The organism is Texcoconibacillus texcoconensis (assembly GCF_014202575.1).
GTDB lineage: Bacteria > Bacillota > Bacilli > Bacillales > Salisediminibacteriaceae > Texcoconibacillus > Texcoconibacillus texcoconensis.
Genome location: NZ_JACHHB010000018.1, coordinates 1 through 57,671 on the forward strand (window position 1 = coordinate 1; position 57,671 = coordinate 57,671).

The window sequence follows — 57,671 nt, forward strand, 5'->3', positions numbered from 1 at the left end:
TCATTGACAGAATCTTAAATAAGATCCCGCTGGTCGCTTAGCTTTTTGTTTAGTTTTCAAAGGTCAGTGTTTCAGTCGCTCTCTGACAGCGACTTTATAAGTGTATCACTTATAAAACATAATGTCAACATTTTGTTGAAAGTTTTTTTGTGAGTCACTTTCACTCCGTTTGGACAAACATGTTTTGCTGACAACGTTTAATAATATACCACTATAAATTTAACAATGCAAGGGGGGATTAATATATTTTTAAAATTTAATCTGGAATCCTCCCTATCATCCTCTTTTTTATATGAAAAAAGAAACACCTACCGATGGTTCAGCAGGTGTTTCTTTCATATCACTATACTTCGTCACTATCTCTATGACGCATTTGCGGGAACAATAAGACGTCTCGAATTGATTGAGAACCTGTCAAAAGCATCACTAAACGATCGATACCAATACCTAAACCACCCGTTGGAGGCATACCATACTCTAACGATTCAAGAAAATCTTCGTCCATCATATGTGCCTCATCATCACCATTTTCTCGCTCAACAAGCTGAGCTTCAAATCTTTCTCGCTGGTCAATTGGATCATTCAATTCCGTAAATGCATTGGCATGCTCTCGACCGACAATAAATAGTTCAAAACGATCTGTGAAACGTGGATCTTCTTCATTCTTCTTTGCCAATGGAGAAATATCAATTGGATGACCGTAGACAAAGGTTGGTTGAATAAGCTTCTCTTCAACAAAAGTTTCAAAGAATTCATTAACAACATGACCGAAGCTCATCGTCTCTTTAACAGGGACATTATGCTCTTTAGCCAAAGCGAGCGCTTCTTCATCGGACATCTCTTTCCAAAAGTCTACACCTGTGTGTTCTTTAATCGCATCAACCATATGGACACGTTTCCAACCTGGTGAGAGATCAACTTCGTTATCCTCATAAGATACAACCATCGTTCCATGAACCTCATTGGTGACATGGGCAATTAATTGTTCTGTTAGGTTCATAATATCTTGGTAATCAGCATACGCTTCATATAATTCAATCATCGTAAATTCTGGGTTATGTCGTGTTGAAATCCCTTCATTACGGAAAACTCGCCCAATTTCATATACTTTCTCTAAGCCACCTACAATGAGTCGCTTCAAATGTAATTCAATCGCAATTCTCATGTAAAGCGTCATATCTAAAGCATTATGATGGGTAACAAACGGTCGTGCTGATGCTCCACCAGGGATTGAATGCATTGTTGGTGTTTCAACCTCTAAATATCCATTGTTATCTAGGTAACGACGCATGGATTGTAAGATTTTACTGCGTAACACGAATGTATCGCGAACTTCAGGATTAACGATTAAATCAAGATAACGTTGGCGATAACGTTGCTCAACGTCCTTCAGCCCGTGATATTTATCCGGTAGTGGACGCAATGACTTTGAAAGAATCGTAAAATCATTAACTTTAACAGAGAGTTCGCCAACTTTCGTTTTAAAAGCAACACCCGTAACACCGACAAAATCACCAATATCAACTGAAGAGAATAATTCGTACTGTTCTTCACCAACAGCGTCTTTTCGAACATAAATTTGAACTTGTCCAGTTAAATCTTGAATGTGTGCGAAACCTGCTTTCCCTTTTCCACGCTTAGTCATAATGCGCCCTGCTATAGTAATAGGAAATTCATTTTCGGATAGCTCATCTTTTGAATACCCATCGCATTCGTCAAACATCGATTGCGCAGAATGCGTTCTTTCAAAACGAGCACCAAAAGGGTCTATCCCTAAATTCTGAAGTTCATTTAACTTTTCTCGCCGCACTTGGATCTGATCATTCGATTCTTGCTCTTGGCTCATATCACCATCTCCTATTTCCCTACACTTTTATTCACAAAGTGTGTATTCATATTCATCTACCTAACATTTTTTCATCTAAAAACGTCTGTTTAACTTATATTAAGAAATGTTTGGTACTGACATTATTAAGCGGTCCTTACGAAGAAAACTGCCAGTATATACCGGCAGTTTCTCATATCTCTGACGTATTATAGGTGACAAGGGGAATAATGTCAAACTAACCAGTAACGATTTCTTGCTGATTTGCCGGTTGTTGTGCTTCAACTTGTTCTACAAGTTGGTAAAGAGAATCTGCGAGTTCATCACGTGTATCCATCTGATTAATTTGATCGCGAAACTTTGCTGCGCCTTTAATACCTTTAATATACCATGCTGCATGTTTCCTCATCTCACGAACAGCTACACCCTCACCTTTTAATGCAATCAAACGGTCCAAGTGTAAAATACAAACATCCATCTTTTCGCGAACAGATGGGTCCAGACTCAATTCTCCTGATTCCAAGTATCGAATCGTGCGGTAAAGCATCCACGGATTCCCTAGTGCCGCTCTTCCGATCATAACACCGTCAACACCTGTTGTATCGAGCATTCTTCTCGCATCTTCTGGTGTTTTCACATCCCCATTTCCGATTACCGGGATTGTTACGTTGTCTTTCACATCTTTCAGGATTGACCAATTAGCTTCCCCTTCATACATTTGAATACGTGTACGGCCATGTAAGGATACAGCTTCTCCACCTGCTGCTTCGATTGCTTGCGCGTTTTCAACAGCATAGATGTGGTCCTCATCCCAGCCCATACGCATTTTAACAGTGACAGGCTTTTCAACCGCGTCTGTGACGACCTTCACCATTTGATAAATTTTATCTGGGTCTAATAACCATTTTGCTCCTGCATCACATTTCGTAATTTTCGGCACCGGGCAACCCATGTTGATATCAATAATATCAGCATTTGTTTGTTGATCAACAACCTCTGCCGCTTGCCTTAATGTGTCTTTATCGCCGCCAAAAATTTGTAAACTTAGCGGTTTTTCTCGTTCATCGACATAGAGCATATCTAAAGAACGTTGGTTTTTATGAACAATAGCTTTATCACTAACCATTTCAGCACAAACAAGCCCCGTGCCGAATTCCTTCGCAATTAATCGAAACGCTGGATTACAAACACCAGCCATCGGCGCTAACACGACTTGGTTTTTCATTTCAATGTCGCGAATTTTTAACACGATCAAGCACCTCTCCATCATCTATTTAATCAAAGACCACTCGTCCTTGTTAATATTTAATACCTCTGAAATATTTTCAATCATTTCATCGGTAGGTTGTCTATTTCCTCTTTCAATTTCACCTAATACTGAAATTGATACACCTATTTCATTGGCCAAATCTTCTTGTGTATAACCTTTTAATTTTCGAAAAGCCCGTATTCTCCGACCCCAGACCGTTTCTTCCATTTCCGTACACCCTCTTTATCAATTTCTGAAACGACTTCTTTTAGCTTTCTTCCATCATACCAACGAATATCTGGTTGAACTTCAAGAAGTGGAACGAGAACAAACGATCGTTCTAACATTCTTGGGTGCGGAATTTCTAGGTGTTGTAAGTTAATACTCTCGTTATTATACATTAAAATGTCAAGATCAACTGTTCTCGGCCCCCATCTCTCAACACGTGTTCGCCCTAAATCAGCTTCAATTCCTTGCGTTACGTTAAGTAGCTCAACAGGGGATAACGATGTAATAAACTGGACGACTGCATTTAAAAACAGTGCTTGATCTGTTTTTCCAACTGGATCCGTTTCATAAATCGATGAAGTTTCCTCCAATTGGATGTTCTCATGTTGACCTAATTGACGTAACGACTCTCTTATATAAACAGCTCGCGGCTCAATATTGGAGCCAATCGATACATAGGCGCGTTGGTTCAAAGCAGTTTTCAATGTTCTCGACTCCTATAAATTTCTACAGCGACAGAATCGTATTCACCTGGAATAGGTGGATTCGGCTTAGTCACCTTGACCGTACAAGCTTGGACTTGCGGAAAATGCGCCAGCAAATTATTAGCAATACTTTCACATAACGTTTCCACTAAATTCACAGGAGAGCCTTCCAGCACATTTTTCGTTTGCTCATACACGTCTGCGTAATTAACCGTCTTATTTAAATCATCTGTCACACCTGCAGGCTGAACATCGGTGTATAATATCACGTCAGCATAAAATCGTTGCCCTAGTTCGTTTTCTTGTTGATACACACCGTGATAACCATAAAATGACATTTGATTCACAAAGATTTTATCCATGACTGGCACCCTTTCCGAGTAAGACATCCATCATCTTTGTCATACGTTTCATTTCTAACACATCATGTACACGTACAATGTCACACCCTTCCCTAATCCCATAACAAACCGTCGCGCCTGTTCCTTCTACACGGTCTTCAGGGGGAAGGTCTAATGTCTTGGCGATCAATGATTTTCGAGAAGTCCCTAGTAAAATGGGGTATCCTTGGGCAGCTAATTGTGATAATCCACGCATCGCTTGTAAATTTTGCTCGTAATCTTTAGCAAATCCGATCCCCGGATCTAAAATGATTTGTTCATCTTTTACACCTGCTTGATGACAAATTTCGATACTTTCTTTTAAATCGGAAATCAAATCTAAGGAAACATTTTCATAAGAAGCTTTTTCGCGATTGTGTGTGAGGATGATCGGAACGTCATACTTGGCTGCAACTTCTGCAATTTTTGGATCGTATTTCGCACCCCAAACATCATTAATGATATCAACACCATGCTTAACCGCCACTTCAGCAACAGTGGATTTATATGTGTCAATTGACAAAGGAACATCAACCGACTGGCGAACAGCTTTAATGACAGGGATGACGCGGAGACTCTCTTCTTCTTCGGTTACATATTCCGCTCCTGGGCGTGTGGACTCTCCACCAATATCAATGATATCTGCACCTTGTGCGACCATTTCTTTCGCACGCTCTACCGCTTGACCGACATCGATATACTTCCCGCCATCAGAAAAAGAGTCAGGAGTTGCATTAAGAATTCCCATCACGTACGTTTTATGATTAAAATCTAGACGATGTTTCCCGAACTGCATTTGTTTCTTTTCTTTGACTACTGACATTTCAATCCCTCACTTCATCATAAATCATTTTTAGACCAAAGTGACCCTGTGTGAGAGCGATATAACGCTAATAGTTCTCGAAACTTCTCACCAGTTTTTCCAGGAAATAAATGTTCATCCAAAGAGCGGATTGCGACAATTTCCTGAATTGAATTTGTTATAAAAACTTCTTCAGCATCATACATATGCTCAATAGGGAATCGGCCTTCAATTGGCGTTAAGCCAACAAAGCGTGCTAAATATAACAAAAACGAACGAGTCACACCTTCTAGCGCTCCAGTTTCTACATGTGGCGTATAGAGGCGGTCACCTTTAATCCAAAATACATTTGAGACAACACCTTCAGTGACATCACCTTCATCATTTAAAAAAAGCCCTTCAACATTTGGGTCATTCCCAACTTCACGTTTGCCATATATATTATTTAAAAAATGATGTGATTTCAAACGAGAGGTTCCTTCTGGACTGTTCCGCCTCGTATTGAGTACTACAAGTCGCTTTTCTAGGTAATCGTTATTAACTGACAACCGTTTCGTATACACAATCGTCGTTGGCTGATCATACCCTTCAGTTTGCAAACCTACTGGACCTTCACCCGCTGATACGTTCCAACGAAAATAAGCGTCGTCCATTTGGTTTAATTCAAGCAATCTTGAAATGATATCTGCGACTTCGTCTCTATTATACAAAAAAGGGATCTTCAATTCTTGGCAAGATTTTTGTAAGCGAACAAAGTGATCATCCAACAAAAAAGGATGACCTTGATAGGTACGAAATGTCTCAAATAAGCCAACACCGTACATAAAACCGTGATCAAACGGAGAGATCACGGCTTCAGTTTCTTTTTGAAACAAACCATTTACGTAGAGGTACAAGTTCCATCAAACTCCTTATAGCATTCAATAAAATTGCGGAGCAACTGCTTACCTTCTCCTGTCATAATCGATTCAGGATGAAACTGAACCCCTTCTACCGGAAGTTCCTTGTGACGAATGCCCATCAATTCACCCTCAGATGTTGCGGACGTTTTTTCAAAACAGTCAGGAAGCGTGTCTTTTTTTACAATCAAAGAATGATACCTTGTTGCTTCAAATGAGCGTGGTAAACCTTGATAAATAGACTGACCATCGTGATCAATGTTACTCGTCTTACCATGCATGAATCGTTCAGCTTGCACAACTTCCCCACCAAATGCTTGCGCAATCGTTTGATGGCCGAGGCAAACGCCCAAAATGGGGACCTTTCCAGCGAAGTGCTTTACAACATCTAGACTAATCCCTGCTTCATTTGGGGTACATGGACCAGGGGAAATCATAATATACTTAGGATTTGCCTCCTCGATTTCCTTAACCGTCACTTCATCATTTCGGGCAACTTGTAGTTCATGCCCCATTTCACCTAGGTATTGAACGAGGTTATACGTAAACGAATCATAGTTATCAATCATAAAAATCATTTTAAAGCCTCCTCTGCTCGTCTTTACTTATTTTAGTGCGCTTGCCCTCATCTCTTCTTCACTTAACTCCGTTGCTTTCCATAAGGCTTTCGCTTTTTTTAGTGATTCTTTATACTCTGCTTCTGGCTCTGAATCGATCACAATCCCTGCCCCAGCTTGAACATGTCCAACGCCATCTTCAACAACCATTGTTCGAATCGAAATATTTAGCTCCATATCACCATTAAAACCAATCCAACCTAACGAACCCGTATACACACCTCGGCGCACAGGCTCTAACTCTTCAATAATTTCCATCGTTCGAACTTTTGGAGCACCTGTAATTGTTCCACCAGGAAAAGTAGCGGCAATCGCATCAAAAGCGTCTTTGTTCTCTGCTATTTCACCGCAAACATTTGAAACGATATGCATAACGTGAGAGTAGCGTTCGATCACCATTAATTCATCGACCATCACACTACCGAACCGACAAACCCGACCTAGATCGTTTCTTTCCAAGTCAACGAGCATAACATGTTCAGCTCGTTCCTTGTCATTGTTTATAAGCGTATTAGCAAGATGTTCATCTTCCTGCCTATCTTTGCCCCGCGACCTCGTACCTGCAATAGGTCGGGTCGATAAGTTGTTTCCATCCTTTTTCACAAGTAGTTCAGGTGAACCACTTACAAGCTGTTTGTTCGGCGCGTGAAAATACCCCATATACGGAGATGGATTTAATGTACGAAGTGTATCGTAAATATGCAGCGAATGTACATTTAAGGGACGTGACTCACGAACAGATAAATTGACTTGAAAGACGTCACCTGCTGATATATACTCTTGCACTTTCCGGACTGCATCATGAAATCCTTCTTCAGAAAATGTACGTTGCACCGATGGTTTAGCGTTTTTTGAATGCTCTTGTGGCACGCGGCGCTTATACCACGGATCATGTACGTTTTCTCGTAACGCCTGTTCCCACATACAATCCAAATAAGATAATCTACCCTCTACCTCTTCACCATCATATACATTCGTGATCATCCATACGCAATTTTCTTTGTGATCAACGACATAAACATCATCGAATACAAATAAATGGACATCATCTGTATTTAGGTCATCGCTAGAGGACGGCGGGATGTTTTCAAATTCACGAACCATATCATAGCTTATCCAACCAATTGCCCCACCTTGAAAATCTGGCATACTTGGATCTAGTACTGTTTCATATTTAGCAAACCAAGTTTTCAAGGAGGATAATAAAGGACCCTCAAAACGAATCTCCTCACCATTCATTGTAACGGTGAGTTCATTGTTTTTTCCGCGTAATTCAGCCCAAGGATCCACTCCCATAATAGAATAACGACCAGCACGCCCACTTTCTAAAAGAACGTGGTGGGTTTGATTTTCTGTTAAAGCTTGGTACACTTTAAACGTTTCACATTGTGAATCCGTTAGTTTTCGTGTACGCGCCCATGGTCTCCGTTGTCTATCTTGTCCTTCTGCCACCCAATAAACCCTCACCTTCAACTGTAATATACGACCTAGGAAATGACTATGACATCATTATAATCGTGTAAACGTAAAGGAGCAATGCAGAAACATTACTAAAAAAGTCGACGGCAAGATCGTTCATCTACGTAGAGCGGTACCTAAATAACTTGTACCTGCCCTAATCCGTTAGATTACTTTCTTACACATCGACTCAAAAACATTTATATATTTTTAACGCTAACGTCACCATGCAGCGTTAGTCAGTGCATAAAATACACTTCGTAAACTTTACAAATCTTCATCCTCAGAACCAGTTAACAACTGTTCAAGCTCTTGCTTAGATACACGATATACTTCATTACAAAAGTGACATTGTGTTTCAGCACCCTCGTCTTCATCAATCATTTCTTGAATATCCTGATTGTCGAGACCACGAATCGCTCGGAGAACGCGCTCCTTTGAACAATGACAAGAGAAAGCAACTGGCATATGGTCAATGAATTTCACGTCATCTTCTCCAAGCAAACGCTGCAAAATTTCTTCAGGTGTTAAACCATCTTGAAGAAGTTGCGAAATGGGCGGAATACTAGAAAGTCGTTCTTCTATTTGAGAAATCAGTTTGTCCCCTGCACCTGGTAGTACTTGTACAATAAAACCACCTGCCGCTTCGACTTTTTCCTCTGCTCCCACGATAACACCGAGACCTACCGAAGAAGGAATTTGTTCAGAAACTGCATAGTAGTAAGTGAAATCTTCACCAAGCTCCCCAGAAACAAGCGGTACACTCCCTGTAAATGGATCTTTCAATCCTTGGTACTTAACAACAGATAAAGTACCTTCTGTCCCAACAGCTCCAGCGACATTTAATTTCCCGTGCAATGTTCGTTCAGGGTCAACATGCGGCCCTTTTAGATAACCACGCGCATTCCCTTCAGAATCACTATCAATAATGATCGGACTAGCTGGTCCGTTTCCTTCAATTTTCACAGTGATTTTCTCTTCACCTTTTAACATTGCACCCATCATCGTTCCCGCAGATAGAGAGCGCCCTAAAGCAGCCGTTGTTGTGCGCCAAGTATCATGACGGCGCGCTGCTTCTTGCACCATTTCTGTAGAACGAATCGCGTAAGCCCGTATATATCCATCATGGGCTAATGCTTTTACTAAATAGTCACTCATCTATGTTTGTCTCCTTTCTTGCACTTACCGTTCATCTAAAGTTGTTCATTGTTCTTTTCGTAAATCCACTTCAACCCTTTTAATGTTAAGAATGAATCAACGACATCAATAACAGTTGCCTCCTTAGCAATAAGTGGCGCTAATCCACCTGTAGCAATTACGGTCGCATCTTCATTCGTTTCTTTTTTCATGCGACTAACAATTCCCTCGACTTGTCCAACATAACCATACAAAATACCAGATTGCATTGCAGTCACAGTATTACTACCAATAATATTTTTCGGCTTAGCAATTTCAATACGTGGAAGTTTTGAAGCGCGGTTATATAGTGCTTCAGTAGAAATAGAAATCCCTGGAGCAATCGCCCCACCGACGTATTGACCTTTTCCATTAATACTGCAAAACGTCGTTGCTGTACCAAAATCAACGATAATGAGCGGTCCACCATACTCATGAATACCTGCAACGGCATTCACAATACGGTCAGCACCTACTTCACGAGGGTTATCATATTTAATATTCAAACCTGTTTTTATACCAGGACCAATTACGATCGGTGTAAGATTGAAATATTTTTTACACATTTGTTCGAGTGCATACATAATTGGAGGAACAACTGATGATATGATCACGCCAGAGATATCACTTGCTCCAATACCTTCATGATTAAACAAATCCTTTACAAGCATCGCATATTGATCTTCCGTTTTACTTGCATCCGTTCCGATGCGCCAATGATATTTTAAGTTTTCTCCTTCATAAACACCAAGGACAATATTGGTATTACCAGCATCAAGGACAAAAATCACCGTTTCCCACCACCTGAACAATAAATTCGGTTCTTTTCCGAAAAGAAAGGGTGCCTAATATAGACACCCTATTTTACCATACTATTCTTTTTTATTTATATCATTTTGGCTTGATGACTCTGAAGTTTCATCGGAAGGTGATTGGTCACTTTCGCTCACACCTTCAGTTTCGTTATCTTCTTGCTGTGAAGAGTCACTTTTCTCAACTTCATTCGTATTCGTGTTCAAGTCTTCATCAGACTTACCTTGGATTTTGACTGTCACATCCGAGTCATCATCCTTTTCACCATTTAACTTTTTCGTCATATGGTGATCATCAGGAAGTTTTCCTTCTTCGACAAGAGAATAAATTTGCTTCTCATCTAATGTTTCAAACTCAAGTAGAGAGTCCGCAACAAGTTCAAGCTTATCTTTATTGTCCTCTAAAATTTGTTTACAGCGGTCATAACATTCTTTAATAATACGCTGCATTTCGAGGTCAATTTCGTGAGCAATCGCATCACTGTAGTTAGGATCATTGTTGATATCACGGCCGAGGAAAACTTCTCCCCCTTGACCTGATCCGAATTGAAGAGGTCCGAGTTTATCACTCATACCATATTCAGTGACCATTTTTCGAGCAATGTTTGTCGCTCGTTGGAAGTCGTTGTGAGCACCTGTACTCACTTCACCAAACATTACTTCTTCGGCGACACGACCACCTAAAAGACCAACAATCTTATCAAGTAATTCAGGTTTGGTCATGAAGTAGCGATCTTCTTTCGGAAGCATCATCGCATAACCGCCTGCTTGACCACGTGGTACGATTGTTACTTTGTGTACCATGTCAGCATTTTCAAGTTTCACACCAACAACAGTGTGACCTGCTTCGTGGTGAGCAACAATATTTTTCTCTTTTTCAGAAATGACACGGCTCTTCTTAGAAGGACCGGCAATGACACGGTCTACCGCTTCGTCGATTGATTCCATGTCAATTTTCGTTTTATCGGCTCTAGCAGCGACAAGAGCTGCTTCATTTAACAAGTTCTCTAAGTCGGCACCAACAAATCCTGGCGTTCGCTGAGCAACGGCTTTAAGGTCAACATCCTCTGACAATGGCTTGTTTTTAGCATGGACCTGAAGCACCTCTTCACGTCCTTTAACATCTGGGCGTCCAACCGTAATTTGTCGGTCAAAACGTCCCGGACGAAGTAATGCTGGGTCAAGAATATCAGCACGGTTTGTTGCTGCAATGATAATAATTCCTTCATTTGCACCGAAACCGTCCATTTCAACAAGCAATTGGTTCAGCGTCTGTTCACGCTCATCGTGACCGCCACCTACACCTGCGCCGCGTCGGCGACCAACAGCGTCAATCTCATCAATAAAGATGATACAAGGTGAATTTTTCTTCGCATTTTCGAATAAATCACGTACACGTGACGCACCAACACCGACAAACATCTCAACGAAGTCGGAACCACTAATCGAGAAGAACGGTACGCCTGCTTCACCTGCAACTGCTCGAGCAATTAATGTTTTACCTGTTCCCGGTGGACCAACGAGTAAGACACCCTTCGGTATACGGGCTCCAATTTCTGCGAATTTGCGTGGGTCTTTCAAAAAGTCAACCACTTCGACGAGCTCTTGCTTTTCTTCTTCAGCACCCGCTACGTCTTTGAAGCGTTCCTTCTTCTTCTCTTCTTGGTAGAGCTTTGCTTTACTCTTACCAAAGTTCATAACCTTGTTTCCGCCACCTTGCGCTTGGCTTAACAAGAAGAAGAAAAGTATGAAAATAATAACGAAAGGAATAATCGCGGTAAAGAAATTCACCCATCCACTAGGCTCTTCCGCTTTTTCCATCTCTACTTGTAGACCGCCTGCACCTGGCGTTGTTGCTTGTAAGATCTCACCGATCCAAGCTTCTGTATCCGGAGCATTTACGACAAAGTATTCATCCTCTTCTGCTCCAACTAACTGTCCACGTACTTCAAGTACATCTAATTCAGGTTGGACTGTCATCGATTCAATTTCTTCATTGTTTAGATACTCTTGAAAAGTATTGATGTTAATTTCTTCAACTTCCTCAGGTGGGTCATTAAATAGGCTAACAATCCCCACAATCACGAGGAAAATCATTAAATAAAAAATGGTATTCCGAAAAATTCGGTTCATGCTTTCGTTTACCTCCTCCCGCGAACGAGTACACTTTTATAATCGTATCACAAATGTTTTAATTTCTACAATTAATTACCCTTCATATATCTCTGGTTTCAAAACACCAATATACGGGAGGTTACGGTAGCGTTCAATATAATCTAATCCATAACCAACAACAAATTCATCTGGGACAGTGAACCCAGCGACATCTGGAGATAAGTCGACATTTCGACCTTCTGGTTTGTCGAGCAATGTAACAATTTTAACTGACTTTGCTTGACGATGGTGGAACAGCTTCACTAAATAACTAAGTGTCAAACCACTGTCAATGATATCTTCGACGATCACAACGTCACGGTCTTTTACAGATGTATTTAAATCCTTGACGATTTTCACTTCGCCTGAAGAAACCATTTGTTCCCCATAACTAGAAACGTCCATTAAATCATACTCAATGTGAATATCGAGTCGTTTAATTAAATCGGCCATAAAAGGGAGTGATCCTTTAAGTACACCAACAACTAACGGGAAGTTTTCTTTATATTCTTCCGATAATTGTTTGCCTAATTCATCAACTTTTTCTTGGATCTCTTCTTCAGTAATTAATACTTTTTCCATATCATCATGCATATTTTCCTTTGACCTCCTCATTATGTTGCGGTCGATTTTTTCATTTCAAACCTTATTCCCACTACATTCATATATGATTAAAACTATTACCATTTATCGTAGTAAAGCAATAACCAACGTTTCGTATTGTTGCTTACTTGAGCAATCCGTGAGGCTCGCAGGTTTGGAACCCATAAAACTTGGTCATCATTCGTTACGACAATCGGCCACTGATTTCGTTTTTCAAGTGGGATTTTCTCATCGATGAATAAATTTTTCAATTTTTTTGACCCATCCATCCCTATCGGATCAATCCGGTCACCTCTTCGCCTCGTTCGAACCGAAAGCGGAACATTTATTTGATCATAATCAAACACAGAAAAGTCGAACCCATTCATTTGTAAAGGGGGTGATTGAAACACCTCGGCCTTTATACTTCCCTGATTCCACTTGATCATGCCTGGAACTGGGATCTGCTGAGCAGAAAGATTGACTTTTTCTTCAACATTTCCGTGTCTTTTTTTTATGTAAAGCCTCTCATATGACCGTTCAGCTCGAAGACCTCCAGGTAAATCTGCAAAAGAGGAAGCCGTATGTTTTCTGCACAAATGCAGAACGTTCTCAATATGTAATGCACCAATCGATTCCATATGTTCGGGACAAAGATAGTTTAATATTAGATGAATCCCGCGTCTTTGTAAAGGGACAGGCATTCGATGTAACTCGTCAATATTCAATGCCAATGGGATTCCCCAAGGTCGAGGAACGATTTGTTGAATTTCTTTTTCAGCCATTTCCAACAGTAGTTGATGATCGCTTTGCAGCCATTCGCTTTGTTGCTGATAATGTTGATGTACATTTGGGTTCTCTTGTTTTAAAAACGGTAAAACATTCATTCGAAATCGATTTCTCGTATATGTTGGATCTTCATTACTATTGTCATAGCGTGGAGATAAACCTTCTTTGTGACAATAGTTGACAATCATTTCCTTTGTCACAGAAAGTAACGGCCTTATTATCATACCTGGAGCAAAAGGACGTTGTACTGGTACCCCTGATGAATAGCCAACACTCCCTCTTACTTGTTGCATGAGCATCGTCTCTATTTGATCATCACCGTGGTGTGCTGTAGCTAAACGGTTTGCCTCTTGTTTCTCCATTTGTTCAGATAACCATTGATAGCGACATTGCCTTGCTGCTACCTGTTTGGAAAGACGGTGTTCTTCAGCAAACTGAGCAACATCCAAGTGAGCGCCTATAAATTCAATCCCCCGTTCTTCACAAAAAGCACGAACAAATTCATAATCATCACGAGAGGCACGATCACGAAGGCCGTGGTCTACACTGGCACAAATAATTGAAATCGCAAACTCATGTCGATAAACCCATAAATAATGCAGCAATGCTAAAGAATCTGGACCACCAGATACAGCAATCAGGACTCTGTCATTTGGTTTAATGAGCTCATGTTTTCGAATGAACGATTTAACGGCTTGGTTCATAACGGTGACCAATCCCCTTTCCAAATGAGAACAAGGCAATCACGAAGACAAGCCCTCCTGCAATTGCTCCGGCTTGTAATAACGTTTCTACACCCGTAGCTAACCCTTGGATATACGCTCCTTCCACAAATGAACGCATCGTACTGTATGCTTGCCCTCCTGGTAAGAGTGGGATAACACCAGGTAAAGCAAATGTGGTAGCAGGTAATCTCATTTTTCGCGCAAGAAGGTGAGCAACTAAAGCAGCAAAAAAAGAAGAGATTGCCGTAGCCATCACTGTATTTACCCCGAATATAGGCAGTGTATGATAATTAAACCACGTTAATACACCAATTAAACCTGCGAGGAGTAATGCACGCTTTGGAACGCTAAAAATGACCCCAAACCCTACAGTTGCAATAAAACATAGCAATAATTCCAAAAGCACAACAGGTTCCTCCCCTTTAAAGTGTTAATGTAAGCGCCAACGCAATGCCTGAAGCAATCGCTAGCGAGGTCAATAACGCTTCCGCTCCTCGACTTGTCCCAGCAATCAAATCTCCTGACATTAAATCTCGTAAGGCATTGGTAAGCGTCACACCTGGGACAAGTGGCATAACCGTCCCGATAATCATTTGGTCTACATTTAATCCTAGCCCTAATGTATATAATATAATTGCACTAAATCCACCTAAAAACGAAGCCGTAAATTCTGCGAAAAATCTTACCTTTAAATACTTTTCAATTTGAACCATAGTCATACTGGCAATCAATGCTGTAAAAAATACGGGCAATAAATCAGCTAAACTTCCGCCAAATAAATACGAAAAAATACTCCCAGCAACAGCTGCTGATAAATGAATGAACCAAAGTGGATAATGGATGGGTGCCACGGAAACCTTCTGAAGCTGGCTCTGTGCCTCATCAGCTGAAATATATCCAGTGACAAATTCCCGGGAAATTTGATTGACTTCTGCCACTTTATTTAAATCCTGAAGCCGATCATCAATTCGAACCATCTGCATCTGATCGTCTTTTCCCTCTGCTTCAAAGGATAGAAAAATGCCCGTTGCGGTAGCGAAGCAATGAACATTACTAAAATTTGCAGATTTAGCCATTCTCTCTAACGTATCTTCGACGCGATAAGTTTCTGCACCATACGTGAGCATGATTTCTCCTGCTAACAGGCAGATATCCATCACCTGATTTGCTTTTGCCATCGAAGATTCCCCCGCCTGCGTAGTTGTTGTTCCACTCCTCTGTACACTTCATATATGTAAGAATGGTTAATATTATTGTCCAGCTCCAAGCGCTATCGGCTCGAGGCCATTTCGGTCCTGCATTTAAAGCAAAAGCGCTTCTGCTTGCAGGACCTCTAGTGAATCTAACTTCGACGTGGAGCTGGAAGAGAAAGAGACACGTATTTGCCGATTTTCAAGCGCCTTGCGCTTTTCTATCTGTCTAGTTTCAACGCCTACGAGCTCGAGGTCGCTTCAGGCCTTTTCAGAAGACAAAAAGCGTCTTAGCTGCCCTGCATTCCAAAGAGCGTTTACCTCGGCGCACAAGCTTCGATTTGCCTCGACGGATACGCTACAAAGCAGAGCTTGCAGAGGAAGAGGCAGCGCTTGTCGCTCGTTAGCGAGGCGTTTCAACTTTTCTACTTACATCATTTGTCCAAACCAGTATAGAATATATACTAAAAGAAGAAAAGAGCCTACAAGGAACGTCTCAAAAATTGCTGACGATTTTTTTGCTGGTTGTTTCTTTTTCTTCTTTCGTTGTTTCGTCGGCGCTTGTGTACGCCTTGTTACTTTGTATTCTCGTCGCGAATCACTGGAACCCACTTGTGAAACCAATGATTTTCTCATTGCCATCGCTTCGGAAAACTTCCCTTGTAAAGCCCCTTCAATTGTCGATTGATATTTTTTTAAAATCGTGTCATTAACAATCGCTTTTTGTAATTGCTTATATGGGGCCGAGGAGGGCTTTTTATCAAAACGAGACGGATACCTTGAATTAATCATAATCATTGCCACACTATAGAGATCATAGCTAGGTTCTGCTTTTCTAGAGCCAAGCCCCCAATAGCCACGGTCAAAAAACTCCGTGTATTCTTTAATTGCCCGCCCTTTCATCGTCGTCCCACCAACGTCCATCCAGCGAATGCGGTACGGAGGACCTGTTACAATCAAGTTTTCAGGCTTTAAATCTCCAAATATCCAACCGATGCGATGTAATCGGTCTAAGTCACTAAGAAGCTGAACCATGAGGATGCCTAGCCACTCTGGACGATGCTTTTGCCAAAAAGGAATTAATGGTTCTCCTTCTAAATACTCCATCACATAAAACGGGTATGTGCCCTCTGAAGTGATGATATCATCCACATCGATAAAAGAAGGCCCAAGGTGTTGACCTTGGACCTTAGATAGTTGCTGTAAGACGTTTACCTCCGAAGATATTGCCATTGATTCGGCCCCGACTTTTAATGCAACAGCTCCATCGACACCGTGCGCTAAGTAAACGGTGCCTGTTGCCCCATAGCCCAACTGTTTAACAATCTTATATGATTTTCGGTGCCACTTCCCAATAACCTGCTGCCCGGGATGTAGTTTACATACCTGGTTCTTCGAGATAAATTCCTTCATCAATCGGCTGCTCTTTCTTTTTCATTCGTTTACGGAATGCATTTAACGCTTCCTGCAACGCTGGGCCAGTTGGGGTGACACCACCAGATGATAGCTTATCAAAAACACCTGTTAATGTTTCAAGTTTAGGTGTCCAATTTAAGCGACGTTCGATTGACTTTCGTTTCGCAGGGAATGAATAAACAGAAAACTGATTATCACCTGTACGCGCATTTAAACTAACCGATAAATCAGTTAACGCTTCTTGAACCATTGGTAGTTTTGACTTCATACTCGCACTCGTGTCAACAAGGATTAAAATGTCTAAATCCATTGTTTCACCGAGTTCATCAACAACTTCAGTCACTTGCCCACGCTTTTCTGGTTCTAAATCTTCCATACTCGTTTCTTTACCGAGAATACCTTCCAACTCTTTGCTAACAACGCCTTGGATCGTTTGTGTCATACCTTTTCTTGTTACCATTTGGACAGTTTGTGACAGTTGTTGTGTATAAACGATTTGACTGACACCGCCACCTGCCATTGCAATGCCTTCCACTTCTTGTATCCCTTGCTCGCTCATTTGACCTTGTTCAATTACGCCAATCACATTGATTGTGATTCCTTCCTCTTTCGCGAGCGCGGCCATCGCAATTGGATCCTCGCCTGTATTTGAACAACCATCTGTAAGCAATAAAATTTGCCGTAACGTTCCTCGACTCATGATAGTTTCCTCCTTCAACGATCTTGTTGTTACCATCTTGTACCAGTTTTGAAGGAAGTATACATATAAAGTCTAGTAAATACATACGCTTTAATAGATGATTGTTTTACTTCGCAATTGCATACTGTGGTGTGGGAATTGACGCCCACTTTGGAAGGTTATGATCTACTTTTGCAACCATAACCGTCATGTCATCGACAATATGTCCACCGCGCTCACGAATGACACGTTCCATAATCACATCTGCTACTTCTTGTGGGTCTTCTGTTTTTAATTCTTGTATAATTCGTTTCATCCATACTTCATCATTTTCAATATGCTTCGGCCCTTCATAGACGCCATCGCTCATTAAAATTAACAAGTCGCCCGCCTTTAACTGTTCGTTGACGACATCGACATCAAATTCATGAAGCATCCCAATTGGCAGATTACTAGATTCAACCATTTTCACTTGTTTGCCTCTTTTTATGAAAGAGGGGGTTGAGCCTACTTTGAGAAATTTCGCTGAAGCATCTTGTAAATCAATCATCGTTAAATCAAGCGTCGAAAAAATCTCATCTTCTGATCGCAGCGACAGGACAGAATTGATCGACTTAATGGCGACTGTCTCTTCAATTCCTGATTGGAGGACATTTCTCAACAGCTGCAATGTTTCACTACTTTCGATATGTGCCCGCTCACCATTTCCCATTCCATCACTAATCGCAAGTGCATATTTTCCCGCATTAATCGGAAGTGTTGAGTAACTATCTCCGGAAACCCAACCCCCACCTTTTGCCGCATTTGCAACACCCGTTTTGACAACAAATTGCTTAGCTGAACCAAATGAGACACGGTCATGTCCATATGGAGACGCAGATGGTTCAGTGTGTTTCACAACAATCGTCTCTTCTAAGATTGACGACAACAATGGCGCTACAATTTTCTCACTTTCATTCAAATCATTTTTTGGTAAGGTAATCTCAATATCAATATTTCCAGCATCTAACTGATAGATTTCTACTTGGTCAATGTCAACTCCCGCATCAGCAATAGCCTCACCAATTTGCTCCTCTTGTTTTTGGTGGGTTGTTTTTTCACGTTGAATTTCTTTAGCAAAATCATCCATCACTTGTGATACACCACGGAGTTGATCCGCCACTAAGCGACGACTTTCTGTCAATTGATTTTGCAGCTGTTGACTCGCTTCATAAGACTTCAATTCATCTTTGATCGCTTGAATGACTTTATCAGGTTTCACACAATGGTTTGAGAAGTCATGATACAAGCGGCCTTGTCTGACTCCTCCTTCGTCTTGGCATTCTTGCATAAGATCTTCCATATATTGATACGTCTCTTCAAACTTATTCGCCCAACATTTTTCCTTTTTAAAGCATGTTTGGCACGTGTGCTCTGTGACACGGCTCAAGAAAACATCCATATCTTTCGTGTCGAAGTCAGTTTTCTTCGGCTTTTCCATCGCTGTAAAACTTTCTGATAACGTATGGAAAAGGTCGGAAAATTGCTCGACTTTTTGCGCTGTTATATCACGTACTTTGCGCATATATTGTTGTTGCTCTTGCGAATGTTCCACTGTACCTGGCACGTACCGAGATAAATGCTCGATAAATGACTTCGGTGTAAGTAAAAATAGACTGATAGCGACCAATGTTTCATAAATCGATGTCATCACAAGCGTCTGACTATCACCATACATACTAATAAGCACCGTTCCTATGAGTAAACCTACGCCTACGCCCATTTTTTTCCCTTCACGTAACAAACCACCGAGTAAACCGGAAAACGCTAATAAACTCATTTGATATAAACTTGCGACATTCGCAAGGCTTAAAATTAATCCCGTTACCACACCAACAGTTGAGCCAATTGCCGCACCACCGACAAATGCAGCAAGCAGTAAAACATATCTCGCTAATATTGATTCAACAGCCATTCCATACACGACCCAGCCGATCGTTCCAATCATGATCGAAGCTAAGAAAATCATCAGACAAATAATCTCTTCATTTCGATAACTTCGCTGCCGTTTTCGTTCCATAAGAAGGGGAATACTCTGGAAAAAAATCATTGTCACAACGGCTGATAAAGATGCCTCTGCCGTTGAAATCATCCATGTGTATTCAGAAACCATTCCTTCAGTTGCCGTTAAGTACCCAAACCGGACCGCCCATACAGACAAAAACACATGAATAAACACAGCCTTCGTGTTTTTCTTCAAAACAAGTTCAGACGTCCTTTGGATCAACGCATAAACAAGCAAGGCGCTTACAGTAAACCAAGCGACACTCAAGTTTACCGACATCGTACCGAGAATTAATGCGATAAATGCCAGTTTGGCATGTTCCCGTTTGGTCATCCATATCACAGCGAAAAATGGGACAACAAACGGAAGCATTTCCGAAAGAATCATAGCTCGTCCAAGCAAAAAGCCGACAAGATAAATAAAAAGCCCCCATTGGAAGAGAACCGTTCTCATCCAGGATCGTACTTTAGTTAAACGATTTGTAGCGGAATCTTTGAACCGTTGCAAACTGTCTCCTACGCCAGTCCGCTTTTCCATCGAAGGATGATTGAGGATTCTTTGTGACATGTGATGCACCACCTGTTTTAGAATGATAGTCTCATTATAAACAGATAAGAATTGAAGATTTTGTCAAAACAAGTGGGCTTGTCCAAAAAAATGTTCGACTTGTTTCTAGGTATCACGGCTACGATTTACGTTTTTGTGTATGTTTTTATAGCGAATAGCGTCGCTGATTAACGAAACGTCATACAAATGTGGAATTAACGAAGAAATAATAAGTAAGCTTGTGCACACAAAAAACACTTACCATCAAAGGTAAGTGTTAGCATAACGTATCTTTTTCTCTAGCAACAAGTTTATCCGCGTTTAGCGCCACGACCGCCACGTTTTGATTCGGTTTGTCGTTTCAACGTCGATAAACGTTCTTCACTATCTTTTAAGAAACGGTTCATTTTATCTTCAAAAGATGGTTCTTTGCGACGATTTCGCCCACCACCTTGTGAAGGCTTGGAACTTTTACGATCTGCAGAAGGCTTTTGAGCTGCAGATTCATTTGCTTTACGAATAGACAAACCAATTTTACCATCATCTTCAACATTCAATACTTTAACGGTCACTTCATCGCCTACAGTAAGAATTTCATTAATATCTTTCACATAGTTATCAGCCACTTCACTAATGTGAACGAGTCCAGTCGAACCGCCAGGAAGTTCTACAAAAGCACCAAAGTGCGTAATTCCTGTAATTTTCCCTTGCAACTTGCTGCCTACCTCAATCGACATGTAAAAAGAGCTCCTCCTTAATCATACTATATATTTATATATATTATACCGATACGCCGGGGTGCGTGTCAATCTGACGATGAATTAGGTATTTGAAATAACGTTTCACCTGGTTTCGTTAGAAAATAATCTCGACGCGCGATTTCGGCTATGTATTCATAGTCATGTAAGTTGTCCACTTCTTGACGTAAATCTTGTTCCTCTGCCTTTAATTGTTCCAATTCCTGTTCAAGAACATTCTTCTCCTCTTTTTGTTGCTCAATAGAATTGGCTTGTGAATGGAGTGTTACAGAAGTAAAAATAAGAAAGGTGATCATAAATAGACCAGCAATACTTAAACGACGGTAAAGGCCTTTTCTTCTTCTCCGCTTTTGTTCGTCTAATCGTTGTTGTTGTTCGTAGTAAGCCGATTTTAATGTTTCTACTTTCGTTGACCGATCCGATGCCATATACTCACCCTTTCTTTCGCCTTATCCATCGAACTACTTTCTTTGATACTTTATGAACGGCTGTAAACATGCGGTTCACCCGCTCTTTGAAATGATTAGGTATCCAAGAAGCAATCATTCGACCGATCCAAGTTAGTGGTATAAAAAGTAATTTACTTAAAAATCTTACAATACGCCATAAAGCCGTTACCACTATCATACAAAGGGCAAATATAATTTGCAACAGCCATTTGATAGGCAAAATAATGAACATTTCGACCGTTTTTACCGTCAATCGATATAAAGTTTTTATGCATCGGATCGTTGTCTCAAGCCATCGTAAAAAAATTGTCTGAAAAAGACTTTGATAAGCGGCGTAACCGAGAAGAACCGCAAGGAAAACATACATTCTCATTTCGCCTTCATTTACATTTAACAAAATGTAGAACATTAGCAGCCCTTGCAATAACCAAAACACGACATCATTTGTGAACATTAACCAAATGGGTGGACGCCTTACGCTAAGAAAACGTCGGTACGTATCTATCGAAGCTCCAATCCATACACCCATTACAGTCATCGCCAGCATCGTTGCCATTTGCACTGAAATCGTCACTTGAACAGTTTCCCAAATAGCCCTTTAGATTTACCGTCAAGTTGATCAAGGTAAACAAGATCATCAACTTTCCCTGTAATCGATACGTTCCCTTGATCAACATCTAAATTTTTCATTTGCAGATGCTGGCCTCTGATCGACAAAACGCCCATCGTTGTTTCTAATAAAAATTCCTCATTATCGAAACTTTCGACGTGCTTAACCCCTGAAATATCGAGTGATTTCCTACCTACCATTGTGATGCTATGATCCATGTTTGGTTGATTAACACTCGTACCAGCCGAAAAATCGTATGAACCTTTCATAACATGCGTCCCTCCTGTCCAACTTTGTAACAGTCTATGTGTTTATTGGACAGGGTAGAACGAAAAAATGTGAAAGTTTCACTCTGCGTCAGCTTCAATAAATTCTTCTTTCAGTAATGTGTACATCCCTTCAGCATCTTCTTTCTTCGTTGCAGACTCTAAGCGCTCAACCCGGAGCGTAACCTTTTTTTGCCCGAATCGAATCGCAATTTCATCACCAATATCTACATTTGACCCTGCTTTAGCGACATTTCCATTTATCACGATTCTTCCTTTTGAAGCCACTTCCTTTGCTAATGTACGTCGTTTGATTAAACGTGAAACTTTTAAGAACTTATCAATTCTCATCATGATTCCCCTTCCTTTCCTCTCGTTTTGCCTCTTCCCAAAATTCATCTAGTTGTTGCAATGATTTTTCCTGCCATGACTCGGCATTTTCATATAACTTCGCTTCAATAAAAGAAAACCGCTTTTCAAATGTTTGATTTGTATGCATGAGCGCTTCTTCTGGATTGATATCATGAAAACGTGCGACGTTGGTTAACGCAAACAGAAGATCGCCGAATTCTTTCGTCGCTCGCTCTTTATTACCTGCCTCTATTTCAGTTTGCCATTCGGCCACTTCTTCGTTCACCTTCTCCCACATTGGTGCTTCTTCTCCCCAATCAAAACCAACTTTAGCTGCCTTTTTTTGAAGTTTATACGCTTTGAAAAGTGCAGGCAAAGATTTTGGAACGGATGAGAGTAATGGCGTATATGTATTTTTATCTTCACCTCGTTCTTCCCGCTTCACTTCTTCCCAATTTTTGATGACGTCTTCTGCATCATTCGCTTCAACATCTGCAAACACGTGTGGGTGACGTCTAATCATTTTCTCCGTTAATGATTGAATCACATCGGCCACCGTAAACATCCCGTCATCCTCACCAATTTGTGCGTGCAACATCACTTGTAGTAACACATCTCCAAGCTCTTCAGCCAGATGATCGACATCTTGTTCATCAATCGCTTCCAACACTTCGTATGCTTCTTCTAACAAGTACGGTTTTAATGATTCATGCGTTTGCTTACGATCCCAAGGGCAACCATTTGGCCCTCGCAGTGTAGCAATCACATTCTTAAGTGTTGTAAACTCATGATAAAGGAGTGCTTCGTCTCTAACTGGGGGAACGTAAACAACAGTAAGGTTATTTAAAGAAACAGTGCGGTCAAGTTCGTACAGCGGAACCGTTTCAACCGTCTCATTATCACTACCTGCAGCTGTAACGATTGAAACAAGATAATCATCTGGAAGGTGATCCATGAGTGTTAGTTTCACCTCAGATGCGATAAAAGAATCGTACACTTGGCAGAAAATAAGATGTTTTCGAAATGAACATTCATCGCCAGAAAATGAAGTGGCATCAAGCATTTGAAAGCCTTCAATCGGGTCAATTTTCAATGTGGCAAACACATCATCAAAAAAGCTTTTTCCCCCTCCGATCTTCACAACGCCTTCAGAATCTTGTTCTAATAAAAGTTGTACTGTACGTTCGGCTACGAGTGGATGTCCTGGTACAGCATAAATGATCGGTTGTTTCTGGGCCTCTATTTGCAATGTCTCAACAATCGTTTGATAGACTGACTCAAAGTCGTCATATTGTGTATAGATATCATCAAACGATTCAATCCCCACTTCTTGCCTTAATTCTTCTATAACAGGATGATCAGCCGTTCGAACCCAGATCTTTTCATGTTTTTTCACTGTTCGATAAATACCTAAGGGAAGCTGGTCGATATCCCCCGCTCCCAAGCCGATTACATGAATATCATTCATCGCCCTTCCTCCTTATATTTAACGCGCGTTCAATTTTTGAATAACCAGGTAACATTTCTCGCTCTTCTTCTTGAATGAGTTCACTTTTATTGAGTACTACTATGTAAATAAACGCACCAACAATGGCTGCACTTATCGCTAAAAACGATGCATTAAGTCGTGTAAACTCTCCTACAATCAATTTCCAGCTTTCAAGCCACAAATACGTCGCAAACACCATGACAACGAGCGCCTTCGTACTGGATAACACTTGTGACCAAGTTGGCCATTGAAATTTGTTGTTTTGATACAAAATCATAAATCCACATAACGACATCGTGATTGTTGCGGCAACTGTCGCAATACTTGCACCAATGATACCAACTAATGGGACAAGAGTCATGTTTAATATCAGTTTAACAACTAAACCTACGACCATACATTGCGCAGCAAAGCGGGATTGATCCATTCCTTGTAAAATCCCAGCCACCGCTATAAACAACGACCCAAAAAGTCCTGAAAATGCCATAATTTTTAGCGCCAGCGTAGCTTCTGTATTGGTAAACAACATCATATTAAATGGTTCCATAATGATCGCCATACCTATCGAGGCAGCAACCGCGACCAAAAAGACAACTTTTAACGTTTTGGTTGTGTAATTTTCCAGCTTTACCCGTTCGCCTCGTTGGTATGCTTTTGCTACAAGTGGCACTAAACTCAACGCTAAAGCATTCACAGCTACTGTTGCAAATTGTATCATAGGCCAAGCTCGATCATATGTCCCTTTCACGCTTGCCGCTTCCTCTGTCACCATGCCTGATGCTTGTAGTAATCGCGGGACGGAAATTGCATCGACAAGCTGAAGTAAGATTAAACAAAGTGCACTTGCAGAAATAAAGAAAGCATCCTTCATCACTTTCAAAACTTGTCCTAAAGAAAAGGTCGATACATTGGAAAAACGCTTCATATTTCCTATACTGCCGATATGCCGCCTCAATGAAATAGCAAGAATGAAAACAGCCGTCAATCCTGCTAATAAGGTAGCAACGACCGCACCGGTTCCAGCCATATAAGGACCGTAAACATTCATAAGCCAAGCTGATAATAACAAAATCAATAACACCCGTACAAACTGTTCGGCAACTTGTGCCACAGCCACAGCTTTCAGACGTTCCGCGCCTTGTAGTACCCCTCGCCCAACCGACAAAAAAGGTAATGTTAAAAAGCACAATGAAATCGCTCGTATAGGTGTAAGTAAATGTTCATCACCCATCCAACCCGCAATATTTGGAGCTAATGTCCAAATCAACAACCACATTAATACACTGATCATCAAAATGATCATAAATGATAAACGGGCAATGTTATTTGCATGATCCTCATCATACGTGGTTTTTTTTTCAGCATATTGCTTAGCAATCACAATAGGTAAACCGTATGTAGCTAACGTTAAAGCAATACCGTAAAACGGGTATACTTGTTGATAAACATAAAATCCAACGTCACCTGTAATATTTTGATACGGAACTTTATAAACCGCACTCAACAGTTTAGCAATCAAACCAGCGATCGATAAAAGCAACGCACCGTTTAGCCAGTCACGAGTACGGGATTGATCCATCGTCATCCTCTCCCAGTTTAAAGCCATCGATTATACTGGCTTATTATAGCACACAACCTATATGACCAGTGTTTACACAAAAATTGTCGCATAAAGTCAACAGCATAAAAGCCTAGCTTAGGAAAGACCTAGCTAGGCTACGAAATATGTTTTAGATCGATATGTTTTCTATACTTATTGCTCCATTTGTCTAGCCAAAAAGCTAGCTGCTGTTTCAGATAGTTTTCTTTCCACTTCTCCCATTGCATTTGTTTCTTTTCCAATCATCACAACAGCACCAATTGGATCGCCATTTGCAATGATTGGCGCAATCGCATAGCCATTTGCATGTTCTTTCGAATCACTGACAAGTTCATACTCACCATCATTTGCTTCTAGAGCAGATTCCCTATCATTCATCGCTTTTTCAACTTTTTCACCAATGGATTTATTTGCGTATTCTTTCTTCGAAGCTCCCGCCACCGCAATATATGCATCTCGGTCAGCAATGAGAACTGTATGCTGGAGACTATCGTATAAAGCTTCGGCATACTCTTTCGCAAAATCTCCTAACTCTGATATTGGAGAATATTTCTTCAAAATCACTTCACCATCGCGATCGACGAAAATTTCTAGTGGATCGCCTTCACGTATTCTTAAAGTACGACGAATTTCTTTTGGAATAACGACACGTCCTAAATCATCAATTCGACGAACAATTCCGGTTGCTTTCATACTATAGCTGCCTCACTTTCTTTGGTGTAATTGCTTTTGAATGTTTTCGTGCCATAAATGAAAACGAGTAGTTCATTTGATGTTGTCCCTTATTATCCTAAAATCAAGAAGAACTATTCACCATATCTGCAATTCTTTACAGGACAGCTATAGGTTTTGCGAAACCTGGATATACATTCAAGATGATGGACTTGCCGTATCTTCCAACTTCTTCACTTCAGGCAATTGAGAAAGTAAATCTTCTACAATTTGCAAATACGCCTTCTGTTCCAAGCCTTTCTTTTTTAACACGATTTTGATTTGGTCTTTTTCCATACCTAAAGCTAATTTCTTCGATAAGTCGTGAGCCATCGTGAACAGCTTTGCACCATCGGTTTTCTCTGTAACTTCTTTTGAAAGAAGAATCGTACACTGCTGTTGCTTCTCTTGGATTTTCTCAATTCCTTCTTGTTTAGCATAAATACCGATTTTAGCAATTTGTAATAAATAACCAACTTCCTCTGGATAGTCACCGAAACGGTCGATGAGCTCATTTTGTAAATCAAGCACATCTTCAAGCGATGACAACGCTTTGAACCGTTTGTACATATCAATTTTTTGCTTAGAATCCGGAATATAACTCTCTGGAATATAAGCATCCACATTCATTTCAACTTCTATATCTTCTGTTTCCTCAACCGTTTCTTGTTCAGGTTGAGATGCTTTCTTGCGATTTTCGATCGCATCTTGAAGCATTTGTGAATAAAGATCAAATCCTACGGAAGCAATAAATCCATGCTGCTGCGCACCGAGAAGGTTACCTGTTCCACGTATAGATAAATCACGCATAGCAATTTTAAATCCTGAACCTAACTCGGTGAATTCTTTAATCGACTGAAGTCTTTGTTCAGCGACTTCCGTGAGTACTTTGTCTTGTTGATATGTGAGATACGCATAAGCTACGCGATTAGAACGACCGACTCTGCCTCGTAATTGATAAAGCTGCGACAGCCCCATACGGTCAGCATCATATATGATCAAGGTGTTCACATTTGGAATGTCTACACCTGTTTCAATAATCGTTGTCGTAACTAATACATCTGCTTCACCTTCTAAAAAGTCAAGCATCACCGATTCAAGCTCTGTTTCTGTCATCTTTCCATGTGCATAGCGGACATTCGCATCAGGAACAAGCATACTGATCCTGTCAGCCATCGACTCAATTTCATCAACTCGATTAAACAGTAGGTATACTTGACCACCTCGAGCCATTTCCCGTTCAATCGCTTCACGAACGAGTGCAGGGTTGTACTCAACGACGTATGTTTGTACAGGAAAACGATTTTCTGGTGGTGTTTCAATAACAGACAAATCTCGTACACCTAACATTGACATGTGAAGTGTTCGTGGAATAGGTGTCGCGGTCAATGTTAATACATCAACATTTGCCTTCAGTTGCTTGATTTTTTCTTTATGTGTAACACCGAATCGTTGCTCTTCATCAACGATTAACAAACCTAAATCTTTAAATTTCACATCTTTAGAAAGTATACGGTGTGTACCAACAACGACATCGACAACTCCCTCTTTCAGTCGCTGAATTGTTTCTTTTTGTTCCTTACGAGAACGGAAACGACTGATCATTTCTGCATTGATCGCAAATTGAGCAAAACGTTCACGGATCGTTTCATAGTGTTGTTGCGCCAATATTGTTGTCGGAACGAGAAAGGCAACTTGTTTACCTTCCATAATTGCTTTAAAAGCTGCACGTAGAGCGACTTCCGTTTTACCGTATCCAACATCTCCACAAAGTAAACGATCCATTGGATAAGATTTCTCCATGTCGGCTTTAATCTCTTCAATCGCTTGCATTTGGTCTTCTGTTTCTTGATACGGAAACGATGATTCAAACTCACGTTGTTCTACCCCATCTGGAGAAAAGGCAACCCCTTGACTGGATTGTCGTTCGGCATACAACTCAATGAGATCATCAGCAATATCTTCCACTGAAGATTGGACTTTGTTCTTCACTTTTTTCCATTCGCTACCGCCTAATGAATAAAGTTTCGGATCCTTCTCCTCAGAACCAACATATTTTTGTACTTGGTCAATTTGTTCAACAGGAACGTAAAGCTTGTCATTACCCGCGTATGTTAAGTGAAGATAATCTTTATGAACACCGTTTACTTCTAACGTTTCAATCCCTAGATATTTCCCTATCCCGTGGTTAACGTGAACAACTAAATCGCCAACTTTCAGTTCGGAATAGCTTTTTATCCGTTCAGCGTTCGACATTTTCTTCTGCCGTTTCGGTCGCTTGGCTTTTTTCGTAAACACTTCTTCTTCAGTAATCACAACAAGGTTTTGCAAAGGAAGTTCAAATCCACTTTCAAGATGACCGATCAAAATTTGCGCTTTTCCAGGAAGCGGCTCTTTATCTATAGAACCTTCTATGGCTTCCATCTGATAATCTTCTAAAACATCTTTCATACGTTCACTACGTTCTTGATCACTAGCTACAAATACAATAGCATCATTATTCGACTTCCAACGGTCTAATTCACTTTTTAGTAAATGCAGTTGACCGTGGAATGTTTGCATGGACTTACTCTGTATATTCACCACATTTTGCGGCTGTGTGTTTTGCACATGACGTAAAAACAGGCTTAAATAAACAAGCGGCTGTTTCGCCTGTTCAAATAAGTCTTCAAACGGCTTAGACATATTCACATCTCTAACCATAGCACCTTGAGATAGCATCGTCGTCTGCCAATTGGCTTCCTCTTTATCAAGCTCCTGTCCAACCTCTTGAACACGACTCATCTCATCAACAAAGATCATCCCATGACTAGGAATATAGTCTAAAAGAGTCGCAGGTTGCTCATAAAGAAGTGAGACATATTTATAAATCGAATCAAATGTTGTACGTTCATGAAGCTGATCAATTTCTTGACGAATGTTTTCTGTCAGTTGTTCTTTAATTGTTGCATCTTTTGTTTTCTTTACACTCTCTGCTAAGTACGCTTGTAATTGTTCAGCACCTCTAGCAAAATGCTCATCATATAAAACTAACTCATCTGCAGGGCCTAAATGAACGGTGTCTATTTCTTGTTCGGAGCGTTGTGTATCCGCATCAAAATAACGAATCGAGTCCACTTCGTCATCAAATAGTTCAATACGTATCGGTTGTTGGTTTACTAAAGGAAATATATCAATAATGCCACCACGTACGCTAAACTGCCCTGGCCCTGCAACCATATGAACTCGGTCATAACCTATTGTTACAAGTAAGTCGAGCGTTTTATCTAAATCGAGAATTTGCCCTGTATGAACCGATAATTGAGACTCCTGCCAAACAGATTTGGGAGGGAGTAAACGACGCACCCCTGCCAATGGTGTAATGACAATCCCCTTCCTATTCGACACCCACTTATTAAGAACTTCAATTCTCTGACCGCGCATTTCTGGACTTGCAACAGCAATTTCTGAAGAGATCAACTCATTTACCGGGTACAAGTGGACGTGTTCGTCTCCAACAAAATGGGCGAGATCATCGTATAATTTTTGTGCCTGATAAAGGTTATGAGTGATCACTAGCTGTGGTCTTTTCGTTTCTTGATACATTGACGCCATTAACAAGGTTCTCGCTGAACCTGTCAATCCAGCGACCATTTGTTCCTTTAGGCCTGCGTCTAGGCCATCGATAACACTTCGAATATCATCATCTTTTAGAATCACTTGATGTAAACCTTCCATGATTCTCCCCCTTCCTTCCGCTCGGCAAACGTTTCCCGTTGTGAATTTGTCGGAATACGTCAAAATATGTAGGATGTCTATTCAGCAGAAAAACGCTTTGGTTAAATCAACCAAAGCTTGTCATCCTTTGCAGATAGACGATTTGTTTATTGGATAAACGTATCTTGTTCATGAAGATCTGGATTTTGATCAAGGGCATCGTGGCAATTTTCGCATATGACATTCACCTGTAAATTCCCTTGTGTATCATATTGTACCATTTCATCTTCCTCTTCTGGTTTCAATTGACTCAAACCCAGTTCTTCAGTATTAACATTTCGTTCATCAATTGTTCCGATATGTGTCCCACAATGTCTACATTGATATTGAATAGTCATAAAGGTCCTCCTAACCTTCGATTCTGCTAGATAGTTTGTCCGTAAAGAATCGAAGTTATTCGACCTGACTAGTTAAAATCATTCATTACATTTGTAAAATTAGTTGTCATCCATCGTTCAATAGCGGCGGTTGCAGTTTCAATCGAATGATCAACGTCTGGACGTTCTGATTTAGCAAACGTTCTTAACACATGATCGACAACAGTCTGCCCTTCTGGAGGACGTCCGATGCCAACACGGATTCTTTTAAACTCATTCGTACCTAGTTGGTCAATGAGAGAACGAATACCATTGTGGCCGCCATGGCCACCTTTTTGACGTAAACGAATCGTCCCTGGAGGTAAATCGAGGTCATCGTAAACGACGAGTACATCTTCAACATCAATATTAAAATAATCAATCAATGGACGTACAGCTTGACCTGAAAGGTTCATATACGTTAATGGTTTTTGTAAAAACACCTTTTCCCCTTCAATATAACGATACCCAAAACTAGATTGGAACTTCGAAACTTCAAAAGGAATACCAAGCTTTTTTTCACATTGATCTAACACTTCAAAGCCAATATTATGTCTTGTACCTGCATATTTTTTCCCTGGATTCCCTAGTCCAACGATTAGCTTCATCGCCATTCACCTACTCTCCACACTTTCCAACCTCTCAAGCTATATCAAAAAAGGTTCGACACTTTCTTTGAAAATTCGATTTCCGGCTAAAACGGAATAAAGAGGCTGACCCATTTTCTTGAATCAGCCTCAACTTATATATCGACTTAAAATTATTCTTCGTCAGATTTTTCTTCATCTTGTGAAACAAGTTCAGGTTCTTGTGGTTCCTCGCCACCATCTGCTTCATCAGGAACTTCTGTCGGTGGCGTCACAGATACGATGGTTTCTTCAGGATCATTATTAATTTCATATCCTGCTTTACCTTTCAAATCACTAACAGCAAGCGAATCTCCAATACCCAATTCTTCAACATTCACTTCAATGACCTCCGGAATATCACGCGGTAATGCGCGAACTGAAAGGTCGAAGAGCGTTTGTTGAACGACGCCGCCATCACGCGCGCCAATCGCATCGCCGACAAGCTGAATAGATACGTCCGCATCCATTTCAGATTTCATATCTACTGCATAAAAATCAACGTGTAACAATGTTCCTTTAATCGGTTCCACCTGTAAGTCATAAACCATGACATCATATGTTTCGCCATTGTGTTTCAAAGAAACGATCCCATTTCTCCCAACTTCACGAATCGTTTTCACTAATTCCATACTTTCAACGGCAACCAGTGTAGTGTCAATATCTTTTCCATATAAAACACCTGGTACACCGCCTTGTTTTCGAATTTGTTTTAATTTTGATCCTGTGAACTTTTCTCTGTTGTCAACTTCCAAAACTGCTGCCATAACTAGTCACCTCATCCTTTTCCATTCATGTATAGTGATAGTATTCCCAGTAAAGCATGATTTGAAACTTAGACACTTCTAATTAATGGGATCGCCAGAAAAGCTTACATATTTAGTTGAACAATTGACTAACCGAAAGTTGTTCGTGAACGTGAATAATCGCCTTTGAAAGTAAAGGACCAACAGATAACTCTGTCACTTTATCAATACGTTTTTCATCAGCTAACGGAATCGTATTTGCTACGGCAAGTTCACGAATTTTCGAGTTATCAATTCGCTCAATCGCTGGTCCTGACAATACCGCATGGGTACAGCAAGCGTACACGTCTTTGGCGCCTTGGTCAACCAAAGCATTGGCTGCTAAAGTGATGGTTCCGGCCGTATCAATGATGTCATCGACGATAATCGCTGTTTTCCCTTCGATATCACCAACGATGTTCATCACTTCGGCGACATTCGGTTCCGGTCGTCTTTTATCGATAATTGCAATCGGTGCATTTAAACGATCTGCCATTTTTCGCGCTCGAACGACACCACCGTGGTCCGGCGATACAATAACAGGGTTATCAATACCTTTTTTAGCAAAGTGGTCAGACAAGATTGGTACACCATCAAGTTGGTCAACAGGGATGTCGAAAAAGCCTTGAATCTGTGAAGCATGTAAATCAAGTGTGATAATGCGCGTTGCACCTGCAGTTTCAAGCAAATTCGCAACAAGCTTTGAAGTAATTGGCTCACGTGGGCGAGCTTTACGATCTTGGCGCGCATAACCGTAATAAGGAATTAATACGTTAATTGTCTTCGCCGATGCTCGCTTTAACGCATCAATCATAATTAACAATTCCATAATATGTTCATTTGCTGGTGAACTCGTGGACTGAATAACAAATGTATCGCAACCGCGAATACTCTCCTCAATGTTAATTCGAACTTCTCCGTCGCTAAAACGATCGATGGAGCTTTTCCCCATTTCAATACCAATTTCACGGGTAATTTCGTGCGCTAAATCCGGGTTTGATCCTAGCGTAAATACTTTCAATTTATTGTCGCCGTATTGGGTCATGACTTTGCTTACCTCCATCATTTAAATAAAATTATTTGCGGTCGTCTTTTAAATAACCATCTTTCGTTGTTTGCCTCTGACGGGCAATTGCTAGTGATTGTTCTGGCACGTCATCCGTTACTGTAGACCCTGCAGCTACATACGCCTTTTCACCAACTGTGACAGGTGCAATAAGATTAGCATTACAACCAATAAATGCACCATCTTCAATCGTCGTTAAATGTTTATTTTCACCATCATAATTGACAGTAATGGACCCACAACCAAGATTGACGTCTGATCCGATATCTGCATCTCCAATGTAACTTAAGTGAGATGCTTTACTGTTATCTCCAAAAGTCGCTTTCTTCACTTCTACAAAGTTACCGATTTTAACATTCGAACCGATGTCTGACTGTGGTCGAATGTGAGCATAAGGACCAATCATTACTTCTTGCCCAACCTGGCTGTCGTGCACAACAGAGTGTTGAACTTTTGTATACTCACCAATGTAGCTGTCCTTAAGTTCTGAATAAGGACCAATCTCACAATGCGATAAAATTGTCGTATTTCCTTCAATCATTGTACCTGGGAGAATTTTCGTGTCAGGCTGGATGCTCACGTCTGGACCAATGTACGTATTTGGCGGGTCAACAATCGTCACCCCTTCACGCATCCAATGACGATTAATTCGCTTACGAAGCGCAGATTCTGCTTCACTGAGCGCTACCCGATCATTTATACCCATTGTCTCCTCTGGGTCATTCGTCGCGTATGCTGAAATTTTTTCACATTCACGCTTTAGAATTTCAATGACATCGGGCAAGTAATATTCGCCTTGTACATTGTCGTTGTCAATTCGCTTTAGCGCCGAAAAGAGGAATTCGTTGTCAAAGCAATATGTCCCTGTATTAATTTCTGTGATTTTCCGTTCTTCGATGCTCGCATCTTTATGTTCGACAATTTTTTCAACGAATCCTTCTTCGTTTCGAACCAGTCGACCATATCCTGTTGGATCTGATACTTCTGCTGTTAAAATTGTCGCCTTCGCTCCAACTGACTCGTGATGTAAGATCAAGTTTTCCATTGTTTCACTTGTGATAAGCGGGGTGTCACCACACAATACAAGCGTCGTCCCTTTTTCTTCGCTAAGACGTTCATCTGCTTGCATGACTGCGTGACCTGTTCCCAATTGTTCAGATTGAACACAGTACTCTGTTACATCACCGATTTGTTCTTGAACAGTCTCAGCACCATGTCCTACTACAGTTACAATACGTTGGACGTTCAATTGTTTCAGTTGATCCATCGTATGTTGGACCATCGGCTTCCCGCAGACTGGATGAAGCACTTTATAAAGGTCAGACTTCATCCGTGTCCCTTTACCCGCTGCTAAAACGACCGCAAAGCGATTATTCATATACTAACCTCCAAGGGCACTTTTTTTCCATAATGAATATATCTTAAATACTGGTTAATTTCAAGGTATGTCAACCATATCAGTAAACTTGAACTACTCCGCCCTTGAATAGGCTTAGAGAGCTAGCTTTCTGCCAATAACCTAAAAAAAGAGACCGAATCGAGTGAAGAGTTGAAAATCACCACCTTTAATACCGAATTATCGATAACAAGGACGCTTTCATGATTACTCTCTCACTGAACCAGTCTCTGATCAATCACGTATTACGATGCACCTGCTTCTTCGTACCCCACATTATCACCAGCTTGTTCATACTCTGCAAGAACAGCTGTCTGAATTTTCTCACGAGTTTGTGAAGAGATGGGGTGTGCAATGTCTCTAAATTCACCGTCAGGGGTTCGTTTACTCGGCATAGCGACAAACATGCCATTGTTTCCGTCGATTACACGAATATCGTGAACGACGAACTCCTCATCAATGGTAATGGACGCAATTGCACGCATGCGACCTTCCGTGTTAACACGGCGCAGTCTCACATCTGTTACTTCCACTTATTCCACCACCCTTTTCCCATATAAATAAAAGTGCAATTATACACTTCAACAAGAAATGAACAATTCCTGCTTATACAGGAAGAAAATACATAAAAATGTAACCGTTTTAAAAATTGTCACATTTTATCCAAAAAATAAAGAGGTTTTCATAACTCGTTTACTGAGAAATGACGCTTTCAAACCTCATTTATTTCATCTTTCCACTCACAAGTGAACCTAAGATATGATTAATCATCAAGCAAGTTACCGATTTCAACTTGAATTTTTCTCTCTCTTTCGTTGACCCCACTCAATTTTGTTAAGGAAACGTAATCATTGACGAGCTTCTCTTCTTCATCGGCTGCTTCTGTTAATACACCAATACCAGCAACTGTCGATTGGAATTCAGTAACTAAATCTTTCATCCCCTGAATCGTGCCACCAAGCTTCATAAAGTCATCAATAATCAGTACTCTAGATTGGGGTTGTAAACTTCGACGGGCAAGTGACATCGTTTCGATACGCCTTTTTGAACCTGAAACATAATTTATACTTACAATTGAACCTTCAGTAATTCGATGCTCATGACGAACAATTGATACCGGTACATTTAAGTCACTGGCCACAGCATAAGCTAAAGGAATTCCCTTTGTTGCCATCGTCATAACAGCATCAACCTTTTCACCTTGGAAGTGAGTAGCGAGAATTCGCCCAAGCTTTTCAATCTTACGTGGGTCACCAATAATGTCCATCATATACAAATAGCCACCAGGAAGAATTCTTTCAGGATCTTGAAGCTCTTCACACAATTCAGATAGCGTCTCCTGCATTTCATGTCGAGAGATACCTGGGATAAAGGTCGCTCCACCTATGGCTCCTGCTGACGTCTGTAATGAGCCGATATTTTGATTTTCAACCACTTCTTTAACAATCCCTAAATCTTCACTGATCGACGACTTTGCTGCTTGATAACGTTCAGAGAAAAATGAAAGAGAGACTTGTTCATGTGGATGGTTTAATAAATAATTCGTCATGTCGACGAGTCGACCACTTCTACGAAATTTCATGACGAAACCTCCGTGCAATTTCCGAATATTTCATACATCATAACACTAAACATACGTCTTTTACAAGTGATCATTCACTAAGTAAACGAACAGCGTATACTTGATCAACAAAACCTTTTAAACCGTTGTAAATTCTCCAAGCCCGTGATTCATTTTTCGCTAAAGCAAATACCGTCGGACCACTACCACTCATTAGCACACCATCTGCACCGAAGTTTTCCATCTGCTTTTTCAAATTGTCGACTTTCGGATAAAGAGAAAACGTTGTTGCTTCCATTGCGTTACCTAAAGACGAACAAATTCGTTCAAAATCACCTTGATTAATCGCTTCGATCACCGCCTCTGTGTTTGGATGAGCGATATCATTTAGATTTAAGTTACCGTATATTTCTTTCGTCGATACACCTATAGGCGGCTTTGCTAATACAACCCAACACGGAGGTGGTGTTGACAACTTTTCGATTTTTTCACCTCGCCCCGTCGCTAAAGCTGTACCACCATATACACAAAAAGGTACATCTGATCCTATTTCTGACCCTAGTTCGGCTAATTCGTCTATAGATAACCCTAATCCCCAAAGCTTATTTAAGCCTCGCAATGTCGCCGCTGCATTCGTACTTCCTCCGGCCAACCCTGCTGAGACAGGGATATGTTTGTGAATATATAGGTGAACACCTTTTCGGACACCGAAACGCTTTTTCAAAAGCATCGCAGCTTGATATGCTAGGTTTTGGTGATCACTTGGTACAATCCCCTTTGATACATCCACAAAAACAGCATCCTTAGAAACCTCTGTAATCTCAATTCGATCCGCTAAATCGACGGTCGTCATTACCATTTCCACCTCATGGTATCCGTCGTCTCTTTTATGTAAGACATCTAACGATAAATTAATTTTTGCGGGCGCTTTTACTATGTACTTCATTTGCTTTGTCCACCTTCTCGCGCTTAATTGCTCTCGTTATTTTACCATTTGTTCCTAGGTGACACCACCTTGTGCTTACTTTTTCTTGTTTCCCATATGCACATAAAAGAAAAATGACTCCTAATAAGGAAGAAGTGTTACCAATATGAATGGTAACGCATCCTTTACCTTAAAGGAGTCAATAGGCGCCGCGATATCTGTTATTGTCGCTTTTGATTGGCTAAGTCACGTTCAGCAATTTCAATGGCTTTTTTCACCATATTGCCGGCATCCCGGGAACGAATACCTCCCCAACCTTCCTCTTGAACGGTGTTATAAAATCCGAGTTCTTTGGCTAACTCTTCTTTTAATCCGTCCGACATGACACTTCGCTTTCTACTCAATGGCAACAGCCCCTTTTGCAGATGATCGCGACATTCTTAGATTGAGCGTTATTTTATTGAAATATCACAAAAGGAGCGTGAAAATTATTAGAAATATTGGAATAGTATCCTAATCTTCTTTTATTTCTAAACTGATTTTGGTTCACTTGATTCATTTAAACTGACCTCAACAGATTTTGTTAAAAGGTCTGTGTAACTGTAAGACACACGTTCAAATGCATATTGATCTTGATCGAGCCTCACGACAAATACCGAAGGGTACGTCTTTTCTAGCATTCCTGTACGTTCAATCGTTTTGCGACGCCCTCCATTAGCTTTTACCGTGACTGTTCTACCGAGATTTTCCTCCAATGATCGTTTTATTTCTTTAATCGTTTTCACCAATTCGACCCACCTCTTCTACTTAAGTCATAATTTTCACGATGGAAACACTATGCATAGGATGACCGAAAAGATAGAAAACATGCATAAAACTTGAATTACAGTCATTAAAAACACCTCGAACCACAAAGGTGATCCGAGGTTCTTCAAATTTATTTTTCAATTGAATCGGATTCATTGTCACTTTCATCTACAGGTACGCCACGACGCATCATTCCTTCAGTTTCCATTCCACCAAGCCCTTTATCACCTGTTAACGTGTGTTTTAAAACATCCCACATCCCGACTCGTTCCATAATCGGCGTTAAACTCACCTTCGCTGCAATATATACCGGGTCGAGGGCATGAATATTTACTCGTTTTGGTGAACTGGCAAAGTTTGCACCAGCTTTTAAAATTGCAGGAAAATACGATTGACAAGCACCTGCAAAAATGACGAGGTGGTCCATGTAAGGAACGACCTTACGAGCCCGTTGAACAGCTTCAACAAAATATTTTGTATTTCTATACGATTTCAAATCGGAGTCGTTGCCTTTATTTTTTAAATAAGCATCGTGACCAGTAATCACAACAATATCTGGACGAACCATTTCAATAAGAGATGTAATCTGTTCAGGCATCTCCTTTTCTGAAATGTGAACGCCATAAACCGGGACACCAAGGCGATCATAAACGGCCGTACATTTTTTTAAGTAGAGTGAATCGCCATCAATATGCAAAATCTTACCCGGAACTTCAAAATAAGATTTTTGATCTTGGTAACCCGAAGTTACTTCATATTCACTTTTTTCTCGTATCCATTTTCGCTCTTGGCGAAATAATTGATAACAGCTTTCTTCTCTTTCTTTTTGTTGTTTTTGATGTTTTTTTCTTTCTTGTTCATCAAGAATGACGAGGTCACTTAACGGGGCATCGGCAACAAGGCGCATATCTTCACCGTGTAATTCTACCTCATCTCCATCCACGCGAACGACGCGAAATACGATATCGCATTCGTATGAAGATCGACCGACGAGATGACCGACTTTTACTGACACACTCAACGCCTCCTCCCTGACATAGGGTATGCGCAAAGACGATGTGTCGTGCCTACCTTTTTCACTCAGTTACGATGAGGGGATACAATACATTTGATAAAGTTGCAAACTCCTCAAGGGTTAAAGTCTCTCCACGACGCTTAGGGTCAATCCCTGCCTCTGATATGTAAGAGACTAACTTCTCTCGTTCACCTTTCATCTCGAAATGGCGTAATAAATTGTTCAGTAATGTTTTCCTTCTTTCTCCAAAAGAAGCTTTGACGAGATCAAAAAAGAACGATTCAGAAATAACATCTACTGCTGGCTCATCACGAAGTGTTAACTTCAATACAGCAGAATCGACGTTCGGTTGCGGATAAAACACCGTTTTCGGTACGTGCATGACCGTTTCTGCTTCCGCATAAAATTGCGCCGCAATCGACAAGGAACCATAACTTTTCGTCTGGGGTTTTGCAGCGATGCGATCAGCAACTTCTTTTTGAATCATAACGACGATACTTTGAAGCGGTAACTTCTCTTGTAAAAGTCCCATGATAATCGGCGTCGTTACATAATACGGTAAATTTGCAACAACAGAAACCTCCTGTTGTTCAGAAAAATAATCGCTCATGTCACTAGCCACATCTGCCTCTAATACATCTTTTTGAACGACAGAGACATTATCATAGGTGCTTAGTGTATCTTGTAAGACGCGATAAAAACGCTCATCTATTTCGTATGCTAATACTTTATCAGCGTTTTTGGCTAATTGTTCTGTCAAAGCACCTATTCCTGGGCCAATTTCGATCGCCCCCGAAGAAGGCTGAATATTAGCCGCTTCTATAATACGACTAACAATATTGGGCTCGATTAAAAAGTTTTGCCCTAAGCTTTTTTTCATCTTTAGACCATATTTCTGGCTAATCTGTTTTGTTCGGGTCGGTGTTGCAATATCTTTATTCTCCATCTTCACCCTCCATTACTTTCACTACTGCGTCAATAAATTCCTCTCGTTGAATACGAAACATTTGCAGACGACGGTGAAGTTGCTTTCCATTTGCATAACCAATTTTTAAAAGGCGACCTAATTGTTCGCGTTTTTGTTTTGCATCACTTCCCGCAATTAATCCTGCATTCATTAGATCTTGCTTCGTAATCACTTGCTCATTTTCAGCTGCTTCTGTATGAATATTTTTCAATGCTTCACGAATTGTATCCGCATGTGCATGTTCAATACCAATTTTACCTGTTCGTTCATCCTTCGCCATTTCACGATCAATAAATGCATGTTTACAACCTGGAACACGCTTAGAGATGGTGTGACGAATTTTCTCACCTGGAAAATCTGGGTCAGTAAATACAATCACACCTCGGCGTTCTTGTGCAAATTGAATTTGTGTAAGAGTATCATCATTAATCGCTGATCCATTTGTTTCTATCGTTTCACAAGTTACGGCTTGTTTAACCGTAAATGTATCATCTTTGCCTTCAACTACGATCACTTCTTCTATTTTCATTTCTACCTCCTACATTACAAAACAAAAAAACAGTATCAATCAAACTTCACTTTAGTATATCCTCTTCCGTTCGTAAATGAAACAACTGCACTGTGTCATTTATGGGCCTCTAACAAAAAAAGACACAGGGCCAGCCCCTGTGTCCAATTCATCATTATTCATCTTATTCTAGTATTCTTATGCGAACACTTTGTCTTCCATAGCTATGTGCGCCGTCAGGCTTAAAGATATCAATCTTTTCCCCTTGGATCGCACCACCTGTATCAGCAGCCAAATATACGCCCTTTCCTTCAATCTCAACCCGTGAACCGAGCGGAATAACGTTAGGATCAACAGCAATGACATTTTGATTTGGATTTGAACGCAAATCTATACCTGTTGCTGTGACACCAGAGCAACCAGTACAATAGGCTGTGTAAGCTGTCGAAGTGAAAGTTCTCCATTCTCCTGCGTTTCCAGATGTGCCTGAGGAGCTACGTGAAACCCCCGATGACGGTTGCCGCGTTCCAACGGCAACAATACGATCTTCAGGTTCAGAAATCGTCATTTCCTCAATGAGTTCACGTGAGACTTCTTCACCGTTTTCGTATGTTACTTCGTAATGCTTTTCTAATTTCCCTTCTGTACCAGCCTCAATGACTCTTTCTTCACCAGAAGGTAATGAATCATCATTTCGAGTGACAGTAGCATAGTTTTTCGACTCTTCTACAATTTCTTCTTTGGTTTCAACACGGACCACATTTATATCCATCTCAGATGTGATCTCTTCTTCTTTCTTAGGTTCAACAAAATCATCGTCATTTAGTGTAATATTTTCTCTATCTAATAAATTGGCTACGTTTGTAGGTATTGTCCATACTTCTTCTTCGTCTCCATCAACATTAATCGTGACAGGAAATGATTCTTCGTATACAACAGATGTTCTTTCAGAAATTGGTGCACGTAGTGAAGGTTCGATGCGATCATACTCACTCACTTTAATCTCTTTTTCATGAAGTAGATCAGAAACGGTTTCCGCTGTCGTCCACACTGTCCCTGTCTCCCCATTCTTCGTGAAAATAACAAGGTTTGCTGGCTTATAGGTCACAACCATGTCATCTTCTAGTTTTGTATCCAAAGATGGGATAACTTCATCACGTGAGGTCACATCTACCTCTTGCTCTTGCAACAATCCTTCTACTGTTGCTTCATGGGTAAAAACAATTTGTTCTTCTCCATCCATGTTTAACGTAACCGATAGTTTCGTAAATTCATAGCTAGCAAAAGCGGTAACGATAAGCAACAGAAGAAAGCTGACACCAGAAATGACCCACTTGTTCCTCAAAATATTAGAGGAAAACACGGGCTTGATCTTCTGTATCATGAGTCAACATTCCTCCTTCAAGAACCGCATTATATACCTCCTTATTCTACTTGTCAATGGAAGGGTCTCCTACCTTTGTCACACCTGAAAATACTAAAATCTTAAAATTCTCGACAAAACCAAGCTATGCAACGGGGAGAAGTAATAGAACCCTTCCATTATTTTTCATAAAAAGGACATATTTTGCTAGCTTCCGACACCGCTATTCCACTTTATATTTGGAATAATTTCTCAGCGTTCGACGTTGTCTGTCGAACAATTTCTTCATAAGAAACACCCTTTAACTCTGCAAGTTGTTCAGCAACCAACTTAACGTAAGCTGGCTCGTTTCGTTTACCTCTGTTTGGGTGCGGAGCTAAAAAAGGACAATCTGTTTCAATAAGCATACGCTCTAGTGGTACTTCTTTAGCAACTTCTTTAAGGTTTTTAGCATTTTTAAACGTCACTGGGCCACCGAACGAAAGGTAGAATCCCATATCAAGACATGCATCAGCAATCGATTGATCACTGTTAAAACAATGCATAATCCCTCCTACCTCATGCGCATTTTCTTCTTTTAAAATCGCGACGATATCTTCAGAAGCATCACGGTTATGAATAACAATAGGTAATTGAACGCGCTTGGCTAATGCAATCTGTTCACGAAACACTTTTTTTTGTACGTCTGCGGGTGACTTATCCCAATGATAATCTAAGCCCATTTCTCCAATTGCTACAACTTTTTCGTGTGACGCACATTCTTCAATCCAAGCTAAATGTTCCTCTGTCATATCAATCGCATCGACTGGATGCCAACCGACTGCTGCATACATAAAGTCATAAGTTTCCGCAAGTTCTAAAGCACGTGGAATCGTTTCTTCGTTGAAACCAACAACGAGCATTCTTTCAACACCCGCATCTTGTGCACGTGTAATGACTTCCTCTAAATCTTCTTGGAAATGATCAATATTTAAGTGAACATGAGTATCAAAAAGCACTTTTTCATCTCCTCCATCTTTTATCGTTACATCGTAAAAAAAGAGGTTGATCATAGAAGATGAAACACCCCTCATATCGATCAACCTCTTTTCTTTTTTCGTTAATTTACTTGCGAACCATTAGGTAACGTTTGATCAACTGTAGCTAATGTTAATTGATCTCCTTGCGAAGCAGCTAAAATCATCCCTTGGGACAACTCACCACGCAACTTCACAGGCTTTAAGTTCGTTACACAAATAACTTTTCGCCCGACAAGTTCCTCAGGCTTATAGTGCTCAGCAATTCCTGAAACGACTTGTCTTTTTTCATGACCGAGATCAAGCTGGATTTTCAAGAGCTTGTTCGCTTTTTTTACAGGCTCAGCTTCAATGACTTCTGCGACCTTAAGATTTACTTTAGCAAAATCATCAATCGTGATCTCTTCTTCTTGCTCTTCTTCTTTTTGACCGTTCTCATTTGATTGAGATTCTTCCTTAGCTTGACCTTCTGTCACGACGGTACCACCCATACTTTCCACAATCCATTTCACTTCATCTTTTACATCGAGACGTGGGAAAAGTGGCGTCGGTTTTTCGACAACTTTTGTTCCAGACGGGATTTGAGAAAAATGACTCAAGCTATCCCATGTCGTTATTTCCTCGGAAATGCCGAGTTGTTGCCAAATTTTTGTAGGTGTTTGTGTCATAAACGGTTGAATAAGAATCGAAATATGACGAAGGGATTCTGCAAGATGGTATAAGACAGAACCGAGTTGTTCTTTCGCCTGCTCATCTTTCGCTAAAATCCACGGCTGCGTTTCGTCAATATATTTGTTTGTTCGACTTACTAATTGCCAAATCGCCGATAATGCAACAGAAAACTCCATTTCCTCCATTGCATTTTCGACCTTTGTAACTGTTGAATTGACGAGGTCGACAAGGGATTCATCGTATGGTGTTGCATTCTTTACGTATTTAGGAAGTTCACCATCGAAGTATTTGTTTAACATCGCAACGGTTCTATTAAGTAAATTCCCCAAGTCATTGGCAAGGTCAAAGTTGACACGTTCTACGAAACTTTCCGGTGTAAATACACCATCAGATCCAAACGGTACTTCGCGTAACAAATAGTAGCGAAGGGCATCTAATCCATATCGGTCAATTAGTGGTACTGGATCAACGACATTCCCTTTTGATTTTGACATTTTGCCGTCTTTCATAAGTAACCATCCATGACCGAATACCTTTTTCGGTAAAGGTAGATCAAGTGCCATCAACATAATTGGCCAATAAATCGTATGGAAACGGACAATTTCTTTTCCTACGAGATGAACATCAGCTGGCCAGTAGTTTTGGTACTTCGTATCATTTTCACTTCCATATCCTAGTGCTGTAATGTAGTTAGATAAAGCATCAATCCAAACGTAAACGACGTGCTTTGGATCACTTGAGACGTTTACGCCCCAATCAAATGATGTTCTAGAAACCGCCAAGTCTTCTAACCCTGGTTTAATAAAGTTATTAATCATCTCATTTTTACGTGATTCAGGCTGAATAAACTCTGGGTTTTCTTCGTAATATTTCAACAAACGATCCGCATACTTACTCATACGGAAAAAGTAAGACTCTTCACGAACTTTTTCTAAAGGGCGACCACAATCTGGGCAAACACCATCCGTTGCTTGTGTTTCCGTATAAAACGATTCACAAGGCGTGCAATAAAGACCTTCATATTCACTCAAGTAGATATCGCCTTGCTCAAGTAATTGGTCAAATATTTTTTGAACAACCCGCTTATGACGGTCCTCTGTTGTTCGAATAAAGTCATCGTAGGAAATATCTAATTTATCCCACAAGCTACGAATATCTTTGACAATATCATCAACGAACGCTTGCGGTGAAACCCCTTTTTCCTCTGCTTTTCTTTCAATTTTTTGGCCATGCTCATCAGTTCCCGTTAAGTACATGACGTCATAGCCACGCAATCTCTTGTAACGAGCCATCGCATCACCTGCAACAGTTGTATACGCATGACCAATATGTAACTTATCACTCGGGTAATAAATCGGTGTCGTAATGTAAAACGACGGATGATTGCTTGTCATCATTTCTCCTCCTTAAAGTCATATGATTGTTCACAAACAAAAAACCCCCGCCCTATAAAGGGACGAGAGTTGAACGACTCACGTGGTACCACCCAATTTCCTCTTAACAATAAGAGGCACTCAAAGATAAAGGAAATCAAACTTCCTTTACTACAGCTGATAACGCCAGCTTACGTCGACCGCTTATGAGCTACAATGCTACACTCGCGGACGAAATCCTCCAGGGCCACGTTCAAAAGTTCAACCCTTGCCAGCTCTCAGCATTACTGACTCTCTGTATAGGATCTTCCTTTCTACTCATCCGTTCATCAGATATTTTCCAGTCTCCATTTTTTAAACAGTATCGCTCATCTTGTCTCAAAATATACCTAACGACCCTGATTGTGTCAAGGTAACCGGGTCATGTCAGGACATTTTTTAATGAGATATCGAAGCTTTCATCATGTCGACAAAAAACATGTCGAAAAATGCCGAAAAAAGTCCCGTCCTTCTTGTTTGCAATATCCGTTTTCCCCCTTTACCATAATAAGTAAATCAGATTATGAAAATTAAAATCCTTGAAAAACCCTCTTAACTCCCAACACAACAACCTTTCTCACTTACTAAATCTATTTAATTGTAAAATAAAACAATTTGTAATTGACTTCTTTTGGAAGGATTGGTATTCTAAGTAGGCACAGAATTTTGTCGAAAAATGATAGAGGAGAAACATAGAAAGAGGAGGAAGAACAATGAAATCAACAGGAATTGTACGTAAGGTGGACGAGTTAGGACGTGTAGTGATTCCAATCGAACTACGCCGTACTTTGGATATTGCTGAAAAAGACGCACTTGAGATTTATGTCGATGATGACCGCATTGTCTTGAAAAAATACAAACCAAACATGACTTGTCAAGTGACAGGGGAAGTCTCTGACAGCAATGTTTCTTTAGCAGATGGAAAAATCATTTTAAGCCCAGAAGGCGCAAAAGAAGTAATTCAAGAATTAGAAGGTTTCATTTCCAAAAGTGACTAATCAATACTTCTAACAAAAAGGGTCAGACGTCACTAGGAACCGTGACTTCTGACCCTTTTCTTTCAAATCAAATTGCACGAAAAGAAAGCGCATTTTGTTTTGATTATTGATGGTAAGCATTATATACTTCTCTTTTTTTCATATTTCGATCGGCAGATGTTTGCTTAATGGCATCTTTGGTTGTCATTCCAGATTCGATGTACTGTTCAATATGTTCATTGAGTGTATATTCTGACCACCAAGCAGTTGATTTCAATTCACTCGTATCATCAGCTTGTTCATCGCTTCCTTCAACGATTAAACAACATTCGCCTTTCACGCCACCGCGTTCTTCAATCTGCTCACGTACTGTTTGACATGAACCACGAATAAATTCTTCATGAATTTTCGTTAATTCTCTCGCTAAGCAAACTTGGCGATTTCCTAATACTTCTTCGAGCGTAGATAATGTATCTTTCACGCGATATGGAGATTCGTAAATCACAAGACTTGCTTGGATATTCTTATAAGATAGAAGCTGCTTGACCTTAAGTTTTTTCTTTCGCTCTAAAAAGCCTAGAAAGACAAATGGTTCAGGTGCAAGGCCAGATGCAGTAAGCGCAGGAACAACGGCATTAGCCCCTGGAAGTGGCACAACTGATATTCCCTCATTAACACATGAAACAACAAGTTCATGACCAGGATCAGAAATGGCTGGAGAACCAGCGTCACTAGTCAGTGCAATATCCTCACCGGCTTTTAACTTCCCGATAAGCTCCTCTTCTCGCGCATGTTTATTATGTTCATGATAACTCATCAACGGCGTATCAATATGAAAATGATTACACAATTTTTTCGTTACTCTTGTATCCTCACACGCAACAAGAGTGGCTGACTTTAGGCATTCAATCGCTCGGAAAGTCATATCTTGTAAATGGCCAATTGGCGTTGGCACAAGGTAAAGCGTTCCTAACTGTTCATAAACTGGTTGCTGTTCCACATTCATCTCCCTTTCCCGTCTCAATTACCTGCAACTTTTTATGCCTTGGCAATTGCTTCAATCGATGCTCTTCTTGCATCGCTTCCGTTTTTGTTAAGAAAGACGCCACATACACGAGCGTGAACGGCCCACGCCCACGCGTATATTTCGCCCCTTTTCCTTCTTCATGTTGACGCAACCTCTTGTTTACATCCGTCGTATATCCTGTATACAAACTTCCATCTTTACACTCCAACATATAGACAAAATGTTTACGTTGATTGTCCATGCTCATAAACGCTTCGAAACTCCTCTGTGTAACGATTTTGTTCATTATAGACAATATGAGGGTGATGTACTGTCACACCCGGCTGACCATCCTTCGTTGCCTCAATAAGCACCATGTTTGCATCTTTTCCTGCCTTTGGATGAACCATTTGGATCCGCTTCGGTTCCAAACGGTATTGCCGCATAAGTACCATCAAATCTCCTAAACGTTCAGGACGGTGAACAAGCGCACATTTTCCCTTTTGCTTTAATAATCGACTCGAAACGCGAATAATATCCTCTAATGTACAATAAATTTCATGTTTTGCCACCGAAACACGCTGGTTATCATTCAATTCACTAGCAGAAGGTGTGCGAAAATACGGTGGATTACAAGTGACTAAATCATAAGAATCCCACTTCACATGACCATCCAACTCATTAATATCGGCCTGCCACACATTTACTTGCTCTTGTAAATGATTTAACTGCACACTTTCTTGTGCCATCTCTACAAGTGGCTTTTGCAATTCAACCGCATCAATTGGCACACGACTCCGTTCCGTTAACAACAACGGTATTGCTCCACTTCCACTACATAAGTCAATGATCTTTCCCCTCGTAATCGGCACATATGTAAAACGTGCTAACAACACCGCATCCGTGGAAAACGTAAAAATTTCCTCATTTTGTACAATTGATAACTTCGTCCCCGGTAAATAGTCTTGACGATTTTCTTTCACCATTAACCGTTCCTCACTTCTGTAATATATTAATAAAAAAAGCTGCTCAAGTGGAAAGGTATTTCCTTTGCCCCCCCATCGTACAGCGTTACGTTCTACGACCAGGAGAGGAATCTTCGGAAGTATACCCTTCGATGAGTCAGCCTCAAGTTCATTTATTTTTTATTTAAAAAGGCGAGGCAAAATAAACAGTCCCCTTCTTTTCGCAAACTCCCATAGTGAAGGTTACATATATGAAATCCTTCTTGATAAAGTCTTGCCAGATTGTCATACCCTTCACCTAAACTAGACGTCAACGGTTTATTCTTTTTCTTCGTTTCTTGTTGAGGTTCGTGTTCTTGTTTCGGTGGATCAATCCGCTCGCGGAGATTTTCATTTTCCATTTTTAACGCCTGGTTTTCCTCAAGCAAAAACGCGAGCTGCTCTTTCAGTTCGCGAAATTCCTCATGTAAACCACCAATACGTTCTTCAAATTGACTCACCCGCGTGAAAATTTCCTTTTTATCCACGATGCGTACACCTCATTATTAAGTGGTTTCCGTGGCCACTGCCCCTTCATCTAACAGTTCGTCTAGCGTATATTCGACAACATGACCCGTTTCATATATTTCGATTTGAACAATACGCTCAAGAATGTTCAAACCAACAACTTTTCCTTTACCTTCAGATGTATCAATATGCTCATTGAGGTCAGGAAGTTCTTTTTTCGCTGTTTCATACATATCATTTTCATATTTCAAACAGCACATCAGTCGTCCACATAAACCAGAGATTTTCGATGGGTTAAGAGATAAATTTTGATCTTTCGCCATTTTAATCGATACTGGTTCAAAGTCACCGAGGAAAGTTGAACAACATAGCATTCTTCCACATGGTCCAATTCCTCCAAGCATTTTCGCTTCATCACGAACACCTATTTGGCGTAACTCAATGCGCGTTCTGAAAATCGAAGCAAGATCTTTGACGAGGTCGCGAAAGTCAATGCGACCATCAGCAGTAAAATAAAATAGCACTTTATTTCGATCAAATGTATATTCAACATCGACGAGTTTCATCTCTAAGTCGTGTTCATTAATTTTTTCCTGACAAACGTCAAACGCCTGTTTCGCAGATTCACGGTTTTCCTCAACATTTAACTTATCCTTGTCCGTGGCTAAGCGAAGCACTTGCTTTAAAGGAAGAACGACGTCTTGTTCATCTACTTCTTTTTTGCCAATGACGACTTTGCCGAATTCAATCCCTCTTACCGTTTCGACAATCACATAGTCATCGACCTCTATCGATAAATCGCCAGGAGAGAAATAATAAATCTTCCCAGCTTTCTTAAAACGTACACCTACAACTTGATGCACACTATCCCTCCTGTAACTTAAGCAACAGCTGGTCCATCACTAACTGCGGACTACTATTTGCGTCTAAGCGTCGTTTTGCATCAAATATCGCGGTTAATTTGTGACGAATCGTTGGTTGACTTTGTGACAACGCTTGGTTTTTTAGATCGTCCATACAATCAGTATAGACGACTTGATTTTCTTGTCCAATTTGGACACGTAATAAATCTCTATACCACAACATGAGCATATCCATGCCAAGTTGAAGCGAAGAACGCTCTGAGAAAAACGGCAGCCAATGCTCATGAACCGTTAATAACGCCCGCTGTGGCCGTTTTGAGATTTCATGGACTAATTGTATCACTTTGCTTCTCGCCTGTGCAATCCAATCGCTTGAGCAAAGGGACTCTGCTTCCTCTACGTCAGCCGCAATTTGAGAAGCTATACGCGCCTGTACCTCAGAATACCCTTTCTCTAACAAAGTCTCAATAACAGATTCTGGAGGGAGTGGAGCAAATGACAATACTTGCACTCTTGATTGAATCGTCGGTAATATGGCATGACGTTTTGTCGTTTGCAAAATCGCCAGCGACTCTCCCCCCGGTTCTTCGAGAAACTTTAGCAAGCTATTCGCTGCACTATTTGTCATCGTATCCGCTTCTTCAACGATATAAACTTTACGCGTTGACTCTAGCCCTTGATAACTAAACTCTTTGAGAAGGTGGCGAATTTGATCAACTTTAATCGATGCGCCTTCCGCCTGTATCAAATGTAAATCAGGATGATTACCACTATCTATACGACGGCAATGCTCGCACGTATGACACGGCTCAGCATCATCTCCTCGCTTTTGGCATAAAAATGCCTTAGCCAGTTGAAAAGCCATTAAATCAGTTTTTGTCCCTTGTTTTCCTTCAAATAGATATGCATGCGCAAGTCGCTCTTTTAAAATACTGTTTTTTAACATTTGTACGACTGTCGCTTGCTTTTCTGCTAATTCTGCCCAAGTCATTACCGTCACCTGCACTAAGCTTTATCGCAATCTTAAACCTTTAATACTTTTCAAATTGTTCCACAGGCAATACAAAAACTGTCGCTCCTCCTACTTGTACCTCAACTGGATAAGGAATATAAGAATCTGCATTCCCCCCCATCGGTGAAACAGGAGCAACGAGTTGTTCACGACTTTCACAGTTTTCCTTAATGATTGATAATACTTCATCAACGTCTTCATCTTCAGTACCAATCATCAACGTTGTATTCCCTGATTTCAAAAACCCTCCTGTACTAGACAACCTCGTAGCTTGAAATTGACGTTCCGTTAGAGCATCAGATAATCGTTGACTGTCTTTATCTTGAACAACCGCAACAATCATCTTCACAATTGAACTCCTCCCCAGTAAAGCCACTGACTGACAATGACCTTTTATATGTATTATAACAGGAACAACCCTTCGTTGTGCATATCAGGAGCAAAGAGAGGCAAGGTAGTTTTCAAGATCTTCCCAAACAGATTGAACAACATCTTCTAGACTACGTTCTGCATCGACCGTTTCAATCCGCTCAGGCTCTTGTTTTTGCAAATGCAAATACGCATTCCGTACCTTTTCATGAAAATCACGACTTTCCTTGTCCAATCGATTCACTTCGCGATTTTTCTCTTTCTCAATACGCCCTAAACCTACCTCTGGTGAAACGTCAAAATAATACGTAACAGCAGGTAAATTTCCTTCAGTTGCAAACTGATTGATCTGCCACACATCATTGACCCCAATATCACGAGCAACTCCTTGATAAACGAGACTGCTATCAATAAAGCGATCACATAATACAATCGTCCCTGCTTCTAACGCCGGCTTCACCTTCTGTACGAAATGCTGCCGCCGCGCTGCAGCGTACAACAGTGCTTCTGTTCGTGGGTCCATATCTGTATGCCGTGTATCCAAAATTAGATCACGTATTTTCTCAGCAATCTCATTGCCACCCGGCTCCCTCGTTTTCATCACCGAATAACCTTGTTCTACTAACTTCTCATATATACGCTCAAGGACTGTCGACTTGCCAGCCCCTTCCCCACCTTCAAACGTAATAAACCGTTCGTTCACGACCATTCTCCTTTACAAAACAATAAATTTTTAACACTCACAATCAACCTTCACACCCGACTCCATCCAACTTTCACCCGTCTGAAAGCGGGCCCCCTGCTTCTCTAACCGCTGCAATTGCTCCACATGCTGCTCCGTCACACGCTCACCAGGCAATAACAACGGAATACCAGGAGGGTACGGTGTAATCACCTCCCGCATCAGCCGACCTACAGCAGATGAAATCGGGACATACTCAATATCCCCTTCCGCCTTTGCAAACGGTGCTAATTCCACCCACCGATGAGCAAATGGAAAACGAGAAGTAGAGGACCGCTCAACAACTTGTTCGTTTTTTAATACCGAACGAAAAGTCTCTACAATCGATTCACCATCGTATCCTTCAACAGTTAACGGAAAGGTAAGCACGATGTAACCTAATGTCGCCATCTCTACATCGACACCTTGTTTTTCAAGTTCCGATTTTAATTCTATACCACTCAAAGAACAACGTGGCGCAATGATACATTTAAACGGATCTTGCCAATAAGAAGAACTTGCTACTTCTAAAATATCCAACTGTTCGATCTGTGCAAGCTCTTTTCCGATATTGTACCAATGACGGATCACTCGTTCCATATCTTCTAGCGGTAAGTTTGCGATAAAATAACGAGCAATATCCAAAGAAGCTAGCAATGGATAGGAAGGACTACTCGACTGCAACATACGTAAATAACGCTTCACTTCTTGTAGATTGACCCGTTCGGTATTGATATGTAAATAAGAAGCCATCGTCATTGCTGGCAACATTTTATGGGCCGACTGCACGACTGCATCCGCCCCAGCATCAAGGCTCGATGCAGCAATCGCACGGTGACCATACTTTAAGTGTGCCCCATGCGCTTCATCAACAAATAAAAAACTTCCAAATTGATGAGCCATATGAACATGTTCATCGAGCGCCTGTCCGACTCCTTCATATGATGGGTTTGTTAATACAACCGCTTTTGCCTTCGGGAATGCAGCGAATCCTTCCTCTAATGTCTCAAGAGAAATCCCTAACGATAAGCCTGTGTCACGATCAATATCAGGCGATAACATCACAGGTACTCCCCGAGCTAACTCAAGTGCATGCAACACGGATTGATGACAATCTCTCTGCACAAGAACGACATCGTCATCATCGATATGGGCAAGTATCATCGCCAATATGCCAACCGTCGATCCTCCGACAAGAAATGATGTATCGATTGTATTGTAATATGCAGCTGTTAACTTTTCGGCATTTTTAATGATTCCTTTAGGAGCATGAAGATCGTCCATTCCGGTAATTTCAGTCACATCTAACTTTAAAATTTCAAACCATTCACTCACATCAGATTGCGCTAATACACGACCATGTTTATGCCCTGGAACATGAAAGTCATACCTCCCAGCATGAGCATGTTCCACTAACGCTTCAAAGATCGGTCTACGTGTTTGATCCAACATAGATCACCTGCTTTAATTTTATAAAAGAAAACATCGATTCCTTGTTTAAATAGTAAGCTACATTTTTTTACTTTTTTATCTTAACATAAAAGAGGCTGTGCTCATTGCAAAGGATCATTCCTTTGCAGCACAACCTCCTTATGATATCTGTTTTCTTTTTAATGATAAGTAAACAAAGTATTGCGGATTGTACGGAGTCTCTCAACATAAGTCGGGTAATTTTCATCATCTGTATCAGTGTTTACTAGTTTTTCTTCACACGTTTCACAAATAAAATGATTTAATAAATAGATTCCTTTTTCTCGCTTTGTCTCACAAACTACACAAGTTGTTCGTTGACCATTGGTGATTGCTTTTTTTTCATTCACGTTTCCCCACCTCCATCTGCTATTAGCCTGCCCAAATACAATTTCATGTATACATAGATGGATGGCTTTTTACTAGTTTATGCGTGGAAGTGGGGCACGTGCCTGTCGCTCTTCATTACGGAATAAACCAAATATCGATCGCAACTAATGCTGCCAAACCAGGCACACCTAGAAATCCTGAGACCGCTGCCGTAACCCCGTTGATTGGCAACTCATAATCAAAAGGTGATGCAAAAGCGTTAAGAAAAAACAGAAACAATGCACCGACAAGTAATCGAATCGCCCCATAACCTAACCATTGTAATGGTTTTAGAGGAGCACCGATAATTAGCAACATGAAGACCGCTGCTGCTAAAAGTGAAAGAATAAAAATCGGTTCCAAGCAACAACACCCTCTCTTTCATATGAAATCCAAGTCCCCACTAAAGTTAGCGAGACGTCTTGTTTTCATTTGGCCAAGCTTTTACCTTTATCATATGAAAGATTTACTCACTTAGAACTACGTTTTCGCTGTTGAACGGACGTTCCTCTTAACCGAGCTTCTTTTAATAAAAACAAGTATTTGGCTTCCGTCAATTTCTTGCGATATATCCACTCATCAGAAGCATCAAGGCTATTTTCTAACAGTATCGAGGCTTGATCAACTTGCTGTTTATACATATCGATAAAATCAAGCAATTGTTCATCTTCTCGTTTACGGATCGATCGTTTTCTAAACATGTAAAGTGACTCCCTTTATTATAATTCCTGACGCCCTTCAATCGCTTTGGAAAGTGTGACTTCATCAGCATACTCTAAATCTCCCCCGACCGGTAAACCGTGTGCAATTCGCGACACTTTGATCCCTGTCGGTTTTACGAGACGAGATATATACATCGCTGTCGCTTCTCCTTCAATATTCGGGTTCGTAGCAACAATTAATTCCTGGACCGTCTCATCTTGCAATCGTTTAATCAAGTCAGGAATGTGGATGTCCTCAGGGCCAATCCCATCAACAGGTGAAATGGCACCATGCAAAACGTGATACTGTCCGCGAAATTCTTGCATTTTTTCCATTGCAATCACATCTTTAGAATCTTGTACAACACAAATCACCGAGCGATCACGCGTTTGGTCTTCACAAATACGGCATGGGTCGGTATCAGTAATATGCTGACAAATACTACAGTGTGTTAATTCTCTCTTCGCATTCACTAATGCTTTTCCGAAGTCAAATACATCTTCTTCTTTCATATCTAAAACATAAAATGCCAACCTAGCTGCCGTCTTAGGCCCAATTCCAGGTAGGCGCATAAATCCTTCAATCAATTTTGAAATGGGTTCTGGATATTGCAATTGGTAGGCCCCCTCTCACCTTTCTAATCAATCATTTTGGTAAAAAAAGAAGAGGGATCCCCCCTCTTCCCTACTTAAAACATGCCTGGGATGTTCATCCCTTTTGTAAACTTACCCATCTTTTCATTAACGATTTCATCAATTTGATTAAGTGCATCATTTGTCGCTGCTAACACCATGTCTTGAAGCATATCTACATCTTCTGGGTCTACAGCTTCTTCATCGATATCGATTTCTACGATTCGCTTTTCGCCGTTGGCTACCACTTTCACCATACCGCCACCAGCTGTTGCTTCAGCTGTTTCTGTTTTTAATTCTTCTTGTGCTTTCGCCATATCTTTCTGCATTTTTTGCATTTGCTTCATCATATTCCCCATGTTTTTCATGGACAATCGCCTCACTTTCATATCTTTAATTAGTGTTTATCTATCTATTCATTAATTTCGACGAATTCTTCGCCGACTAGCTTAATCGCTTCATCAACAAGCTGCTCCTCTTGTTGATTTTCAGGAATTTCTTCCGTTTGCTCTCCCTGGTCCTCATTTACACCGGCACTACGTTGTTCTTGTACGAATGCAGATTTTGTTTCTTCCCAATGCGTAGATAAAATCGTTAAAAGAGTCATCGGACGTTGGAGAACTTGCGTGACTGTCTCTTCGACTAGCGAGCGAAACTTTGTATCAATCATATCACGATGCATCTCATTTCGAAATGCAAGCACAAACTGGCGCTCAGAACAAGCAACAGGTTTTGAGTCATTCAACCACGCTGACGCCGGAACACTTTGTGACTTCACACGATCACTGATCGTCGCCCAAGCATTCGAAATCTCTTGTAATTGCGATTTTGTCGCTTCTTTCAGCATCGTTTTCACTTGCGTCTGGTTGGCGCGGTTTTTCCCAGGACTCACTGTTCTTGGTTGTTTCTTTTCAGGCGCTGATGGTGAGGCTGGTGCTGGTGCTGTTTTTACTTCTTGTGCTGGTTGTTGACTTCCTGTTTGCTGAACCATTTTCTCTAACTTCTCAATTCTACCTTTTAAAGCTTGAATTGTCGCATCATCCGTAGATGGCGCAGAAGAAGTTGTTTCTTGATCAACTGGTCTCTCTGATGACACTTGATCGCACGCCTGTATCACGAATAATTCCAAATATACTTTTGGGTGATTTGACCATTTCATTTCTTGTTGTGATTGCGTCAAAGAATGGATGACTTGTTGAATCCATTCCCGCGGTGCTGACTTTGATAAGCGGAGAAAAGATTCATCTTCACTTGCTCTTTCGCTTAACCCTTCTAATTGAGGGGCTGCCTGATGAAGAAGGAGATCTCGAAAGTAGTAAATCAAATCTTCCAAAAATCGCGTCGCATCTTTTCCTTGTTCAATTAATTGATCAACCGCCTGCAATGCACGGGCAACATCTGCATCAAAAAGCGCTTCAGAAATATCTGTTAAAAATTGTTGTGATACCGCTCCTGTAATCGAGAGCACGTCATCGGTTGTCACACTTGACTCAGCAAACGACATCGCTTGATCAAGTAAACTTAACGCATCTCGCATACCACCTTCTGAAGCACGAGCAACCATTCTTAAAGCTTGTGGTTCAACGTCAATATCATAATGATCCAAAATCGCCTCAAGTCTGTTTACAATCGAACTAGCAGTGATTCGTTTAAAATCAAACCTTTGACAGCGAGAAATAATTGTTAAGGGGATTTTATGAGGTTCCGTCGTTGCTAGTATAAAAATCACATGTTTCGGTGGTTCTTCCAATGTCTTTAATAACGCGTTGAACGCTCCAGTTGAAAGCATATGAACTTCGTCAATAATGTACACTTTATAAGGAATCGCACTCGGAGAAAATTTCACATTGTCACGAATCTCACGGATTTCATCAACACCATTATTACTAGCGGCGTCAATCTCCATGACATCAACAATCGATCCATCTTGAATTCCTCGACATGCCTTACATTCCCCACATGGTTCATCCGTTGGCGCTTGTTCACAGTTAACCGCTTTCGCAATAATCTTCGCTGCACTCGTTTTTCCCGTCCCTCTCGGACCTGTAAACAAGTAAGCATGGGAGAGCTTTTGCTGAACTAGAGCGTTTCTTAATGTTTTTGTAATATGCTCTTGTCCGACGACATCAGCAAGTTTTTCTGGTCGCCAAACTCGGTAAAGCGCCCGATAGCTCATTTTGCTCCCCCTTTCGTTCTCGAACTCATTCCTATTATACCGATTCACCATAAGGATTTCAAAACCAATTATTAAAGAAAGGCTGAAACGGGCTTGGGCACAAACCACAAGCACTTCATCTTCCCCTTCTATCCTTGCTTTGTAATTTTTTCCAACACCCATCCACAATGGGATCGATGATGTATTTCAATGTTTATTGATGATCGTGCGGACACTCATTCCATTATTCATAAACAAAAAACAGCCACATTTTATGTAGCTGTTGGTTATCTTATATATAACGCCGTGCACCTTCCCTTGATTCCATAGCCTCAAGCGTTACCTAAGCAGTTTGCTCGGCCCAGGCAACTCTACGGCACACGGAAGGGACCGCTTACTGCTGCTTCCTTCCGGACCTGACAGGGTTTACGGCTTTCCGTTGCGTAGAACCCAGGCGTCAACACCACTTACTTAGGTCAGACCCTGAAGTTATGGAACCTCAAGAAGGGATTCAGTCTCGCTATAGCGGTTTGCGAGTACAGGGCACCGCTACCTCCCCACCTAGCACGGCAAATTTGTAAACATTTTTAGTGGCGTCGATAACGACGCAAAACCTAGTATAGACGTTTTTCTTCTCAAATGCAATAGCAAATGGGTAAGACTTATTTCCAAATCCTGAATTCGATACCATTATAACAAAATAAGGCCGGAATCTTTAATCATCCTGTTGTTCTTCATTGGCTTCTTCTGCTTGCTTTAGTTTTTCAGCAAGAATATGTGGTGGCGTATGCATCACGTGTTCTATCGGCATCTTTAACTTTTCCGAGATCATCTTTGCTGTTTCAAGGGAAATTTGATTTGGGCGCAAGTTCCCTTCCTCCCTTCAATTATTGTTTCACATTATCCTTTAAAATATTATATCATTTCGTATTTATGTTTTTGGTTTCTCGCGTAGCTTTTTGAAGAAACCCTTCAGCCTTCTCGCTGACTCTTCTTCAAGTACATGTCCAGTCACTTCTGCCTGGTGATTAAATCGCTCATCTGCCAATAAGTTCATAAATGTGCCACAACATCCACCTTTCGGATCAGGAGCACTAAATACAACTCGCTCAATTCGCGACTGTAAAATGGCCCCAGCACACATCGGACACGGTTCGAGTGTTACATACATTGTACTATCAGTCAAACGCCAACTCCCAATATGGGAACATGCTTCTTCAATTGCAATCATTTCTGCATGCGCTGTTGAGCGTTGCCACATTTCACGTCGATTCGAACCAGATCCAATAATAGAACCATGCCGAACGATAATTGCGCCAATGGGTACTTCTCCTTGAGTTTCTGCTTCATCTGCTAACATCAACGCCTGACGCATATACCATTCGTCACTTGTTGACAACGG

General features: G+C 40.8%; 62 protein-coding genes, 1 other RNA gene and 1 other annotated feature (1 of these 64 running past the window's edge). Of the genes, 1 reads left to right on the forward strand and 62 read right to left on the reverse strand.

The annotated features are described in order from the left end of the window. Nucleotides 1–343 precede the first annotated feature (343 nt). From lysS to metG, 44 genes are all read right to left on the reverse strand, one after another. The gene (lysS, locus tag HNQ41_RS15130; protein WP_184665280.1) at nt 344–1,846 is read right to left on the reverse strand and encodes a lysine--tRNA ligase; all 1,503 of its coding nucleotides are present in this window, start codon (nt 1,844–1,846) and stop codon (nt 344–346) included. Between the two features lie 217 nt (nt 1,847–2,063). Beyond that, the gene (gene dusB, locus HNQ41_RS15135; protein WP_184665338.1) at nt 2,064–3,074 is read right to left on the reverse strand and encodes a tRNA dihydrouridine synthase DusB; all 1,011 of its coding nucleotides are present in this window, start codon (nt 3,072–3,074) and stop codon (nt 2,064–2,066) included. Between the two features lie 21 nt (nt 3,075–3,095). Beyond that, a complete protein-coding gene (locus tag HNQ41_RS15140; RefSeq protein ID WP_184665281.1) occupies nt 3,096–3,302 on the reverse strand; it encodes a helix-turn-helix domain-containing protein in 207 nt (68 codons plus the stop codon). Continuing rightward, a complete protein-coding gene (gene folK / locus HNQ41_RS15145; protein ID WP_184665339.1) occupies nt 3,254–3,775 on the reverse strand; it encodes a 2-amino-4-hydroxy-6-hydroxymethyldihydropteridine diphosphokinase in 522 nt (173 codons plus the stop codon). Before folK ends, HNQ41_RS15140 begins: the two co-directional genes overlap by 49 nt. 8 nt (nt 3,776–3,783) lie before the next feature. Continuing rightward, complete coding sequence (gene folB / locus HNQ41_RS15150; protein ID WP_184665282.1) at nt 3,784–4,149, reverse strand: dihydroneopterin aldolase; 366 nt, start codon at nt 4,147–4,149, stop codon at nt 3,784–3,786. Continuing rightward, the gene (gene folP / locus HNQ41_RS15155) at nt 4,142–4,990 is read right to left on the reverse strand and encodes a dihydropteroate synthase (protein WP_246421736.1); all 849 of its coding nucleotides are present in this window, start codon (nt 4,988–4,990) and stop codon (nt 4,142–4,144) included. Before folP ends, folB begins: the two co-directional genes overlap by 8 nt. A 17-nt stretch (nt 4,991–5,007) precedes the next feature. Beyond that, entirely contained in the window at nt 5,008–5,865 is an 858-nt protein-coding gene (pabC, locus tag HNQ41_RS15160) for an aminodeoxychorismate lyase (RefSeq protein WP_184665283.1), read from the reverse strand. Continuing rightward, complete coding sequence (gene pabA / locus HNQ41_RS15165) at nt 5,850–6,446, reverse strand: aminodeoxychorismate/anthranilate synthase component II (protein ID WP_184665284.1); 597 nt, start codon at nt 6,444–6,446, stop codon at nt 5,850–5,852. The genes pabC and pabA overlap by 16 nt, the downstream gene beginning before the upstream one ends. A 27-nt stretch (nt 6,447–6,473) precedes the next feature. After that, complete coding sequence (locus tag HNQ41_RS15170; RefSeq protein WP_184665285.1) at nt 6,474–7,937, reverse strand: chorismate-binding protein; 1,464 nt, start codon at nt 7,935–7,937, stop codon at nt 6,474–6,476. Nucleotides 7,938–8,210: 273 nt separating this feature from the next. Then, the gene (gene hslO / locus HNQ41_RS15175) at nt 8,211–9,101 is read right to left on the reverse strand and encodes an Hsp33 family molecular chaperone HslO (protein ID WP_184665286.1); all 891 of its coding nucleotides are present in this window, start codon (nt 9,099–9,101) and stop codon (nt 8,211–8,213) included. A gap of 35 nt (nt 9,102–9,136) precedes the next feature. Continuing rightward, nucleotides 9,137–9,910, reverse strand: coding sequence for a type III pantothenate kinase (locus HNQ41_RS15180; RefSeq protein ID WP_184665287.1), 774 nt, complete (start codon nt 9,908–9,910; stop codon nt 9,137–9,139). Nucleotides 9,911–9,991: 81 nt separating this feature from the next. Then, nucleotides 9,992–12,064, reverse strand: coding sequence for an ATP-dependent zinc metalloprotease FtsH (gene ftsH, locus HNQ41_RS15185; RefSeq protein WP_184665288.1), 2,073 nt, complete (start codon nt 12,062–12,064; stop codon nt 9,992–9,994). A 75-nt stretch (nt 12,065–12,139) separates the two neighbouring features. Then, entirely contained in the window at nt 12,140–12,679 is a 540-nt protein-coding gene (gene hpt, locus HNQ41_RS15190; RefSeq protein ID WP_184665289.1) for a hypoxanthine phosphoribosyltransferase, read from the reverse strand. Nucleotides 12,680–12,765: 86 nt separating this feature from the next. After that, complete coding sequence (tilS, locus tag HNQ41_RS15195; RefSeq protein ID WP_184665290.1) at nt 12,766–14,160, reverse strand: tRNA lysidine(34) synthetase TilS; 1,395 nt, start codon at nt 14,158–14,160, stop codon at nt 12,766–12,768. Then, the gene (locus tag HNQ41_RS15200; protein WP_184665291.1) at nt 14,144–14,587 is read right to left on the reverse strand and encodes a threonine/serine exporter family protein; all 444 of its coding nucleotides are present in this window, start codon (nt 14,585–14,587) and stop codon (nt 14,144–14,146) included. The genes tilS and HNQ41_RS15200 overlap by 17 nt, the downstream gene beginning before the upstream one ends. A 16-nt stretch (nt 14,588–14,603) precedes the next feature. Continuing rightward, nucleotides 14,604–15,359, reverse strand: coding sequence for a threonine/serine exporter family protein (locus HNQ41_RS15205; protein ID WP_184665292.1), 756 nt, complete (start codon nt 15,357–15,359; stop codon nt 14,604–14,606). Between the two features lie 441 nt (nt 15,360–15,800). Beyond that, entirely contained in the window at nt 15,801–16,784 is a 984-nt protein-coding gene (locus tag HNQ41_RS15210; RefSeq protein WP_184665293.1) for a serine/threonine protein kinase, read from the reverse strand. Further along, nucleotides 16,750–17,487: a vWA domain-containing protein gene (locus tag HNQ41_RS15215; RefSeq protein ID WP_184665294.1), complete on the reverse strand. Its 738-nt coding sequence runs from the start codon at nt 17,485–17,487 to the stop codon at nt 16,750–16,752. Before HNQ41_RS15215 ends, HNQ41_RS15210 begins: the two co-directional genes overlap by 35 nt. A 106-nt stretch (nt 17,488–17,593) precedes the next feature. Beyond that, nucleotides 17,594–20,047 carry a stage II sporulation protein E gene (spoIIE, locus tag HNQ41_RS15220; RefSeq protein WP_184665341.1) on the reverse strand — a complete coding sequence of 818 codons (2,454 nt, stop codon included), beginning with the start codon at nt 20,045–20,047 and terminating at the stop codon, nt 17,594–17,596. Nucleotides 20,048–20,367: 320 nt separating this feature from the next. Next, the gene (locus tag HNQ41_RS15225; RefSeq protein WP_184665295.1) at nt 20,368–20,793 is read right to left on the reverse strand and encodes a S1 domain-containing RNA-binding protein; all 426 of its coding nucleotides are present in this window, start codon (nt 20,791–20,793) and stop codon (nt 20,368–20,370) included. 68 nt (nt 20,794–20,861) lie between these two features. After that, nucleotides 20,862–21,242, reverse strand: a complete 381-nt coding sequence (locus tag HNQ41_RS15230) for an FtsB family cell division protein (protein WP_184665296.1) — start codon at nt 21,240–21,242, stop codon at nt 20,862–20,864. A gap of 4 nt (nt 21,243–21,246) precedes the next feature. After that, a complete protein-coding gene (gene yabQ, locus HNQ41_RS15235) occupies nt 21,247–21,837 on the reverse strand; it encodes a spore cortex biosynthesis protein YabQ (RefSeq protein WP_184665297.1) in 591 nt (196 codons plus the stop codon). After that, nucleotides 21,834–22,091, reverse strand: a complete 258-nt coding sequence (gene yabP, locus HNQ41_RS15240; RefSeq protein WP_246421744.1) for a sporulation protein YabP — start codon at nt 22,089–22,091, stop codon at nt 21,834–21,836. Before yabP ends, yabQ begins: the two co-directional genes overlap by 4 nt. Nucleotides 22,092–22,220: 129 nt before the next feature. Continuing rightward, entirely contained in the window at nt 22,221–22,490 is a 270-nt protein-coding gene (locus tag HNQ41_RS15245; protein ID WP_184665342.1) for an RNA-binding S4 domain-containing protein, read from the reverse strand. Beyond that, the gene (yabN, locus tag HNQ41_RS15250) at nt 22,480–23,958 is read right to left on the reverse strand and encodes a bifunctional methyltransferase/pyrophosphohydrolase YabN (RefSeq protein ID WP_184665299.1); all 1,479 of its coding nucleotides are present in this window, start codon (nt 23,956–23,958) and stop codon (nt 22,480–22,482) included. The genes HNQ41_RS15245 and yabN overlap by 11 nt, the downstream gene beginning before the upstream one ends. Further along, nucleotides 23,951–25,558 carry a putative polysaccharide biosynthesis protein gene (locus tag HNQ41_RS15255; protein ID WP_184665300.1) on the reverse strand — a complete coding sequence of 536 codons (1,608 nt, stop codon included), beginning with the start codon at nt 25,556–25,558 and terminating at the stop codon, nt 23,951–23,953. Before HNQ41_RS15255 ends, yabN begins: the two co-directional genes overlap by 8 nt. 174 nt (nt 25,559–25,732) lie before the next feature. After that, nucleotides 25,733–26,272: a stage V sporulation protein T gene (spoVT, locus tag HNQ41_RS15260; protein ID WP_184665301.1), complete on the reverse strand. Its 540-nt coding sequence runs from the start codon at nt 26,270–26,272 to the stop codon at nt 25,733–25,735. 177 nt (nt 26,273–26,449) lie between these two features. Further along, nucleotides 26,450–30,007, reverse strand: coding sequence for a transcription-repair coupling factor (gene mfd / locus HNQ41_RS15265; protein WP_184665302.1), 3,558 nt, complete (start codon nt 30,005–30,007; stop codon nt 26,450–26,452). 146 nt (nt 30,008–30,153) lie between these two features. Then, entirely contained in the window at nt 30,154–30,384 is a 231-nt protein-coding gene (gene fin / locus HNQ41_RS15270) for an anti-sigma-F factor Fin (RefSeq protein WP_184665303.1), read from the reverse strand. Nucleotides 30,385–30,452: 68 nt separating this feature from the next. Then, nucleotides 30,453–31,010, reverse strand: coding sequence for an aminoacyl-tRNA hydrolase (gene pth / locus HNQ41_RS15275; protein ID WP_184665343.1), 558 nt, complete (start codon nt 31,008–31,010; stop codon nt 30,453–30,455). Between the two features lie 152 nt (nt 31,011–31,162). Beyond that, nucleotides 31,163–31,795: a 50S ribosomal protein L25/general stress protein Ctc gene (locus tag HNQ41_RS15280; RefSeq protein WP_184665304.1), complete on the reverse strand. Its 633-nt coding sequence runs from the start codon at nt 31,793–31,795 to the stop codon at nt 31,163–31,165. 112 nt (nt 31,796–31,907) lie between these two features. Continuing rightward, the gene (locus HNQ41_RS15285; protein ID WP_184665305.1) at nt 31,908–32,858 is read right to left on the reverse strand and encodes a ribose-phosphate diphosphokinase; all 951 of its coding nucleotides are present in this window, start codon (nt 32,856–32,858) and stop codon (nt 31,908–31,910) included. 31 nt (nt 32,859–32,889) lie between these two features. Further along, the gene (gene glmU, locus HNQ41_RS15290) at nt 32,890–34,257 is read right to left on the reverse strand and encodes a bifunctional UDP-N-acetylglucosamine diphosphorylase/glucosamine-1-phosphate N-acetyltransferase GlmU (protein ID WP_184665306.1); all 1,368 of its coding nucleotides are present in this window, start codon (nt 34,255–34,257) and stop codon (nt 32,890–32,892) included. 263 nt (nt 34,258–34,520) lie between these two features. Beyond that, nucleotides 34,521–34,808 carry a septation regulator SpoVG gene (spoVG, locus tag HNQ41_RS15295; RefSeq protein ID WP_184665307.1) on the reverse strand — a complete coding sequence of 96 codons (288 nt, stop codon included), beginning with the start codon at nt 34,806–34,808 and terminating at the stop codon, nt 34,521–34,523. 230 nt (nt 34,809–35,038) lie between these two features. Then, nucleotides 35,039–35,857: a pur operon repressor gene (gene purR, locus HNQ41_RS15300; RefSeq protein ID WP_184665308.1), complete on the reverse strand. Its 819-nt coding sequence runs from the start codon at nt 35,855–35,857 to the stop codon at nt 35,039–35,041. 70 nt (nt 35,858–35,927) lie between these two features. Continuing rightward, the gene (ispE, locus tag HNQ41_RS15305) at nt 35,928–36,782 is read right to left on the reverse strand and encodes a 4-(cytidine 5'-diphospho)-2-C-methyl-D-erythritol kinase (RefSeq protein ID WP_184665309.1); all 855 of its coding nucleotides are present in this window, start codon (nt 36,780–36,782) and stop codon (nt 35,928–35,930) included. Nucleotides 36,783–36,982: 200 nt separating this feature from the next. Further along, entirely contained in the window at nt 36,983–37,165 is a 183-nt protein-coding gene (locus tag HNQ41_RS15310) for a small, acid-soluble spore protein, alpha/beta type (RefSeq protein WP_184665310.1), read from the reverse strand. A gap of 126 nt (nt 37,166–37,291) precedes the next feature. Continuing rightward, complete coding sequence (locus tag HNQ41_RS15315) at nt 37,292–37,549, reverse strand: Veg family protein (RefSeq protein WP_184665311.1); 258 nt, start codon at nt 37,547–37,549, stop codon at nt 37,292–37,294. Nucleotides 37,550–37,698: 149 nt separating this feature from the next. Beyond that, a complete protein-coding gene (gene yabG, locus HNQ41_RS15320; protein ID WP_184665312.1) occupies nt 37,699–38,583 on the reverse strand; it encodes a sporulation peptidase YabG in 885 nt (294 codons plus the stop codon). A 61-nt stretch (nt 38,584–38,644) separates the two neighbouring features. Then, nucleotides 38,645–39,529 carry a 16S rRNA (adenine(1518)-N(6)/adenine(1519)-N(6))-dimethyltransferase RsmA gene (gene rsmA / locus HNQ41_RS15325; protein ID WP_184665313.1) on the reverse strand — a complete coding sequence of 295 codons (885 nt, stop codon included), beginning with the start codon at nt 39,527–39,529 and terminating at the stop codon, nt 38,645–38,647. Further along, entirely contained in the window at nt 39,519–40,079 is a 561-nt protein-coding gene (rnmV, locus tag HNQ41_RS15330; RefSeq protein ID WP_184665314.1) for a ribonuclease M5, read from the reverse strand. The genes rsmA and rnmV overlap by 11 nt, the downstream gene beginning before the upstream one ends. Nucleotides 40,080–40,242: 163 nt before the next feature. Beyond that, nucleotides 40,243–41,442: a resuscitation-promoting factor gene (locus HNQ41_RS15335; RefSeq protein WP_184665315.1), complete on the reverse strand. Its 1,200-nt coding sequence runs from the start codon at nt 41,440–41,442 to the stop codon at nt 40,243–40,245. A gap of 212 nt (nt 41,443–41,654) precedes the next feature. Then, the gene (locus HNQ41_RS15340; RefSeq protein WP_184665344.1) at nt 41,655–42,419 is read right to left on the reverse strand and encodes a YchF/TatD family DNA exonuclease; all 765 of its coding nucleotides are present in this window, start codon (nt 42,417–42,419) and stop codon (nt 41,655–41,657) included. A gap of 101 nt (nt 42,420–42,520) precedes the next feature. Beyond that, nucleotides 42,521–44,503 carry a methionine--tRNA ligase gene (gene metG, locus HNQ41_RS15345; RefSeq protein ID WP_184665316.1) on the reverse strand — a complete coding sequence of 661 codons (1,983 nt, stop codon included), beginning with the start codon at nt 44,501–44,503 and terminating at the stop codon, nt 42,521–42,523. A 55-nt stretch (nt 44,504–44,558) separates the two neighbouring features. After that, nucleotides 44,559–44,821, reverse strand: a binding site (T-box leader). 413 nt (nt 44,822–45,234) lie between these two features. Here metG and abrB point away from each other — a divergent pair. Further along, nucleotides 45,235–45,519 carry a transition state genes transcriptional regulator AbrB gene (gene abrB / locus HNQ41_RS15350; RefSeq protein ID WP_184665317.1) on the forward strand — a complete coding sequence of 95 codons (285 nt, stop codon included), beginning with the start codon at nt 45,235–45,237 and terminating at the stop codon, nt 45,517–45,519. 103 nt (nt 45,520–45,622) lie between these two features. Here abrB and rsmI read toward each other — a convergent pair whose 3' ends face one another. The 18 genes from rsmI to tadA form a co-directional block, all read right to left on the reverse strand. After that, nucleotides 45,623–46,504 (reverse strand): 16S rRNA (cytidine(1402)-2'-O)-methyltransferase, encoded by an 882-nt coding sequence (gene rsmI, locus HNQ41_RS15355; protein WP_184665318.1) that lies wholly within the window; start codon nt 46,502–46,504, stop codon nt 45,623–45,625. Further along, nucleotides 46,476–46,766 carry a GIY-YIG nuclease family protein gene (locus tag HNQ41_RS15360; protein WP_184665345.1) on the reverse strand — a complete coding sequence of 97 codons (291 nt, stop codon included), beginning with the start codon at nt 46,764–46,766 and terminating at the stop codon, nt 46,476–46,478. Before HNQ41_RS15360 ends, rsmI begins: the two co-directional genes overlap by 29 nt. Then, nucleotides 46,750–47,490 (reverse strand): tRNA1(Val) (adenine(37)-N6)-methyltransferase, encoded by a 741-nt coding sequence (locus tag HNQ41_RS15365; protein WP_184665319.1) that lies wholly within the window; start codon nt 47,488–47,490, stop codon nt 46,750–46,752. The genes HNQ41_RS15360 and HNQ41_RS15365 overlap by 17 nt, the downstream gene beginning before the upstream one ends. 152 nt (nt 47,491–47,642) lie before the next feature. Then, nucleotides 47,643–47,996, reverse strand: a complete 354-nt coding sequence (gene yabA / locus HNQ41_RS15370; protein ID WP_184665320.1) for a DNA replication initiation control protein YabA — start codon at nt 47,994–47,996, stop codon at nt 47,643–47,645. A gap of 18 nt (nt 47,997–48,014) precedes the next feature. After that, entirely contained in the window at nt 48,015–48,839 is an 825-nt protein-coding gene (locus HNQ41_RS15375; RefSeq protein WP_184665321.1) for a regulatory iron-sulfur-containing complex subunit RicT, read from the reverse strand. 1 nt (nt 48,840) lies between these two features. Continuing rightward, nucleotides 48,841–49,830 (reverse strand): DNA polymerase III subunit delta', encoded by a 990-nt coding sequence (holB, locus tag HNQ41_RS15380; RefSeq protein ID WP_184665322.1) that lies wholly within the window; start codon nt 49,828–49,830, stop codon nt 48,841–48,843. Between the two features lie 40 nt (nt 49,831–49,870). Then, nucleotides 49,871–50,200: a cyclic-di-AMP receptor gene (locus HNQ41_RS15385; RefSeq protein WP_184665323.1), complete on the reverse strand. Its 330-nt coding sequence runs from the start codon at nt 50,198–50,200 to the stop codon at nt 49,871–49,873. 84 nt (nt 50,201–50,284) lie between these two features. Continuing rightward, a complete protein-coding gene (tmk, locus tag HNQ41_RS15390; protein WP_184665324.1) occupies nt 50,285–50,929 on the reverse strand; it encodes a dTMP kinase in 645 nt (214 codons plus the stop codon). 24 nt (nt 50,930–50,953) lie between these two features. Continuing rightward, complete coding sequence (locus HNQ41_RS15395) at nt 50,954–52,390, reverse strand: aminotransferase class I/II-fold pyridoxal phosphate-dependent enzyme (RefSeq protein ID WP_184665325.1); 1,437 nt, start codon at nt 52,388–52,390, stop codon at nt 50,954–50,956. Nucleotides 52,391–52,551: 161 nt separating this feature from the next. Then, nucleotides 52,552–52,761: a sigma factor G inhibitor Gin gene (locus HNQ41_RS16715; protein ID WP_343043379.1), complete on the reverse strand. Its 210-nt coding sequence runs from the start codon at nt 52,759–52,761 to the stop codon at nt 52,552–52,554. 115 nt (nt 52,762–52,876) lie between these two features. Next, complete coding sequence (locus tag HNQ41_RS15405; protein WP_184665326.1) at nt 52,877–53,143, reverse strand: pro-sigmaK processing inhibitor BofA family protein; 267 nt, start codon at nt 53,141–53,143, stop codon at nt 52,877–52,879. 107 nt (nt 53,144–53,250) lie between these two features. Next, nucleotides 53,251–53,481 (reverse strand): YaaL family protein, encoded by a 231-nt coding sequence (locus tag HNQ41_RS15410; protein WP_184665327.1) that lies wholly within the window; start codon nt 53,479–53,481, stop codon nt 53,251–53,253. An 18-nt stretch (nt 53,482–53,499) separates the two neighbouring features. Beyond that, entirely contained in the window at nt 53,500–54,096 is a 597-nt protein-coding gene (recR, locus tag HNQ41_RS15415) for a recombination mediator RecR (RefSeq protein ID WP_184665328.1), read from the reverse strand. Nucleotides 54,097–54,170: 74 nt separating this feature from the next. Next, nucleotides 54,171–54,482, reverse strand: a complete 312-nt coding sequence (locus HNQ41_RS15420; protein ID WP_184665329.1) for a YbaB/EbfC family nucleoid-associated protein — start codon at nt 54,480–54,482, stop codon at nt 54,171–54,173. Between the two features lie 44 nt (nt 54,483–54,526). After that, nucleotides 54,527–56,290, reverse strand: coding sequence for a DNA polymerase III subunit gamma/tau (gene dnaX, locus HNQ41_RS15425; RefSeq protein WP_184665330.1), 1,764 nt, complete (start codon nt 56,288–56,290; stop codon nt 54,527–54,529). 283 nt (nt 56,291–56,573) lie between these two features. After that, an RNA gene (gene ffs / locus HNQ41_RS15430) (signal recognition particle sRNA large type) lies at nt 56,574–56,839 on the reverse strand. A gap of 145 nt (nt 56,840–56,984) precedes the next feature. Next, nucleotides 56,985–57,137, reverse strand: coding sequence for a YycC family protein (locus HNQ41_RS15435; protein WP_184665331.1), 153 nt, complete (start codon nt 57,135–57,137; stop codon nt 56,985–56,987). Between the two features lie 63 nt (nt 57,138–57,200). After that, a protein-coding gene (tadA, locus tag HNQ41_RS15440) for a tRNA adenosine(34) deaminase TadA (protein WP_184665332.1) crosses the window boundary here: on the reverse strand, nt 57,201–57,671 show its 3' portion. The gene runs 12 nt beyond the window's last position; 471 of the gene's 483 nt are visible here — the last part of the coding sequence; the start codon falls outside the window, past its right edge; it ends in the stop codon at nt 57,201–57,203.

What these genes read in the sequence shown, in the direction of transcription:
- ftsH (WP_184665288.1), bottom strand. Translation starts at nt 12,064, where the DNA reads ATGAACCGAATTTTTCGGAATACCATTTTTTATTTAATGATTTTCCTC.
- fin (WP_184665303.1), bottom strand. Translation starts at nt 30,384, where the DNA reads ATGACTATTCAATATCAATGTAGACATTGTGGGACACATATCGGAACA.
- ispE (WP_184665309.1), bottom strand. Translation starts at nt 36,782, where the DNA reads ATGAAGTACATAGTAAAAGCGCCCGCAAAAATTAATTTATCGTTAGAT.
- abrB (WP_184665317.1), top strand. Translation starts at nt 45,235, where the DNA reads ATGAAATCAACAGGAATTGTACGTAAGGTGGACGAGTTAGGACGTGTA.
- HNQ41_RS15140 (WP_184665281.1), bottom strand. Translation starts at nt 3,302, where the DNA reads ATGGAAGAAACGGTCTGGGGTCGGAGAATACGGGCTTTTCGAAAATTA.
- HNQ41_RS15215 (WP_184665294.1), bottom strand. Translation starts at nt 17,487, where the DNA reads ATGAGTCGAGGAACGTTACGGCAAATTTTATTGCTTACAGATGGTTGT.
- HNQ41_RS15285 (WP_184665305.1), bottom strand. Translation starts at nt 32,858, where the DNA reads ATGACCCAATACGGCGACAATAAATTGAAAGTATTTACGCTAGGATCA.
- HNQ41_RS15230 (WP_184665296.1), bottom strand. Translation starts at nt 21,242, where the DNA reads ATGGCATCGGATCGGTCAACGAAAGTAGAAACATTAAAATCGGCTTAC.
- hpt (WP_184665289.1), bottom strand. Translation starts at nt 12,679, where the DNA reads ATGCATGATGATATGGAAAAAGTATTAATTACTGAAGAAGAGATCCAA.
- HNQ41_RS15225 (WP_184665295.1), bottom strand. Translation starts at nt 20,793, where the DNA reads ATGTCGATTGAGGTAGGCAGCAAGTTGCAAGGGAAAATTACAGGAATT.
- rsmI (WP_184665318.1), bottom strand. Translation starts at nt 46,504, where the DNA reads ATGAATGTGGAACAGCAACCAGTTTATGAACAGTTAGGAACGCTTTAC.
- yabN (WP_184665299.1), bottom strand. Translation starts at nt 23,958, where the DNA reads ATGAATGATATTCATGTAATCGGCTTGGGAGCGGGGGATATCGACCAG.
- folP (WP_246421736.1), bottom strand. Translation starts at nt 4,990, where the DNA reads ATGTCAGTAGTCAAAGAAAAGAAACAAATGCAGTTCGGGAAACATCGT.
- purR (WP_184665308.1), bottom strand. Translation starts at nt 35,857, where the DNA reads ATGAAATTTCGTAGAAGTGGTCGACTCGTCGACATGACGAATTATTTA.
- spoIIE (WP_184665341.1), bottom strand. Translation starts at nt 20,047, where the DNA reads ATGGAAAAGCGGACTGGCGTAGGAGACAGTTTGCAACGGTTCAAAGAT.
- mfd (WP_184665302.1), bottom strand. Translation starts at nt 30,007, where the DNA reads ATGGAAGGTTTACATCAAGTGATTCTAAAAGATGATGATATTCGAAGT.
- lysS (WP_184665280.1), bottom strand. Translation starts at nt 1,846, where the DNA reads ATGAGCCAAGAGCAAGAATCGAATGATCAGATCCAAGTGCGGCGAGAA.
- HNQ41_RS15210 (WP_184665293.1), bottom strand. Translation starts at nt 16,784, where the DNA reads ATGAAGGAATTTATCTCGAAGAACCAGGTATGTAAACTACATCCCGGG.
- HNQ41_RS15410 (WP_184665327.1), bottom strand. Translation starts at nt 53,481, where the DNA reads ATGTTTAGAAAACGATCGATCCGTAAACGAGAAGATGAACAATTGCTT.
- tilS (WP_184665290.1), bottom strand. Translation starts at nt 14,160, where the DNA reads ATGAACCAAGCCGTTAAATCGTTCATTCGAAAACATGAGCTCATTAAA.
- yabP (WP_246421744.1), bottom strand. Translation starts at nt 22,091, where the DNA reads ATGGATCATAGCATCACAATGGTAGGTAGGAAATCACTCGATATTTCA.
- HNQ41_RS15365 (WP_184665319.1), bottom strand. Translation starts at nt 47,490, where the DNA reads ATGGTGAAAGAAAATCGTCAAGACTATTTACCGGGGACGAAGTTATCA.
- rnmV (WP_184665314.1), bottom strand. Translation starts at nt 40,079, where the DNA reads ATGAAAATAGAAGAAGTGATCGTAGTTGAAGGCAAAGATGATACATTT.
- dnaX (WP_184665330.1), bottom strand. Translation starts at nt 56,290, where the DNA reads ATGAGCTATCGGGCGCTTTACCGAGTTTGGCGACCAGAAAAACTTGCT.
- pabA (WP_184665284.1), bottom strand. Translation starts at nt 6,446, where the DNA reads ATGATTTTTATGATTGATAACTATGATTCGTTTACGTATAACCTCGTT.
- HNQ41_RS15205 (WP_184665292.1), bottom strand. Translation starts at nt 15,359, where the DNA reads ATGGCAAAAGCAAATCAGGTGATGGATATCTGCCTGTTAGCAGGAGAA.
- metG (WP_184665316.1), bottom strand. Translation starts at nt 44,503, where the DNA reads ATGACAAGCAATCATCCGTCGTTTTACATTACGACACCGATTTATTAC.
- HNQ41_RS15360 (WP_184665345.1), bottom strand. Translation starts at nt 46,766, where the DNA reads ATGGACAATCAACGTAAACATTTTGTCTATATGTTGGAGTGTAAAGAT.
- HNQ41_RS15245 (WP_184665342.1), bottom strand. Translation starts at nt 22,490, where the DNA reads ATGAGAATTGATAAGTTCTTAAAAGTTTCACGTTTAATCAAACGACGT.
- HNQ41_RS15335 (WP_184665315.1), bottom strand. Translation starts at nt 41,442, where the DNA reads ATGATACAGAAGATCAAGCCCGTGTTTTCCTCTAATATTTTGAGGAAC.
- tmk (WP_184665324.1), bottom strand. Translation starts at nt 50,929, where the DNA reads ATGGTCGTGAACGAACGGTTTATTACGTTTGAAGGTGGGGAAGGGGCT.
- spoVT (WP_184665301.1), bottom strand. Translation starts at nt 26,272, where the DNA reads ATGAAAGCAACCGGAATTGTTCGTCGAATTGATGATTTAGGACGTGTC.
- folB (WP_184665282.1), bottom strand. Translation starts at nt 4,149, where the DNA reads ATGGATAAAATCTTTGTGAATCAAATGTCATTTTATGGTTATCACGGT.
- holB (WP_184665322.1), bottom strand. Translation starts at nt 49,830, where the DNA reads ATGACTTGGGCAGAATTAGCAGAAAAGCAAGCGACAGTCGTACAAATG.
- HNQ41_RS15255 (WP_184665300.1), bottom strand. Translation starts at nt 25,558, where the DNA reads ATGGATCAATCCCGTACTCGTGACTGGCTAAACGGTGCGTTGCTTTTA.
- hslO (WP_184665286.1), bottom strand. Translation starts at nt 9,101, where the DNA reads ATGAGTGACTATTTAGTAAAAGCATTAGCCCATGATGGATATATACGG.
- rsmA (WP_184665313.1), bottom strand. Translation starts at nt 39,529, where the DNA reads ATGGAGAATAAAGATATTGCAACACCGACCCGAACAAAACAGATTAGC.
- HNQ41_RS15280 (WP_184665304.1), bottom strand. Translation starts at nt 31,795, where the DNA reads ATGGCAGCAGTTTTGGAAGTTGACAACAGAGAAAAGTTCACAGGATCA.
- HNQ41_RS15420 (WP_184665329.1), bottom strand. Translation starts at nt 54,482, where the DNA reads ATGAAAAACATGGGGAATATGATGAAGCAAATGCAAAAAATGCAGAAA.
- glmU (WP_184665306.1), bottom strand. Translation starts at nt 34,257, where the DNA reads ATGAATAATCGCTTTGCGGTCGTTTTAGCAGCGGGTAAAGGGACACGG.
- pth (WP_184665343.1), bottom strand. Translation starts at nt 31,010, where the DNA reads ATGAAGCTAATCGTTGGACTAGGGAATCCAGGGAAAAAATATGCAGGT.